This window comes from Ralstonia sp. ASV6, assembly GCF_016429285.1.
GTDB classification, from domain to species: domain Bacteria; phylum Pseudomonadota; class Gammaproteobacteria; order Burkholderiales; family Burkholderiaceae; genus Ralstonia; species Ralstonia flaminis.
On the sequence record NZ_JAELUI010000028.1, the window covers coordinates 1 to 47599 of the forward strand.

Genomic DNA, 47599 nt, shown 5'->3' on the forward strand with positions numbered 1-47599 from the left:
GCACCGGTCACGGTGCACGCAACGGCCAATGCGACGGGCGGGCCGTTCTCGTCGATCGCCATCGTCAGCCCGCCGGCCAGCGGTACGGCCGTGATCAACGGACTGGACATCGTCTACACCCCAGCGCTGACCACCTCGGGCGCGGTCAACTTCACCTACGCGCTGATCAACACGGCGGGCACGTCGGCGCCGATTCCGGTGACGGTCAACGTCAACGGGGTGCCGATTGCGGTGGCGCAGAAGCAGGCTGCCACATCGTCTGGCCAGCCAATGAGCGTGGACCTGACCGAAGGCGCCACGGGTGGGCCGTTCACCGGCGCGACGCTGTTGTCAGTGGTGCCGTCCAACGCGGGCACGGCCAGCATCGTGCAGAAGGCGGTGCAAGCGCCGGCCGGTGTGAAGGCCCCAGCGGCGGCGGCATCGACCTACGTGCTGAACTTCACGCCGTCGACCACGTACAGCGGCCCGGCGGTGCTGACGTACACGCTGTCCAACGCGTACGCCACGTCCATGCCGGCCACGGTGCAGGTGAGCGTGACGGCGCGCAAGGATCCGTCGGCCGATCCGGATGTGGCGGGCCTCATCAACGCGCAGATCCAGGCGGCACGCCGTTTTGCGACCACGCAGATCGACAACTACAACCGCCGCCTCGAAGCGCTGCACGGCTCCGGCCATGCGCCCTCGGACAACGGCCTGACGGTGGCCCTGCCGGGGATGCGCGCGGCCGATGCGCAGGCGCGCTGCCAGGACGTGGTCGGCATCGCCGCGCGTGACGCCTGCCTGCGCGGTGACGGCCCGGGCCGCTCGCTCACGCGCGGCAAGCGCAATCCCGACGCAACAAAGGATGCCAGCGCAGACAAGTCCAACGCCGACACCGGCCCCGACCTGCCGGGCGCCGATGCCGCAGGCATCGGTGCGGACAGCACCGACCCGCGCCTCGCGTTCTGGAGCGCCGGCACGCTGGACTTCGGCTTCGCCAACGCTGGCACGCAGCGTTCGGGCTTTCGCTTCACCACAGGCGGTGTGACCGCAGGTGCGGACTACCGCGTGTCGGATCAGCTCTCGGTGGGCGCGGGCTTCGGTTATGGGCGCGACTCCACCGACATCGGCAACGCCGGCACCAAGAGCACGGGTGACAGCTACAGCCTGGCGCTGTACGGCAGCTACCGTCCGCAGCCGTCGCTGTTCGTGGACGGCGTGGCGGGCTTCGGCACGCTCAGCTTCGACTCGCGCCGCTGGGTGACGGACGCCAGCGACTTCGCCACCGGCAAGCGCAACGGGCGCCAGATGTTCGCGTCGGTCTCGGCCGGCTACGAGCATCGGGATCGCACGTGGCTGATCTCACCGTACGGCCGCCTGTCGGTGTCGCAATCGACGCTGGACCAGTTCAGCGAATCGGGGGCCGGCATCAACGCGCTGACGTACTTCGAGCAGACGGTGACAACGGTGTCGGGCACGCTGGGCCTGCGCGCGGAATACGCGCAGAAGACCAAGTGGGGCACCTTCCTGCCGTTTGCGCGGGTGGAGTATCAGCACGACTTCAACGGGCAGAGCAACGCTGGCCTGGCGTATGCGGACCTGGCGTCGTCGGGCCCTGCGTACTACGTGCCGAGCACGCCGTTTGGGCGGGATCGCGTGCAGATCGGGCTGGGGACGAAGTTCCGCACGGGGCCGCTCACGTTTGGGCTGGACTACAACGTGATGACGGGCATGGGGGGGCTGCAGCAGGGAGTACGACTGACCTTCAGTGCGCCGTTCTGAGGCAGCATGTGCTTGGCAAGGAACCAGCCTTCGGGCTGGTTTTTTGTTGGGTAATTCCCCCCCATAAAAAAAGCCGTCCAGCGCAAAGCATGGACGGCCCATCGGCACAGACTGAGTCAATGATGCGGCGTGCCCCCCAGCGCACCGCCCACCGACCCCACCGCACCACCCACAACGCCCGTTACCGGGGCCAGCGGCGTGGTCGCACCGGTTGAAGTCAGCGACGAGCCCACGCCGGTCAGCAGCGAGCCAACCGGTGCCGTCACACCGGCTGCCGGGTTGCTGCCACCCGCCGCAGCGCCACCCAATGCGCTCGTGACCGGAGCCAGCGGGTTGCTGCCGGTGCCTCCACCGGTGGCGCCGCCCAGGGCGCCGGTCAACGCGCCCAGCGGATTGCTGCCGCCCGTGGCACCGCCCAGCGCGTTGGTGATGGGCGCAAGCGGGCTGCCTGATGTGCTGCCGCCCGGCGTGGAAACCGCGCCACCCAACGCCGCCACCGTGTTGCCCGTGGCGCTCACCACGCCGCCCAGGTTGGACACCACCGGCGCATTCGTGCCCGTGAGCGACGTGCCGACGTTCGCCACGGTACCGCCCACGGTCTGCAGCAGGTTCGTGGCGGGTGCGCCCAGGCCCGTGGCATTACCCAGCGTCTGCGTGGTGGTGGTGACTTGCGAGGTGAGTGGCACCACCGTCGAGCTGAGCTGTTGGGTGACCTGCTCCACCGGCCCGGTCGACAGGGCCGTACCGAGCGTGCCGCCCGCATTGGCCACAGCCTGCCCCACTTGCGAGACAGCGCCACCCACCGGCGTGGTCACCGGCGCGAGCGGCTGCAGCGGGCCCGTTCCCAGGCTGCTCAACAGACCGCCCGTGGCGTTGACGGTATTGCCGACCTGGGTGACCACGTTGCCTGTGCTGGACACCGTGGTCCCCACCGGGTTCGGGTTGGTGCCCATGCTGCCCAGGCCGGACTGCACGCCCGTGCCGAGCGCGGAAACGGTGTTGCCGACGTTATCAACCACATTGCCCAACCCAGACGCGCCCGGCACATTGGAGCCTCCCACCGTCGTACCCAGGCTACTGATGGCACTGCCCGTGGCCGTGAGCACACCGCCGCCCTTGTTGGCAATGTCGCCCGTGGGCGTGGTCGAGGCCGTGGTGGTGGACCCGCCGGTGCCGCCCGAGTTGCCCGACCCACCGCTGCCGTTGTTGGCGGAGGTGCCGCCACCGCTGGTTCCACTCATGTCGCCCGAACCCGAGCTTGCGCAACCGCCCAGTACCAGCAGTCCAGCCAGCGTGGCTGAAACCAGCGCACCGCGATGCATTTTCGCCATGTCAGTCTCCCGTTTCAAAAATGCGCTTGATAATGTGCCGATCCACCCTTCCCCATCCATTTTCCAAATGGTCTAGACCATTAACTGCTTATCGGCTTGAAATGAAGTCTATGAAGGAGATTCGGCCCGATTGCAAACATTTTCAAACACCGGGAATGCCTTGATGGCAGCCAAGCACGCATCGTCGATATTCCGTAGAGCCAAGCAGGACAAGGGCGCAAACGTTCTCGAATCACGGAAGAGAAACGCGATTATGTTTCGAAAGCTGACTCTAAATTACTCAATATGAGTAATACAGTGACACCACGCAATGCGGCGCCAAAATCACCGCGTTGCGCGATGATTTGAAAGAAAAACGGACTACACCTCCCGGCGCATCACCTTGGTCAGATAAAACGACCGGCGGACCGCAAACCCCAACCGCTCATACAGCGCGATCGCCGTGCGGTTGTGCTCGAACACGTGGAGGACCGGCGTCTGCCCGCGCTGCGCGATGTCGTGCTGCAAAACGCGGATCAGTCGGTTGGCAAGGCCCTTGCCGCGGTGGGCATCGTCCACGCAAACGGCGCTGATCTCTACGTAGTCATCCAGCTGCATACGCTCGCCGGCCATGGCGATCAGCCGGCCGCCTTCGCGAATGCCGATGTACTGGCCGGTCTCCTGCGTGCGGGTGCGGAACGGGCCGGGCTTGGTGCGCTCGGTCAGATCGAACATGTCGGCCACATCGTCATGCCCCAGGCGGACGATGTCGGTGGTATCGACCTGCCCGCCAGGGTCGCGCACCACGATCATCTGCTGCAGGATGCCCGCCCGCTCGGCGTCAAACTCCTGCGGAACATCGATGGCCGAAATCGCAAACAGTGAGAGTTGCTCACCCGGTTCCAGCAACCCATGCAGTGCCTGCCATGCGGCGGGCATCGCGTCAGGGCTGGCAGCGATGGCGGCAAACGGCGTCACGTCGGCACGGTAGCGGCAGGCAAGCGGGCCACCCTGCCGGAAGTGCAGATGACCGCTCGCCAGCGATGACCAGATGGGGTTGTCGAGCACGTGCATATCGGGTTGCGTCATACCGGTGTTCTCTCGTTATGCAGACACGCGCAGCGCGGCCACGTCTTCCTTCCAACGTGCCAGCCGTTGCGCGCGAGCGTGCGCATCACCATCATCGCGGCCATAGCGCAGTGCGATATAACCAGCGGCCACGCGGTGCAGGGCCTCAGCCGCCTGCGGAAACTGCGTGGCGGCGCGCTCGGCATACGCCATCGGCCCTTCGGTCGGGTTGCGCGGACAGCCATGCCGCGCCAGCTGGCTGCACACGCGCTGCCATTGCACCTGCACGGGGTCGGGTTTCGGTTTGCGCTGTTGCCATAGCAGCGGCAGCGCCGCCAGCAGGAAGATGGCCGACACGCCCCACAGCACCGCGCGCGGGTCCGCCGCCTCCAGCCCCAGCCACGCAAAGAGCTGCGCCTGCCGGTTGCGGTCGTAGCCAAGCACCCAGCGGTTCCAGCCGCTGATCAGGCCGTCGAGCCCCCAGCGCACGCTGCGCAGCCATGCGGGCTCTTCCACGCGGCGCGAGCGGAATTCGCTGGCGGGCACGGCCGCTGCCAGGCCGCGCTCCACGCGCTGCGGCGCGACAGCGGCGGTCGGGTCCACACGCACCCAGCCGCGCCCAGCCAGCCACACCTCGGCCCAGGCATGCGCATCGGACTGGCGCACGATGATGTCGCCGCTCACGGCATTCACCTCACCCCCGAGGTAGCCCACCACCACGCGCGCCGGCACGCCCGCCGCCCGCATCAAAAAGACGAAGCTGCCCGCGTAGTGCTCACAGAAGCCGCGATGCGTACGGAACAGGAAATCGTCAATCTGCTCGCCCTGCAACGGCTCGGGTGCGAGCGTGTAGGCAAACGGTGCGCTGCCGAACAGCTTGAGCGCAGCAGATACGCGGTCAGCCGGCGGCAGCTCGGCCCATTGTGCGGCCAACGCACGCGCTTGCTGATTACCCGGCGGCAGTGCCAATGCCGTCTGCAGCGTAGCCGAATCCAACGGCTGTGCATCGTCCGCACGACGACGATCGGGCAAGCGTGAACGCGCGTGGTAACGCATGCGCTGGTCGATCGGCTGCCGGCTGAGGAACTCTGCGTCAACACTGCGGCCGATGTCGTCACGCGCATCGATCGACAGGCCGCGATCGAGCGCGAACAGCCAGCGCTGGTGCGTCGTTTCCAGCGTGATGTTGTAGTCGACCACGCCCGGCAACTCTGCAACCGCGTCCGCAGAATTGGGTACGCTCCCGGGCAGGGGCCGCTGCCGCATCGACGCTGCCGTCCATGCCTGGCCGTCAAAACGCCACAGCACCATGCCGCGCCAGTAGAGCGTATCGAGCGCTGGCGGTTTCCCCGCAAAGTCGGCGCGAAAGGCCAGGTCATCCGACAGGATCAACTGGCCGATGGAGCCCGGCGCCATGCGATCCGTAATACCGCTGGTGCCGGTTTCAGCAGAGCGCGGCAGGCTCCACAGCGGATGATCCAGGCGCGGAAACAACAGGAACAGCACGGCCGCGCATGGCAGGCCCATCGCCACCAATCGCCCCAGCACACGCACTGCCGACACCCGCATGCGCGCCTGCGGATGCAACAGCAGCAGCCAGTTGCGCAGCAGCAGTGCCGCCGTTGCCAGCAAGGAAACGGCCATCCAAGGTGGCTGGTCAAACAGCGTTTGCGAGAGCAGCAGGAAACAGCACAGCTGCGTCGCCAGAATGCCGTTGCGCACGGTGTGTGATTCCATCAGCTTGAGCACAAGGAACGCGCCCAGCAATGCCACCGACAGGTCTCGGCCGATATTGCCGCCGGTGCGCAAGGACAGCGCCAGCGTCACGAGCAGCGTCACCACACCTGTGAGGCCCAGCACCCACTTGCCGGGCAACGGCGCGCGGCGTACCCACAGCAGGGTGCGCCAGAGCAGCAGCACGCCAAATACGGCGCACGTCACGAGCGGCAGTGCGCGCAGCAACGGTACGAGCACAACGGCAAGTTGCGCAATCAACCAGCCGTGCTCGCGGTGGGTGAGGGCGCGGGCCGAACCAAACGCCGCAGCCTGCGTGCCGATGGTGGCGGTGCTCATGCGGCCGCCTCAGGCATTGCCGGCTTGCCCCACAGCGCCAGTGCGCGCAGACACGCATCGCGATGGGCTGATCCACGCGACGGGCCAATCGAGATGCCCGGCAAGGTCAGCGTGTATTCGGGTTCGTCACCGGCGGGTGCGTGTTCAGCGGCCAGCACCCAGGCGCACAGGCGCGACAGGCGTTGCTCCGCATTCATGGATCGCGGCAGTGCATCCCACGCGAGTACGCACTGCGCATGGCGCACCTGCTGGCCGGTGCGGCTCATCCACGTGTCGAGCCGGGCGCTGTGCTTCCAGGCGATGCTGCGCAGCGGATCACCTGGGCGATAGGCGCGCAATTGGTCGGCAGCCTCTTCGACCTGGCTACGCGCGGCACGCGGGTTGTCTTCCTCACCCGGGTCGGGCGCAAAGCTGGCAGGCAGCGGCGGCGCGGAAGGCTCGGGTTCGGGATAGACCAGCAGCGTGAGCGGCGCATCGGCATAGCTCCATGCGCGAAACAGGCCAAGCGGAAAGCGCGTCGACACCGTCAGACGTGGCAGCTGGAACCAGCCGCGCGGCTGTGCGGCAAACGCCAACGCAGCAACCGTAGCGTCCTGCGCATCGAGCGCGGCTTCCACCGGTGCGGCCTCACGTGCACTCACATCCAAACCCACACGCGCCCAGGGTGTCACGTTGGCCAACGCCACGCTCACGTTAAGCGCATGCCCGGCAAACACCGCCTCGCCCGCCGCGCCGCGCACTTCCAGGTCGACAAGGTTGCGGTGCGTCTGCCACATGGCAGAGGCCGCCACACCGGCCAGCACGAACGTCAGCAGAAAGCCCAGGCTCACGTTGTAGTTGAGCGAGGTGACGAGCATGACCACCAGCAGCAGCGCAAAGCCGGCACCCGATGCCGTGGGCAGGATGTAGACGTGGTTGCGATCCAGGCGGATGCGGCCTTCGCGGGGCTTGCGCGGCCGTTGCAGAAAACGCTGCACGCGTGCTCGCGCAAAGCGGACGCCTGGCAACGCCGCCAGGCCCGCACCCAGGATGCGAAACAGCGCGCGCAACGGTGCAAACAACAAAGCGGGGAAACGCGCCATGGCGCCGTGCGCTTATGGAATGGCGACCGTATCGAGCAGCCGCTGCGCCAGCGCTGTGGCCGACAACGTACCGCCCGTCGGCAGCAACCGGTGCGCGGCCACGGCCTTGAACACGGCCTGCACATCTTCGGGCAGCACGACATCGCGGCCGTCGATCAGCGCCCACGCGCGGGCCGCCGCCAGCAGCGCCAGACCGGCACGCGGCGACAGGCCCATCTGCACCTGCGCATCGGTGCGCGTGGCATTGACCAGCGCAAGCATATAGTCGACCAGCGCGGGGGCCGCGTGCACGGCATCTGCAGCCGCTTGCAGCGCGACAACCTGCGCGGCGGTCAGCACGGGCTGGATGTCCTGCGGCGCGCCGCCACCCAGGTACAGTGCACGTTCCGAGCTTTGGTCGGGATACCCGAGCGAAAGCCGCATCGTAAAGCGGTCCAGTTGCGACTCCGGCAGCGGGTGCGTGCCGATCTGGTTCAACGGGTTCTGCGTGGCAATCACGAAGAAGGGCTCGGGCAGCGGATACGTGGCGCCATCATGCGTCACCTGCCCCTCGGCCATCGCTTCGAGCAGCGCGCTCTGCGCCTTGGGCGTGGCGCGGTTGATTTCATCGGCCAGCACCACCTGCGCGAACAGCGGGCCGGGGTGGAATTCGAACGCGCTCTTTTCTTTCACGTAGATCGACACGCCGATCAGGTCGGTCGGCAGCAGATCGCTGGTGAACTGCACGCGCTGATATTGCAGCCCGAGCGTGCGGGCCAGCGCGTGCGCAAGCGTGGTCTTGCCCACACCCGGTAGATCTTCCAGCAGCAGATGCCCGCGTGACAGCAGGCACGCCAGCGCCAGGCGGATCTGCAGCGGTTTGCCGAGCACGATACGGTCGAGCGCGCGTTGCGCCTGCGACAACGCCGCCGGCAACGAAAGCATTGCGGGCGGCTGTACTGAAGCAACCGGCGTCGAACGAACGGGAGAAAGCGGGACTTGGTTGGGCGTCATCGAATCGGGTGCGGCCGAGGCAACAATGCCAGCGAGTGTAGCGGCATCGTGCAGCGCCGGCGTACCCTCGTTTTCGATCCGTTCTGCGGTTACAACATCAATCTGGTTTGCGTGCGGGAACAGCGGCCGGAATGTTGCCATCCAGCAGCACGCGTGCCGTACGCGGCAGGCTCTTGATGAGGCGCGGCGCATCGGTGCCGAAAGTCTGGCTGGCGGTATAGGCGCCCTCGATCAGGAAGGCAAGGTCATCGGCCAGGGCATCCGGGTCGGTGGCGCCGGCAGCTTCGGCACGATCCCGCAGGCGCGTGAGCAGCTGCGCCTTGTTGCGCCGGACGAACTGCCGCGCAGAATGCGACGGGTCTGGAAACTCCGCCGCCACATTCACGAAAGGGCAGCCCCGGTAACCCGGGCGCGAGGCGCGTTCGGATACATCGATAAAGAACTGCAGCAGTTGCGCGCGCGCATCGTCCGGGTGCTTGGCCATGCTCGCGTTGAAATAGCCCCAGAAGTTCTCGTCGCTGCGCTCCAGGTAAGCGAGGACGAGATCGTCCTTCGACTTGAACTGGCGGTACAGGCTCATCTTGTTGACGCCGGCGCGCTCAACCACCGCCTCCACACCCACGGCACGCACGCCTTCGTAGTAAAACAACTCGCGCGCGGCTTCCAGCAGGCTGGCGTGCGCATCCTCACCGCTGACGCGGCGGGAGGGCGTTTTCTCGGCGGTGGAAGAAAGGGCACGGGGCCCGCGTGCTGCCATGTGATGACTCCTGCAACCGTGGCGAGCAAACCAACCCCAGCCACGTCGATGACATTCCAAGCTTGACATGTTACCGAGCGGTACCTACCATCGCAAGCACGTTGTTACCGGTCGGTAACGAATAGCGCATTGTCGAGCCCACAAGAAACAAGAATCGAACACAGGAATCGGACGCCCCTCCCATGCAGAGACTTGCCCGCCTCATTGCCCCACGCTTTCACTACAGCTGGATCGCCCTGGCCGTGGTGTTCCTGATCCTGCTGTGCGCGGCCGGCACGCGTGCCACGCCCAGCGTGATGATGCTGCCGCTTGAGCACGAGTTCGGCTGGAGCCGCGGCACGATATCGCTGGCCATTTCGATCGGCATTGCGCTGTATGGGCTGACGGGGCCGTTTGCGGCGGCGTCGATGCAGTACTTTGGTATCCGCCGGACGGTGCTGGTTGCGCTGGCGGTGCTGGTATCGGGCACGGCGCTCTCGGCAATGATGCGCGAGCCTTGGCAGATGGTGCTGCTGTGGGGCGTGATGGTAGGCGGCGGCACGGGCGTGGCGGCCATCACCCTGGGCGCCACGGTGGTCAACCGCTGGTTCACCTCGCACCGTGGGCTGGCCATGGGCATCCTGACGGCCAGTTCGGCCACCGGCCAGCTCGTTTTCCTGCCGATGATGGCGGCAGTGGTCGAGCGCTACGGCTGGCGCCCGGTGGTGCTGATTGTGGCTGGCGCGCTGACGCTGCTGCTGCCGATCGTTGCGATGCTGCTGCCGGAGTCGCCCAAGAGCGTGGGCCTGCGCACCTACGGCGAGCCGGCCGACGCGCCGGAGGTTGACCAAGGCCCGCGTGCCAACCCGATCGTGCTGGCCATGAACACGCTGGTACAGGCAGCACGCAAGCGCGATTTCTGGCTGCTCTTCTTCAGCTTCTTCATCTGCGGCGCCAGCACCAACGGCTATATCGGCACGCACTTCATCGCCATGTGCGCGGACCACGGCCTGACCGAGGTCAAGGGCGCAAGCCTACTGGCTGTCATGGGGATCTTCGACCTGGTGGGGACCACGCTGTCGGGCTGGTTGTCCGACCGCTACAACAGCCGCGTGCTGCTGTTCTGGTACTACGGCCTGCGCGGGCTGTCGCTCATCTATCTGCCGTATGCGTTCGGCTTCGAGTTCTTCGGCCTGCCAGTGTTTGCGCTCTTCTACGGGCTGGACTGGATTGCCACCGTGCCGCCCACCGTGCGCCTGACCAACGATGTGTTCGGCAAGGCTGCAGCGCCCATCGTCTTTGGCTGGATCGTTGCGGGGCACCAGTTGGGGGCGGCGTTTGCCACGCTGGGCGCGGGCATGATGCGCTCCACGCTGGGCAACTACACGCTCGCCTCGATGATCTCGGGCGGGCTGTGTGTCGCGGGTGCCTTCCTGGTGCTGCGCATCCATCGCACGCCCAAGCAAGATGCCGAGCGTGCGGGTCAGCCGGTTACCGCACAATCGGCGTAATTACGGCTTCAGGAAGCCGTACTTGGCCAGCACTGCCTGGCCAGCCGGCGACATCACGAAGGCCACAAAGTCGGCCGCCTGCTGCGGCTGCTTCGTGCCAGACGTCACGGCAATCGGGTAGGTAAGCGGCACGTTCAGCGGCACGGGGCTCGCCACCTTCACCTTGTCCGCCGCGATGGCGGCATCAGTGGAAAACACCAGGCCCGCTTCGACCTCACCGCGCGAAACATAGTCCAGGGCCTGGCGCACGTTCTGCGCCAGCACCGCCTTGGCTTCCACCGGCTCCCACAGCTTGGCGGCTTCCAGCGCACGCTTGGCATAGCGGCCCACCGGCACCGACGCCGGGTTGCCGATCGCCACGCGCTTCACCTCGGGCTTGGTCAGATCCGTCAGCGCGTGCACGGGCACCGTGCCCGTGGTCGGCACAATCAGCACGAGCTGGTTGGCCACGAAGTCATGGCGCGTTTCGGTCTTGATGACTTTCTCGTCCACGGCCTTGTTCATTGCTTCCTGATCGGCGGAGGCAAACACGTCGGCGGGGGCGCCCTTGACGATTTGCTGCATCAGCACGTCCGACGCGCCAAAGTTGAGCACGACCTTGGTGTCGGGATGCTGCGCTTCGTATTGCTGCGCAATCATCTTGAAGGCGTTGGTCAGGCTGGCGGCAGCCGAGACGACCAGGTCAGCGGCGTGCGCCGGCGCAGCCAGGCCCAGCGACAGCGCAGCAACCAGACCCATGGCGCGCACTTGCGCCCGAAGTGACAAACCCTGCGAGAAACATTGCATGAAAGCCCCGAATGCGCCGTAGAAAGATCAGCGTAATATACGATCCGATATAACGCTCGGTCAACGCACCCGCACGCATCCCGGGTATCACGCAATGCTCATGGGGGGGTCAGGTGCTGCGCGCCGCTTCATCAATGCAATCGGCCAGGCGACTGGCAATCGGCTGGCGGCTATGGCGTGGGCGCTCGATCAGGCCGATCTCGCGATAGAAGGTGTCATCGCCCAAGCTGATGGCGCGCACGCCGGGTGGCCAGGCGCCTTGCCCGGCAGTCTGCGGGGCAAGCGCCACGCCCTGCCCGCGCGCCACAAGCAGCGACATGCCTTGCAGTTCGTCGAGCTCAATCACGTCGTGTGCGGTGATGTGCTGGTCGCGCAGGAACTGGTCGACGCGGCGGCCACCGAACGAGCGGCGGTCATAGCGGATGAACGGTTGGTGCTCCAGCAAGACGCGCCAGTCGTCGCCGGGCAGGCTGTCGGGCACAAGCAGTACGAAAGGCTCAGCCACCAGCGTGCGCCATTCGAGATCGGCAGGCACGGCAAACGGCGGGCGAATCAGCACGGCCAAGTCGATCTCGCCAGCATCCACCAACCCGAGCAGATCGAGCGACACGCCTGGCACGATACGCGTGCGGCAATGCGGGAACTCGACGCGAAACTGGGCCACCGCGTCCACCAGGAACGACGCCTGCACCGAGGCAATCGCGCCAATGCGCACGAGGCCACGCTGCTCGCTGCCGCTGGCTTGCTCACCAAGCCGGTCGTACAGGGTGACGATGTGCTCGGCCAGCGCCAGCGCATCACGCCCGGCGGCATTGAGCGTGGCCGAGCGACCGGTACGATCAAACAGCTGAAAACCAAGCGACTCCTCCAGCCGCTGGATCTGCGCGCTTACCGCCGATTGCGTGAGGCCGATGCGCTCACCCGCGCCCGCAAAGGTGCCGTGCCGGGCAACGGCAATGAAGGTCTTGAGTTCTCGAAGCATTGGGGTCTTTCGGGTCTGCGCAATTCGGCGCTACGGCGATACGAAGCGACCCCAAGCATACTCGCCGCGTTACTGCAGCGCCTCCTGCGCCGTCTCACGCAAACCCACGAGCGCCATGAGCGCAACCAGCGCTCCGCCCACCAGCAAAAAGCCGGGCATCAGCAGATTGCCGGTCTGGCCGATCAACGCGGTGGCCACATACGGCGTGATGCCGCCGCCCACGATGGCGCCGATGTTGAAGCTGAACGCCATGCCGGTGTAGCGCACGCGGGTGGGAAACTGCTCGGCGTAGGTCGGATAGCCGACGGACTGCACGATCGGCAGCGGCAGCGCCACCACCATCATCGCGAGGAAGGCCAGGCCGATGTTGTGTCGATCCATCAGCACCATCATCGGCAGCACGAGCACCGCGTACCCGATAAACCCTGCCGCCAATACCTTGCGGCGGCCGACGCGGTCGGACAAGGCACCGAATACCGGCATCAGGAACGCCATGCTGATGCTCACGAACGCGAGAATCCAGTAGACGGTGGTCTTGTCGTACTTCAGATGCGTGGTGAGATAGAGGTTCATGAAGACCAGCCCGACCCAATAGCCGACGTTCTGGCCGAAGGCGAGCAGCGTCACGCGCAGCACGCTGCTGCCATGTTCACGCATGACTTCACTCAAGGGGGCCTTGGGTGGTTCGTGATGCGCCTGGAACTGCTGGAACGAGACGGACTCCTCTACGCGACGGCGCACCATGGACGACACGATCACCATCGGAATCGCCATCAGAAACGGGATGCGCCAACCCCAGGCCTGCATTTGCTCGGCACCGAGGATGACGCTGGACAGCCCGCACACCGTGGCCGCCAGCGCACCGCCGATGGCCACCCCCACCGGCGTGAACGCACCGTAAAAGCCACGCTGACCACGCGGGGCGGATTCCGCCACGTACGCCGCCGCGCCCGTCACCTCGCCACCGGCAAAGAAGCCCTGCGCCAGCCGGATCAATAACAGCAGCACCGGCGCGATCAGCCCCGCACTGGCCGCCGTGGGCAGCAGCCCCACCAACCCCGTCGCCACGCCCATGCCGATCACGGTCACCAGCAGGATCGCGCGGCGGCCCAGCCGATCGCCCAACCTGCCGAGCACGATGCCGCCCACCGGCCGCATCAGGAATGCGCTGCCGAACACAGCCAGGATGGCGAGCAGCGATGCGGCAGCGTTGTCGCCAGGAAAGAACATTGGGCCGATGGTGCTGGCCAGGTAACCGTAGACGCCAAACTCGTAGTACTCGATGGCAGTGCCGGCAGCAGCGGCAAGCGCGGCCTTGCGGGCAGTGATCTTGGCGTCGGATACCGCTGGCGCGTCGGCCAACGGCAAAGCAGAAGCGGGGGCGCTGGACATGGTGTGGCTCTTCCTTTGGTTTGATGAACACGACATTCCGGCTTCACGCTCTGTTTATTTTCGGCGTGAATACCTTGGAATCCGGTAATGGCAAGAGCTATGCCAGCGCAATTGATTCTGTTTTTATGGCTTTTAGCGCGACCGCTCTCCTGGGCAACGGTGATGCCCATTTTGCAATCCTGCTGACGGAATCTCGACACGTTTGCGGTGCATGGCCTGCACCATCCTTGCCGCCCGCGTCACTACGCCATTTGCGGCGTTACCCGGGCGCGACGGAAACGCAAGACGAACGCTCCCACGGGTTGCCAAAGACAACCCGACTTCGCTCAAAACATGGATAAATCAGCCCGTAAATAAAAATCGCCAATTCAACGATCTCTATTTACGGGCCGGTCTTTTAAAGCGCCGGCCCGATCGATTTACTTGGCAAACAGCGATGCCATATTGGCAAACGCCTTCATCTCCATCGCATTGCCCGACGGATCGAGAAAGAACATCGTGGCCTGCTCGCCCACTTCGCCCTTGAAGCGGATGTGCGGCTCGATGATGAAGTCGATGCCGGCAGCGCGCAGCTTGTCGGCGGCGGCTTCCCACTCGGCCATGGAGAGCACGACGCCAAAGTGGCGCACCGGCACGTTGTCGCCATCGACGGCACTGGTCTTGCGGTGGCCGATTTCATCCGGCGCGAGGTGAGCAACGATCTGGTGGCCGTAGAAGTTGAAGTCGACCCAGTCCGGCGAACTCCGCCCCTCGGGGCAGCCGAGCACATCGCCATAGAAGGCGCGCGCCGCAGCAATATCGTGCACGGGGAACGCAAGGTGGAACGGGGCAAGCACAGGCCGGACGTCGTTTTGGTCGCTCATGGGGTAGGGCAATCAATCTTGAATGGTTGGAATCAGGCGGCGCCGGCACGCGGGAGGGGGGGCCACCCACGCACCAGGCAACGTGGATGAGTCTATGCGCATCCATTCATCCACAAAAGCGATGTTTTTTTGCACTGAGCCCCATGAATTTCGATGAATCAGACAAAAAAGAAGCCGCACAACGGCGGCGAAAGAGACACACGGTAGGCGTGCCTGCATGGGCAGCAGGCACGCAAATACGGAACAGTCAGGCGAAAGCAAATGGCGTGATGGCCGCCTCGACCTGCGCCAGCGGCAGGCGCACAGAGCACACGGTGGCATCGCCCGGCACGGCGGCGACACGGAAACCGGCATCGCGCGCCAGGCCGATCATGCGGCGGTTGGTGGAAAGCACTTCGCCAAAGACTTCGCGGGCGCCAGATACGCGTGCCGCCCGCACCAGGGTGGCAAACAGGCGCCGGCCCACGCCCTTGCCCTGCCATGCATCGGCCACCAGCATGGCGAACTCGGCCACACCGTCTTCAATGACGAAGCGGCCATCGGCGATCAGGTCTTCGCCAGTGCCATCCGCGCGGGCCACGCTCACGACCAGCGCCATGTGATTCACGTAGTCGATTTGCGTGTAGGCGGCGAGCATCTCGTCGGACAGCCGCCCGCCGCCCACCAGAAAGCGCGCATAGCGCGACTCGGACGACAACCCCTCGACCAGGGCGGCCTCCAATGGGGCGTCTTGCGGCAGAATCGGGCGCACGGTGGCGATGGAGCCGTCGTGCATGGTCCAGCGGTCGATCCATTCGGCGGGATAACGGTGGATGGTATACAGCATGGGGATCTCCTCACGCGATGGATCGTTTTATGGCTGCCAGCGCGGGATCGCCGCCTGACTTTTTAATTTGAACCTAGATTAGCAGAAACCCTGACTTTTGCAAGTAAAGTCAGAATTGACTATGATTTTGGTATGAGAATCCCGGAACCCTTCACCGTCCCTGCGGCGTCCGAGTTGGTGACGTCAATGGAGGAGCCTTGCTCGATCGCGGCGGCGGTATCGATCGTCGGTGAGAAGTGGACGCTGCTCGTCCTGCGCGAAGCGTTCTCAGGCGTGACGCGATTTGATGAGTTCCTGCGCCGCACGGGGTGCTCGACGGCGATCCTGTCGTCACGGCTCAAGGCGCTGGTGGCGTACGGCATCCTGCGCCGCGTGCCCTACCAGGAGCCGGGCGACCGCGTGCGCGATGCGTACCGGCTCACACGTGCGGGCGTCGATCTGCTGCCCGCCATCGTGGCGCTCATGCAATGGGGCGACCGTTATCTGACGCCCGACGGTGAAGGCCCCATGTTGTTGCGCGACCGCGAGAGCGGCACGCCGATCCACGTGGCGCTGGTCAACGCGCTGGGCGAACCGGTGGCGCCCAAGAACTCGATGCGCGAGCCAAACCCACGTTACAGCCATGGCAAGAATCCGCCGACGGATGACGCCGGCACGCCAACGGTCAACGGGTAACACACAACTTTACACGTTAGCCGAAACCCCCTATCGTCGCGGATGGACGGGCGTACGCCCGGCTTTTGGCCGTCTTTTCTAAAGTCATCCCGCACTTGGTCGTTCACTCTTCTGACGACCACCCTTTCCGATCTCGACCTCGCCGCACACGCACGGACCCACGACCGCCATGCCCGATGCCGTGGTACCGCTCTACCACCAAATCTACGTTGTCCTGCGCCAGCAGATTCTCGAAGGCAAATTCGGGGATGGGCCGATGCCGGGCGAGATCGAACTCGCCCGTCAGTTTGGTGCGTCACGCGTCACGATGCGGCGCGTGTTCGACTATCTGGTCAAGGAAGGTCTGGTGCGCCGCCACCGCGGCATGGGCACCTTCGTGGTCAAGCCCGATGACCCGCTGATGATGGGCGGCGGGCAGACTCTGCTGCAGAACATCATCGACGTGGGCGAGCGCACCTCCGCCGTCGTCGTAGAATTTGAAGACGTGCTGGCGCCGCCCGACGAGGCCAAGTGCCTGGACCTGGCCCCCGGCACGCCGATCAAGAAGCTCGTGCGCGTGCGCCATCTGGAAGACACGCCCATGGCGCTCATCACCACGTGGCTGCCGCTGGACGTGACCAGCAAGCTCACGCTGGAGCGGCTCGCGAACCAATCACTGCTGCGGCTGATCGAGGCCTCCGGTGTGCGGATTGATCGCGCATCGCAGGTGGTCTCCGCACGGCTGGCGGACGTGGCGACGGCACAGTACCTGGACGTGGCCGTCGGCGCGCCACTGCTCTCGGTACAGCGCATCGTGCGCGAGATGAGCGGGCGCCCGGTGCAGCTGCTGCAGGGCCTGTACCGGCCCGACCGCTACGAATACCGCATGGAACTCTCGCGCGTGGGCGAAGACCGCGCCCGCCTGTGGATCGACAACGCTGGCCACAACGTGCAAGGCGGCCACAGCGAAGACGTGGAAGATGCCTCCCCCGCATCGCCCTCACCCGCCAGCTAGCGCACCGGATTCCCTGGCCGGAGCTGGCCGACATCACCGGCAACGGGGTTATTCCGCCGTCAGCAATCTCAAAGGAAAGTTGCTAGGATCGCCGCTTCGCTGCGATGCAGCAACCTTCTCCATGAGGTTCCCATGTCGGCCTCACCCGCGTCCCCAACGCCCCCCGCTTCCACTGCAACCGCCACCACCCATGGCAACACACAAGGGCTGATCCGCCTGCTCACGGCCGGTGCCGGCATCAGCGTGGCGTGCATCTACCTGAACCACCCGTTGCTCGGGCTCATCAGCCGTGACCTCGCCATCGCACCGCACGCATTGGGGGTGCTGCCGACACTCACGGCGGCCGGTTACGCCAGCGGCATCTTCTTCTTCGGACCGCTGGGCGACCGTTACGACCGCCGCCTCGTTATTCTGTGGAAGGCGGTGCTGCTCACGCTCGCGCTCATCGGCAGCTGCCTCGCGCCCAACCTGCCGCTGCTGGCGGCCTCGGGGTTTGTGATCGGGCTATCGGCCACCATCGCACAGGACTTCGTGCCCAGCGCCGCCGCCATCAGCACAGACCTGAACCGCAACCGCAACATCGGTACGGTGATGACGGGGCTGCTGATCGGCATCGTCAGCTCGCGCGTGTTCAGCGGCATCGTGGCGGACCACTTCGGCTGGCGAGCAGCGTTTGGCGTGTCGGCCGTGGCGATCGTCGGGCTGGCGATTGCCGTGCGTGCGTCCCACTTTGGCGTGGCGCCGGCCACACGGCAGCCGTACTTCACGCTGCTGCGCTCGCTGGGCACGCTGTTCATGCAGCATCCGCGGCTGCGGGCGTCGGCACTCACGCAGGCATTCATCGGCATCGCGTTTTCCGGGTTCTGGTCAACCGTGGCACTGCACCTGACAAGCTCGCTTGGGCTGTCGACCGGGCAGGCCGGTCTGCTGGGGCTGGCGGGCGCCGCGGGTGCGCTGGGCGCGAGCATTGCCGGGCGCCTGTCCGGCCGCGTGGCGCCGGGCCATATCGTCGTGGGCGGTGCACTGCTGATGGCCGTGACGTTTGCCACGATGACGCTGTTTCCGCTGTCGCTCATCGCCATCGTGATCGGCACGCTCCTCTTTGACGTGGGCGTACAGGCCGCGCTGGTGTCGCACCAGACCATCATCTATGCGCTTGCGCCGGAAGCGCGCAGCCGTATCAATGCGGTGTTCATGACCTCGCTGTTCATCGGCATGTCGGTGGGCGCCTACGGTGCCAGCCTGGCGTGGACCAGCGCGCGCTGGTCGGGGCTGATGACGTTCTGCGCGGTAGCGTCATTCGTGGCGTTGGTGCTGCGCGTGGTGTTCAACGCGCGGCAAGGGGCGCGTTAAGCCAGACGCCAGACGGGCGTCATGGGCACTGCGCAAGCCATGAGCGTACCCAATTCTGCGTGACCCCAAACCACCGGAAGTGCCCTGTTTCGCGCACTTCCGGCAACGGGCCATCTCACCCATCGGGGCAATTCCGGGGCGCGACAATCCGTCACTTGTCGCTACAATTCTGAGGGCCAGCTTACGCTGCCCAACAAGAACACTCACACCGAGACGCACCCATGGACATCACAGCCACCCAGCAAGCCGTCGACCCACATGACACCCGACGCCGCATCTTCGCGATCGTCGGCGCATCGTCGGGCAACCTGGTCGAGTGGTTCGACTTTTACGTCTACGCGTTCTGTTCGCTGTACTTCGCGCCGGCGTTCTTCCCCAAAGGGGATCCGACGACGCAGTTGCTGAACACGGCCGGCGTGTTTGCAGCGGGCTTCCTGATGCGGCCGATTGGCGGCTGGCTGTTTGGCCGCATTGCCGACAGGCACGGCCGGCGCACTGCGATGATGATTTCTGTGCTGATGATGTGTGGAGGCTCGCTGCTAATTGCGGTCTTGCCCACTTACGCACAGATCGGAGCACTCGCACCCTTCCTGCTGCTGGTGGCACGCCTGTTCCAGGGCCTGTCGGTGGGCGGGGAATACGGCACCAGCGCTACCTACATGAGCGAAGTGGCGTTAGCCGGGCGACGCGGCTTTTTTGCCTCTTTCCAGTATGTGACGCTGATCGGCGGCCAGTTGGGCGCGGTGCTCGTGCTGGTGATCCTGCAGCAGTTTCTGACCAACGCCGAGATGGAAGCATGGGGCTGGCGTATTCCATTCGTGGTGGGTGCAATGACAGCGCTGATTGCGCTGTACCTGCGCAAGTCGCTGCACGAAACGCAGTCCGACGCATCGCGCAAGGCCAAGGATGCAGGCACCATCCGTGGCGCGTGGCAGCACAAAGGGGCGTTCCTGCGTGTGATCGGCTTTACCGCTGGCGGCTCGCTGATTTTCTACACGTTCACGACGTACATGCAGAAGTACCTCGTCAACACGGCGCACATGGACAAGAAAACGGCCTCCAACGTGATGACGGTGGCGCTGTTCGTGTACATGGTGCTGCAACCAGCGTTTGGCGCGCTGTCCGATCGCATCGGCCGCCGCAATTCGATGCTGCTGTTCGGGGCGCTGTCGGTCATCGGCACGGTGCCGCTGATGAACGCGCTGGCCACGGTATCGAGCCCGGTCGCAGCCTTCGGCCTGATCACGGTGGCGCTGGCCATCGTCAGCTTCTATACGTCGATCAGTGGCCTGATCAAGGCGGAGATGTTCCCGCCGGAAGTGCGCGCAATGGGCGTGGGCCTGTCGTATGCGATTGCCAATGCGGTGTTTGGCGGCTCGGCCGAGTATGTGGCGCTGTGGTTCAAGCAGGCCGGCAGCGAATCAACGTTCTACTGGTACGTGACCGCACTGTGTGCCGTATCGCTGATCGTGACGTACTTCATGCCCTACCCGAGCAAGGAAGGGTATCTGCGCAACGAGCCGTAACCATCGGCTAAAACCTGCGGTACGCCGAGCGGGCGAGGGGTGACTCTGAACGCGGTGGGATGCCGACTCGGCGCGATCGTCCCTCACCGAATGCACAGCAATCATCAGTTGGGGGATTGCTGTGCATCCGGGATAATGTCGTCCGCGCGGCCCAGCGACAACTCACCTGTCTCTGCGCCCGGCATTGGAATGAGGAGGACACCACCATGCGCGACATCATCGACGGTTTTCTGCGCTTTCAACGCGACATCTACCCGCAGCGGGTAGAGCTGTTCAAACAACTTGCGACATCACAAAACCCCAAGGCGCTGTTCGTCACATGCTCGGACAGCCGCGTGGTCCCGGAGCTGCTGACACAGCGTGAGCCGGGCGAGCTGTTCGTCATCCGCAACGCGGGCAACATCGTCCCGTCATACGGTCCGGAGCCCGGCGGCGTATCAGCCACGGTCGAATACGCGGTGGCCGTGCTGGGTGTGCAGGACATTGTGATCTGCGGCCACTCGGACTGTGGCGCGATGGGCGCCATCTCGCGTTGCACGTGTCTCGACCACCTGCCGGCCGTGGCCAACTGGCTGCGCCATTCAGATTCGGCAAAGGTGATCAACGCGGCGCATGAATTCGATTCGCCCCGCGCTAAGCTCGACGGCCTTGTCCGCGAGAACGTGATTGCACAACTGGCCAACCTGCGCACCCATCCGTCGGTGGCGTTGGCACTTGAGCAGGGACGAATGAATCTGCACGGCTGGGTGTACGACATCGAAACCGGCAGCATCGATGCGCTCGACGGGGCAACACGCCGCTTCATACCGCTGGCCGACTCGCCGGCCACTGTTGCGGTCACGTCGCGGAACCTGCGACAGGCATGATGGAGCCAGCCGGCGCCGTTTTGTACCGTTTCGTCTGGCACCGCGCTCGCCTCGCGGAGGTCATGCGTAGGAATTGCGTCCGGAAAACAACGCGCCGGCACTCCCACTTCGGACAGACAATCAGTAAGCTTTGAACGTTGGCCGCTTACTGCTCGGCCGATCTGTGCGTACGCACCCGGCCATATGCCTGCCAAACGCCCTCACGCCGTACGAACCATCGTTTTCGTTGTGTGTTCCGCCCTGAGTTCTTGGACTTGGGCGGACTGCCGCGATACGCTGGCAGCGGCCCAGCTTTCAGGCAAGGGAGCGCTGTGCGTCCTCGGATTCTGTTTATACGATGCACAACTGTGGAGCGCCAAAGTCCCGGTCAGCTACGACGCGCCGTTTGCCCTGGAAGTCACGTATCGACGCGCCGTTGATCACAGCCGTCTCGTCCAGACGGCGATCGATGAGATCCGGCGGCTGCAGGCGCCCGCACTCTCCGACGAAACACTGGCGCAGTGGCAGCGGGCAATGGCACCTGCCTTTCCCGATGCCAAATCCGGCGACACGTTGTGCGGCGTCTATCTGCCCGAGCGCGGTGCGCGCTTCTACGCCAACGGGCAATTGACGACCGAGGTGAATGACCCTGCTTTCGCACGCGCCTTCTTCGACATATGGCTGGCGCCGGGCACCCGAGCGCCTTCGCTGCGGCGTCACCTCCTGGGCGAATCACGTTGATGCACGCACCGCTAGTCGGCATCTCCCGGCGACTGAAAGCCTGGTTGCCCGATCTGGCTGGGGAATTGCGGTACGCGCCGGAAACGCGAGGTGTCGTAACCCATGGCTTCGAAGCGGCCGAGTGCGGCGCGATAGTCGGCATCACTCATATCGGGGTCGCGCGAGAACACCCAGCCGAGGCTTTTGTCCGGATAGCCCAACAGCGTCACGCGGTAATCCGGGTCGACATACAGCGTCAGCTGCGAGACGTAGAGGGGCCAGAACAGGCGCACACGCCACTCGCCACCACCACTGCCCGCCACGACCGAATCCACAAACTGCATTCGCTTGAGCGGGGCATCGAAACGCTCTGGCCGGTAGACGTAGGCATCGTCGATACGGCCATCGGGCCGCAGCGACCATTCGGCGTAGCTGCCGACATTGCCGCGCTCACCAAAGTACGGAATGTTGGCAATGACATACCAGCGCCCCATGTAGCGCGGCAGATCCACGGGCACCGTCTGCAGCGGCACCGCGGCGCGGGGGTTGGGATTGGGCGGCGGCCCGGAGCACGCGGCACTGGCAGCGACCAGCGCAGCCACCACCAGGCAGCGCGCCCAACGTGACGGGGTGAGTGAACTGTGGCCCCTTCCATACGCTCTCATCGTACGCTCCTGTATGCAGTGGCCGGGCAAGCCGGCTGGTTTGTATGCGTGCTGAGCGCCGCGCGCGATGTTGCCTGGATGGGCATAGCCTTCGTCGCGATGCTGCTGGTCTTTCATCTGTGGCAAGCCCGCCGACCCTCTCAGGAGTTGCGGCTGGTGCTGGGTGTCGTCATGGGTGCGGCGCTGTGGGAGACCGGCCTGATCCGCACCGGGCTGATCGTCTATCCGCATGGCGCCCTGTGGCCTGGACTGGTGCCGCCGTGGCTGCTCGCGCTGTGGGTGTTGTTCGCGATCCAACTGAATGTCCTCTTCCGCTGGTTGCGCGGTCGGTGGTGGCTGGCGATGGCGCTGGGGGCGATGGCCGGCCCACTGTCGTTCCGAGCAGGCGCGGCGCTCGGCGCCGCCCATATTCCGGACCCGGCGATGACGATGGGCGTACTGGCCGTCGGTTGGGCGCTGTGGATGCCCACGCTGGTGTGGATGGGCGCGCGCCACGACGGCATCGACGCCCTGCCGTAACTGCCTCTAGCGCTTGACGAACCGGTAATGCGCCACGCCCCATTCGTTGCCATTGGCATAGCCAAACAACGTCGACACTGCCAGGTAGAACATGCGCCACCGCTGGAACCACACTGCCGCTTCGCTCGCGCCGTAGGTTTGGGCGAACACCGGCATCAACCGGCTGCGCGCGGCGTCAAGATTGGCCAGCCAATGGTCTGCCGTGCGTGCATAGTGCGTGCCGCTGACCCACCATTGCCTCGTCACACGCAGATCGTCCTGGAAATGCAACAGCAGCGCCTCCGATGGCATGGTCCCGCCCGTGAAGAAGTACTTCGACATCCAGTCGGTCCCGTCCTGCACCTGAAAGTGATATGCCAGCGTGCGGTGCGCAAAGATGTGCACGAACAGCGCCGCATCCGGGCGCATCCACCGCGCAACCTTGGCGAGCAACAGGCCGTAGTTCTTCATGTGCTCGAACATCTCGATCGACACGACGCGGTCAAAGCGGCCGCCCGCGGGCATCTCGGCAAACTCGAAATCGACAATGTTGCCGGTGTGCACATTCAGGTTGGTCAGGCCGCGCTCGGCGGCGCGCGCTTCGATCCAGCGGCGCTGGCCCTGCGAGTTGGACAGCGCCACGATGCGCGCGTTGGGATAGCGCTTGGCCATCCATAGCGAGAGCGAACCCCAGCCGCATCCCAGGTCGAGAATGCACTGACCATCCGCCAGACCGGCCCGTTCGGCATAGCACTCGAACATTGCCTCTTCGGCCTGGGCGAGCGTTTCGGTTCCGGTCGGGTACAGCGCGCAGGAGTACTTCAATTGAGGCCCGAGATGGGCCTCAAAAAATGCGGGCGGCAACTCATAGTGCTGGGTATTCGCCGCGTCCGTCTCGATCGCAATGGGGCTGGCGCGCAGCTCGTCGAGCAGCGCATTCAAGCGCCGCGAGCGCAGTTCGCCGTTGCCAATGCCCTCGTCTTCCAGGCGCTGACGCATGAGGCTGCGCATCCCGCCACGGACAAGTCCATCAGGCAGCCAACCGCGCTCGCAGCATTGAATGAGCCAGCCGTCGCGCGGCTGCGCCACCTCCGGAGTGGGCATCGTGGGCGTGGATAGCACCGTCATGTCAGGTCTCCTCAAACTCTGCAAGTCAGTGGCGCGGTGGCCAGGGAATCAGGACGCTCGTCGTGCGAACGTATTCGGCATAGTCGTTGCGCGTGGCTTGCATATGGGCTTCCAGCATGGGAATACCGGAAACCTTCACGAGCAGCCAAGCCATCACGACCGGTGGAAGCAGCGTGAGCCACGCCCACGGCGCCCCAACCGCGAGCGGCATATAGGCCAGCCAGTGCACGCATTCGAAAAAGTAGTTGGGATGCCGCGAATAGCGCCACAGCCCAGTTCGACAGGTCTTGCCGTGGTTGGCCGGATCTGCGACAAACCTGCGCAGTTGCTGATCTGACAGCGCCTCTCCGCCCACGGAGACCAGCCACAGCGCGACGGCCACCACCACGGCGATCGCGCTCGGTGTATCAGGCCGGTAGCTCGGCACCGCAAACGCAATCGACAGAAGCATCGACACCGCTGCCTGCAGCTGAAAGAAGCCAAACATGTTGCGCGATGCCGCCGCGCCCCACTCCTGGCGCAGTTTTCTGTACCGCGCATCTTCTGGTTTGCCAGCATTGCGGCGCCACAGATGCCAGCCGAGGCGGCACCCCCATACCGCACCGCCCACGCCGACCAGCACGCGCGCCTGCACCGAACCTGTGCCCAGCCACGCATAGATGAGTGCCACCAGGCCGAGCGAGAACGCCCACACCGGGTCGACCATGCCAGCATTCTCGTTGCTCAACTGCCACGCCCACACGGCACTGAACACTGCCACCAGAACCAACAGCGCGACGAGAGCGGCACTCCATACCGACATGGTCACCCCCGTTCCAGCAGGAACTGCGACACACCGATGCGCCCCTCGTCAAAGCCGGCTTCGCAATAGGCGAAGTACAGACGCCAGATGCGGATGAAGGACTCATCGAAGCCGAGCGCGCGCACTGCGTCCAGCTGCGCCTCGAAACGCTGACTCCAGCGGCGCAGCGTCTCTGCGTAATCGGGGCCGAAGTCCAGGCGATCCACCAGTTGCAGACCGTGTTGCTCGGCCAGGCGCACAAAGCGCTCCCGGCTGGGCAGCATGCCGCCGGGGAAGATGAACTGCTGGATGAAATCCGTGCCGGCGCGATAGCGCTCGAAGTGCGCCTCATCAATGGTGATGCTCTGAATAAGGGCCCGGCCTCCATGACGCAGACAGCGCACCAGCGTCTTGAAGTAGGTTGACCAGTAAGCCTCGCCCACCGCCTCAAACATCTCGACGGACGCGATGGCGTCGTACGCGGTCTTCAGGTCACGGTAGTCGCGCAGCTCGACTTGGGCGCGCGGCTCGCCCGCGAGGCGCTCGGCCGTGTAGCGACGCTGCTCTTCCGACAGCGTGATGCCGTGCACCCGGGCGCCGCGCGCACAGGCCATCTCCATCAGGCCGCCCCAGCCGCAGCCGATTTCAAGCACGTCCATGCCGGGCCCGAGTTTGAGCAGATCGCACACGCGCCGATACTTGGCAGCCTGCGCATCGGCCAGGCCATCCTGAAGACGGCCGTTGAACCACGCGGACGAATACGCCATGCCCTCGTCCAGCCAAAGCCGGTAGAAATCGTTACCCAGGTCGTAGTGCAAATGGATGTTGCGCCGACTGCCTTTGCGACTATTGGGACGCAGCAGATGGCGCAGGCGCAGGACAGAACGCGCCAGCGCATTCCCGAAAATTGCCTGTTCCAGTGTGGCTGCATTCCTGATGGCCAGGCGCAGCAAGTTCGACAGATGACTTGTCTCGACCCATCCATCGCGATATGCCTCGGCAAAGCCCACATCGCCACTGCGCAGGATGCGCGCGCAGGCACGCCAGTCGACGATGCGCAGATCCGCAGACAGCGGCGAGGCAGCGTCGCCGATCAGCACCTCCCCATCCGGCGTGATGAGGTGCAGCAGACCGTGACGCATGCGGGATGCCAGCGCCACGAACAGGCGGCCACCGGCGGGAACATGTGGCGGTACCCACGCCAAAGAATGTGCGGCAGTCATCGAGGGGGCTCCAGAGAGGAAGATGGGTTGCGCGGGTGGCTGCCCAGGAAGGGCACCCCCTTCATCCACAGGCGAAGCGCCTGCCAATGAATGCGGCCGATGACCTGCAACGCCAGCAACGGCTGCCGCAACAACGCGCGGCGCAGGTGGCTGGCATCGAAGGGCTGCAGGCGCCCGCCAATGGCGGTGTGCAGCAACAGGCCGTCGCAGTCGTGGTAGTCGATGCGCACCAGCGCCGTTGCAGGGGTCTCGGTAAAGCGGAACTGATAACCGCCCTCAACCGAGCAGAAGGGCGAGACATGGAGCTGCTTGCGGCACGTCAGCACGGTATCGGTGCCGATGGACCCACCGTCCTGAGCGCAGAGCAGGTAGCGATGGTGCTGCCCGAATGTGTTGTTGACCTCGGCCAGCACCGCGCGCAACGTGCCGGCCGCGTCGTGGCAATACCAGAACGAGACGGGGTTGAACATCCAGCCGGCAACGCGCGGGAAGGTCTGCAACCAGACCTCGCCATCGGCAGGCAAGCCAGCCTCGCGCAGCACGCCACGTATCCAAACAAGCAGATCGGTGCCGTCACGCGGGCCGTAGTCACGTGTGCGCAGTGACAACGGCCGCAGGCAATCCACACCGAACCACGTGCCCGTCAGCCTGCCCAGCGCCGAGAGCTTCACGCGCACGGCAAATACCGGGTAGACAAAGCGATTGGCCACCGGCCGCAGGCGATGGTGCATGACTTGGCCGACGAGAAGTGCTGCGTCGCCGATCATGGCGTCACCTGTGCCCAGGCCGGTTCGCAGCCGAAGTCAGCCGCCACGCGCAGGGCCGACTTGAGCCCGTCTTCATGAAACCCGTAGCCCGTCCACGCGCCGGCAAACCAGGTGCCGCTGCGACCTTGGAGTGCTGGCAAGCGGGCCTGCGCGTCGATGGCCGGCTGATCGAACACCGGGTGCTCATAAGCGAAGCGCTGATACTCCAGCTCCGGCGCCGGCGGGGCTGGCGGATTCAGCGTCACAACCACGGGTGTTGCCACCGGCAACGGTTGGAGCTGGTTCAGCAGATAGCTGACGCACGGTGCGGCACCCGCTGCCTCCACCCGCGGCGCATCGAGATAGTTCCACGCCGACCACACACGGCGCCGACGCGGCAGCAGGCGGGTATCGCGGTGCAGGAACGCGGTGTTGGGCTGGTAGCGGAACGCACCCAGCACAGCACGCTCGTCGTCGGTTGCATCGTCGAGCAGGCGCAACGTCTGCGGTGCGTGCGTTGCGAGCACCACGGCGTCGTAGCGTTCGGTGCCGGAATCAGTCCGCACGTCGACATGGCCGAGGGCGCGGCGGATGCCGCGGACCGGCGTGGCGACGCGCACGTCCGCCAGCCGCTGGGCGATTGCCTGCACATAGCTGCGCGCACCGCCTCTGACGGTACGCCAGCGTGGCCGGTTGAAGATCTGCAACAAGCCATGATTGAGGCAAAACCGCAGGAACGTTTCTGCCGGAAATGAGAGGATGTCGCGGCTCGGCGTAGACCAGATTGCCGCTGCCATGGGCAACAGATAGTGGGCACAGAATGGTTCGCCATAGCGGCCGGCAGCCAGCAGCGCGCCAAGGCTGTGGCGCTCGTTGCGCGCAACCGCCAGGTTGGCATGCGCCTGCCGATTGAAACGCAGAATGTCACCCAACATCGACAGGAACCGCGCCGACACCAGGTTGCGTGGTTGCGCAAACACCGTGCCCAGGCTGGTACCGGCCCACTCCAGCGCGCCGCCGTCCACCGACACGCTGAACGACATGTCGCTTTCGCAATGCGCCACGCCCAGCTCGTCAAACAGGGCAATCAGGTTGGGGTACGTGCGCGCGTTGAACACAAGGAAGCCCGTGTCGACACCGAATACCTGTCCGCTTTCCTCAATATCAACGGTGTTGGTATGGCCGCCCAGCCGGGGAGCTGCCTCAAACAGCGTCACGGCGTGGTGCTTGGCGAGAAAATGCGCCGCTGCCAGCCCGGAAATGCCCGAGCCGACCACCGCGATGCGTTTTGCTGGGAGCTGGAGAATCTTCAAGGCTAGGCCTCTTCAGGTCGTTGGATGCTCATCCGCCATTGCGGCCGGGCAGCAGCGCGAGAAATTCGCGCCGCAGGCTCGGATCTGTCAGGAACACCCCGCGCATCACGCTGCTCACCATGCGCGACTCGTCGTCCTGCGTGCCGCGCCAGTGCATGCAGTAGTGCTCCGCCTCCAGCACGACCGCCAGACCGTCGGGCGCCATCCGGTCTTCCAGCAAGTCAGCAATCTGTTTGATGGCTTCTTCCTGGATCTGCGGGCGGCGCATGACCCAGTCGATCAGCCGGGCGTACTTGGACAGCCCGATCAACTGGGAATCCTGACTGGGCATGACGCCAACCCACGCGCGCCCCATGACCGGACACAGATGGTGCGAGCACGCGCTGCGCACCCGCAGCGGCCCGACCACCATCAGTTCGTTGAGCCGCTCCACATTCGGAAACGCCGTCACCTCAGGTGCCGCGACATAGCGCCCCGCAAACACCTCCCGCACGAACATCTTGGCCACGCGGCGGGCGGTTTCGCGGCTGTTGTGGTCTTGTTCCACGTCGATGACCAGCGCGCGCAGCACGGCCTGCAGGCGCTCTTCCACTTCGACCTGAAGAAGGTCGAGTTCGCCATCGCGCAGGTGGGCGGCGATGTTGTCATTGGCGTGAAAGCGGTGCCCAGCGCTCATCAACCGTTCCCGAATGCGAACAGAAAGCGGCACGCTGCCAACCGCCCCGGAAAACCCGGGCGGATCCAAAGTTAGCTTCATTGCAGTTACCTCCGAAAGCGGCGGTGCACTCACCACCCATGCCGGCTCAGGAGTGTTCCTGAGCACATATACGCAACTAACTCGCGGGTGGATGCAGCGTCTCGGCGCGGATGGCAAATTCCATTGCGTCTTCGAGCATCAAGCGGGCACGGTTAGCGACGTCACCGAGATGCCGGTGAAGTTGCTCGTCCAACGTGGAGCGCACGGCACAGCCGTCGCTGAATCGCTCAAACGCATCCAGTTGCCGGATGAGGTCAACGAGATGGCGCGGACATTCGCAGGCGATCGTCTGCGATGCGTTGGCAAAGATTTCCAACTGGCGATCGGTAAACCGACGCGCACTGCGCCGCAGGGGTTCGAGCTTTCCGTAGACCGCATCGACACGCACGAGCTGCGTCAACTCATGCAGGACTTGGTCAAGCTCGCTGTGCGCATTCGGCTCCCGATACAGCCGCACACCAGCCGCCCGCAGCATGTCAGTGGCGCGAACCGTGCCAAAACTGTAGATCACCCCAACCGCGCTGGTCCCGGCGCCGCGCGCCGCCGCCAGAATGGCTTGCGCTGTCTCGGGTTGCAGAGAGGCGGCTTCGACAATCAGGGCGTCGGTGTCCGGTGGCAAATCCAGTCGCCCTTGCCCATCCACTGCAGGCAGTTCGGTGACCGGCTCAATGCCAAGCGACGCGAGCGTGCTCCTCCTGCGCCGCACGCGCTCTGCCAGCAACGGGCCGCAGACGGCGAGCGAGATCGCCGCGTGGGCTGCAAGCGGCCCCGCCTCCTCGGCCGCCCGCGACGTTTCGAGCAGTTGCTCAAGCTCGGCGCTGTCGGCGTGGGCGATCGCGCCGATGGCGTGCCCCTGACTCACCAGCGACCGCAAAAGCGTCAGCCGCCTGACGTCTTCACCGGAATACAGGCGCTGGCCCGACTCCGACTTGGCCGGCGAAATCACGCCATAGCGCTGTTCCCACACCCGCAGCGTGGAGACGGGCATCCTAGCCATGCGAGCGGCCGCGCCACTTCTGTACCGGGGGGCTGTATTGTCTTCGTGTTGCACATGCGTCTCCATGCAAGCGCTGGTTGACTTACATGAAACGCTTCACGTGAAGCAACGTCAATGAAATGCAGCGGTTTTGACCGCTTTCCGTGTCTTTTGAATCGGAATTGAGTCGCTTATTCGGCAGCAAAACCCGGCGCATGTTGATGCAGACCGGCAAGCACCCTGACATCTTGCAAAGTGCACCTTCGCGCATAGCGGCTTGGGTCAGGCGCCTCACGCTCAGCACTGCCCCTTGACCCCGGTGCCCGAAGACGCACCTCGACACGTCAAGGCCAGCCCGGCAAGGGCGAGTCCACTCCGCCACTAAGGCTCCCCGGCCGGCTCCGGGGTAGAAACCGGCTCGGCGAATAGCGCGTCAACGCATACTCGCAAGCGTTCTAGCCCCCTCCCTTTTGGCCGAGTTAAATCGTTGCCATTGCGTCCGCAACCCGAAATTGCAGACGCAACGGCAACCACGGAACATGAACTGACGTCGCTGCACCTGGCGTATCCAGACCGTACTGCGTGGAACCGGCCCCAACTCCGTTCAGCCGCTGCTGAGCACACTTGGGACCGATCCGTTTGGCAATCGCTAGGCCGTGTCGGCGCTGCCTTACGGGCAGTTTCCGATGACGTAGTAGCCGGCTGCCGTCTGCGCAAGCGTGGTCGTGTAGAACACGTTGTCCAGGCCCATGCTTTGGTTGGAGCCGTTGGCGTAGGCGATGCCACCGCTGTCGTGCGCTCGCCCAGCCTGCACGTGAGCGTAGTTGCTGGCCGTGGTGGCCGTGCAGGCAAAGCTTGATTGCGTCTTGGCCGACACGGCGGACGACTGTGCGCTTTCACCCGCCGTCGGGTCGATCTCGGTCACGGTGTAGCTGTAGGAGGTGCCCGCAATCAAGCCCGAGTCGGTATACGTCGTTGAGGTGGATGAACCGACCTTGCTGCCGTTGCGGTAGACGTTGTAACTGGTCGCGTTGGTCACCGCATTCCACGACAGCGAAACGGTCGTGGTGGTCGTGCCCGTCACCGTCAGGCCCGTGGGCGTGCTGCCCGACTGCACCGGCCCGCTGCCTGCGCGCAGGTTGTTCTTCACCCAGTAGTCCATGACAAAGGCCGGGTAGTTGATGTGCGTGGCATCAACGTAGTTGGTGTTGTCGCCACCAGTACCGGCCGGCCATGCGTGGGCCATGCCCGAGACCGAGATCTCATGCGTGCGAAGCTTGCCGTTGCTATCGGTATAGGGCGTATTGGTGCCGCCACCCGAAATCGAGACCGTCGCCCCCTTCGTAAAGGTGCCACCGTAAATCAGGCGGAAAGCTGCGGTGTCCATCGGGCCATACGCCTGCGCCACGGTGTAGTCCGACGTCCCCCACACGGCGCCGGCAATCTGCGTATTGAAGCTGCTCGCGTTTGAGCCCGCCCATGCCTTGCAGTTGTTGGCCGCCGTTGTGGCGGTGTAGCCGGAAGGCACATAGCCGATCTGCGAGGTGGTGGTTCCGGGCGGCGGGCCAGCGTTGATGCCGATGCCCGCAAAAATGTCCGGCGCGATACAGCCCAACACCATCGTCATGCCGCCGCCGGAAGACAGGCCGGCTACATACACCTGGTTCGGGTCGATCGCGTATTGCGAGTTGGTGACAAAGCGATTGACCAGATCCAGCAGCACACCCACGTGCCCGCTCGTGCGGCTGGGCGACGTGTTGGCGTAGTCCCAGCAGTGGTTACTGTAGACGTTGCCAGTGGCATTGGGTGCCAGGATGACAGCGCCATATTGCTCGGCAATGGTCTTCCAGTTGAAGCCGGCACCATTGGCGTTATCGATCACGTCGCCGGACGCCGTTTGCAGGCAACCATGCAACACCAGCACCAAGGCGCGCTTGCCGTTGGGTGTGGTTGGCTGACTGGCCGGCCAATAGAAGTAGCCCGTCAGGTTGCCGCCGTTGACCGTGTCCGCGGCCCAGGTTTGTTGGCTGCTCCAGGCTCCCGGGCCGGCGGTGACCGCCGCGTGCGCTGAGAACGTTGCCAGCGCGGTCATCAGCGTGACGACCAGCGCGTAAAGCCAATGCCATCGATACCCGTATGGATGTTTCATGGTGTCTCTCTCCTGTTGAGGTGGTCTTGCTTTGCTGCCTTCACTGCAACGACAACTAACGCGCGGTGAGGGCCCCCTCACCACGTCGCTGTGGCGCTCTTTTTATATGACACATGATTCATGTTTCAGCGAATGAACGCGCGGGATACGGCATGGATCAGCGATGGAAAAATCGGTGAAGAAGCGCCCTGAGCGCGGGTGTATCAAGCGCTCAGGGCAGCATCAGGGCGGCCTCCGTGATGGAACGCCCTGTGTCGGATCAGAATCAGTTGGGTACAGACACGGTTGCCACCCCACCCGAGACGCTGACCGAGATGCGGTCGGCCGCTGCCGGCGTATTCGTGAAGTTCGGCACATTGCTGGCGGCAATGGCCGGAGCCGAGCCCGCCGTACCGCCACGCGGCGTCGTACGCACCACCTGCGAGGGCGGCAGCGGTGTGCCGTTCTTCAGGTTGGCGTACACCGCATCCAGCGCGCGTTGTTCATACAGCACCAGCGGCACGAACAGGGTGTCGTACCCGGGCACGAGGTCGATAAAGCCATCAAAGTGCTGCGCGTTGGTCACTTCGATGTACGACAGCTTGCTGCCCGTGTCGACCTGCGCGTTGAGCCCCAGATACGGCCGCGCACCATGATTGACCGGCAGCAGCGCATCATTGCGACCCTGCACGATCAGGGCTGGCCGGCCACCCAGGTTGCCGGTGCGCAATGTCTGCGAAATACCCAACTGCAGCGCCTGCGAAGCAGCATCTGCGCCGGTCAACAGGTTGCGCAGGCACAGCGCACCGTCCAGGTTGGCCGCCTGCGTGCCGGAGGAGTCGACCGATTGCTTGCTTTGCGTGGCACCACCCTGCGCAAGGTTGTTGATCAACTGAACGCCGGTGGTGGGCGGAACGCCGTTGCCGGTGGCGGCGAGTTGCGCGAGCACCGTGGCGTTGACCGCAGTCGGGTGAAACGTGGCATCAACCGCGGCAAAACTGAAGTTGCACAGGTTGTCGAACACGCTGGCGCGGGCCAGCGCGTTGCCGAACGTGGTGGCAACCGACGGATCGATTTCGAAATACGCCATCGAGGCGTGCACGAGATCGGACTCAGGCTCCCAGCCGTAGGCACGCATCTTCTGCAGCGCTTCGTCTGCTTGCGCGGCTGTGGTGGTGGCCGACAGCAAGCCATTGGCGTGCAGCGCCGCACAGCGGTTGGCTTGCACGCTGGCCGGCCAGCCTACATTGCCGGCGAAGAACGACTGCGTAGGCGCGCTCGACACGCTGGTCGACAACGCCGCGCACAGCCGGAATTCGTTGGCATAGCTCACGTAGTCGAACAGCGGCTTGCCGGTTACTGGCAGCGTCACGCCGCCGCGTTGCACCTGCACATTGGCCGATGCCGGCAGGTTCAGCCCGGGCTCGCCCACGGCCACGCCGTCGATCAGGTTCGTGGTGTCCTGTTCCGCTGCAGCAATGGCCGCGCCGCCGCCATTGGACACACTGGAGGCGATGACGATGGTGTTGTCGGGGCGCACTGGCAGCGCGCTGCCGGTGAGCGCAGTGGAGCCGCCGAGCTTGTCATTGATGGCCCAGAACGCAAACTGCACGGCTTGCAGCGTGAAGCGGCCCCAATCCTTCTCGGGGTTGCGCTGTGAATGTGCGTGCTTGAATGCCAGCCGGTTTGGCGTCGCGAGGTTGAACGCGGCCAGCCGGGTATCGGCAAGCGGCGCGGCAAACTGCGCCTTGCTGCCGGCGGCCGCGCGCGAGGTGCGCGTGCCATCCTGTAGCGGCACGGTATCGGTAGCCAGGTCATGCGGGCCGGCACCAGTACCCTTATCCGTATAGGCGACGGCGCATTTGCGCTTAAGCCCCCATTCACCCGTCGAGATCGCGCCGTAGATGCCACGCGATCCTGACGACGTGGCCGTGATGATGCACGGGTTGGCCGCATCGAAGGCGTCAGGAATCTGCACCAGCAGCACCACGTTCTGCTGGCCGGAGCCATCGTCGGAATAGGCAACGTATTCCACGCCCGCCACCATGCCGCTGCCCGACGTGACGTTGCCGCTGGCATCGACATTCGGGCCGTAGAGCGTGCCATAGCCGCCCTTGGCATTGGTATCGACCAGCGCACGATAGTTGTTGTAGATGGCCAGGCGCCGCAACTCGGTTGCTGTCGGGGCGGTGGCGTTGGCCACGGTGGGTGCCGTGGCCGATGCCAGCCCCGATGCGCCCAGCCCGGCCGTCAACAGATCGTTACTCACACCGTCGAAATGCGTGACCGTTACGGTGCCGACAAACGACGGTTTGACGTTGCTCGGTGTGGGGTTGTTGTCATTGCTCCCGCCGCAGCTTGCCAGGCCTATCGCGCCGGACGCGGCCATCGCCATCAGCAGTGGGCCGCGCAATCGGCGGCCTCTTTCCTTGCTCTGCATCGTTTTCATCGTGCCTCCCTGTTATTGATGTTTTGTTCAAAGCATCCTTCTGCAACGAGACAGCTCACGTCGAGCTACGCGGCAATTTCAGTAGGTTTGTCTTCAAGATTGCGCACCAGCACCAGCGCCTCGCCTTGCACCACGATTCGGCCATCGGCGCCATGCACGTCAGCCGCTAGATTGACCAGCTCTTTGTCGGCACGTAGCCGTACGATGCGTACTGACGCGGTAAGCGGTTCGCCAACACGCGCGGCCGAACACAGGCGCAGCACCTGCTTCATCCAGCCGGTCCCGCGCCCAGGCAAGCGCGTGCCGAGCAAATCGGAAAACATGCCCCCCAGCAACGGCAGCGGCACCAGCGCGCCGTCGAAGCCGCGCGCGCGTGCAAACGCGGTATCGGTATAGAACGGATTGCCGTCACCAGACAGCGCGGCGTATTCGGCTATGTCCGCCGTCGTGAAGGCCCGGGTTGTCTGAGCCGACTGCCCAACGCGCAAGCGGTATAACGCGGCATCGCCCGGGGGCTGCACGGCAGCATTGGCAAATATGAAAGCGCCCTGATCCGTCAGCTCACCAGCGTTTGCATCGAGCAGCACGTGTGCCTGGCCGCTTGCGGTCACCTGTGCGGCAGGGTCGCTGGGCACATCACCGGTACGCTCCAGGCAACGGATCTCGGTACCAAGTGCAACTGCACCGGGGCCTGGCGATGGCTGCGGCGTCAGGGCCGCCACCACGCCATCGGCCACGAAGGTGGGGCGCGGAAACATCAACGTCTGTGTGATAGGCAGCACGGGCTGCGCAAAGCTACGCGTCATCTGCGCGCTCATCAGCGAGAACAGGAACATGCCGTGCGAAACGGTCGCACCAAAGTGCGTGGTTCTGGCAAACGCGGGGTCGCAATGGATCGGGTTGTCGTCGTGCGAGAGCGCGGCAAAGCGATTGAAGTCCAACTGCGTGAGCACGCGCACACTGGATTGCAGCATGGATGACACTCCGAATTCGTTGAAGGCTCGCAGCCTCAGTGCGCCGCGAATTGCGCACGCAGCTTGTGCTTCTCCACCTTGCCGGAAGGCGTGCGCGGCAGTGCGTCGATAAAGCGCACATGGTGCGGGACCTTGTAGCCTGCCAGTTGCGCCTTGCAATGGGTGATGACGCTGTCTGCATCGAGCGCGGCACCAGCGCGTACCACCACCATCGCCACCCCGACTTCGCCCCAACGCGTGTCCGGCGCGCCAATGACCGCGGCCTCGGCTATCGCAGGAAGCTGGAACAGAACGTTCTCGACTTCAGCGGGGTAGACGTTCTCGCCGCCGGAAATGAACATGTCTTTTGCGCGGTCGACGATGTAGTAGTCGCCGTCGCTATCGATGTAGGCAATGTCGCCGGAGTGCAGCCAGCCATCGCGGATGGTTGCAGCTGTGGCCTCCGGCATGTTCCAGTAGCCGGGGGTGATGCCCGGGCCCTTGATCAGCAACTCGCCACGCTCGCCTGGGGCAACATCCTTGCCCAATGGGTCGACCACGCGCGTGAGCATCGAGCCGACAGGCTTGCCAATGGTGCCGATCTTGCGGCGCGCCGTGGCTTCATCGCAGACAAACACGGTGGGGCCGGTTTCTGTCATGCCAAAGCCGAAGCAGATGGTCACCCCCTTATCCAGGTATGCCTGCAACAGCGGTTGCGGCACCGGCGAGCCACCCGCGGCCATGCTGCGGACGGTTGAAAAATCCGCCCTCGCAAAACCAGGATGCTGGCTCAGGAACAGGTACACAGAGGGCACCGCGAAGAACATCGTGATGCCTTCGCCCGAGCGACGATCAAGCTTGTCGAGCGTCACCTGTGCATCGAACTGCCGCAGGATGTGGACCGTGCCACCAGCGTGCAACACCGGATTGGCGTACAGGTTCAGCCCGCCCGTATGGAAGAACGGCAGCACGTTGAGGAACACGTCGTCGCGCGTGATCTTGTTGGCGAGCATGGCGTTGACGGCGTTGAAGAACACCATGCCGTAGGTCTGGATCACACCCTTCGGACGGCCCGTGGTGCCTGACGTGTAAAGCAGGTGCCACACGGCATGTTCGTCACGACACGGCATCTCGATGACGTTGCCGGACGCCGCAGCCAACGCGGTTTCGAACTCGACCCAATCCGCGGGGGCATCGATGGGCTGCGTACCTGTGAGATACAGCACACGCACGGGCAGCGCGCGCTGCAAGTCTGCGGCCACATCGACAAAGCCGTCGCCTGCCACGAGCACGTCCGGCGTGCAGTCCTGCAGGATCGGCAGCAACTCCGGCACCGGCAGGCGCCAGTTCAGGCAGACCATCACCATGCCAGCCTTCGCACAGCCGTACAGCATTTCGAAATATGCGGCGCTGTTGTGTGCCAGCACGGCCACCCGCGTACCAGGCAGCAGCTTCAGTTGTTGTGTCAGTACCTCGGCAAACCGGCTCGCCCGTTCGTCGAACTGTCGATAGGTCACACAGCGGCCGGCGTCAACGTCCACCAACGCCACCTTGTCGGGCATGTGCTGGGCGTTCTTGTGCAGCCAATCGACGACGATCATATCGAGGGCTCCGTTATGACGTGATCTCGTGTGTATCGTGGCCGCCCGACTGACCACGCAGCCGCCCCACTACGCCCTGTGGAAAGTAGTACACGCTCAGGATAAACAGCAGCCCCAGCCACAGCAGCCAACGATCCGGATGCAGCAGGTTCGAGAGCAGCGGCACGGCCGCGGTCGCATCGCTGGCGAGCTTCATCACATCCTGCAGATACGTCTGCGCAAGCAGGAATAGCGTCGTGCCGATGATGGCGCCGTACAGCGTGCCCATCCCTCCGATCACCACGATCAGCAGGATGTCGACCATGATCTCGAACGACAACGACGTATCCGGCCCGTTGTAGCGCAGCCAGAGCGCCATCAGCACGCCGGCCAGCGCCGCAAACACGGCGGAGAGCACAGTCGACACGGTGCGATAGACCACGGTGCGATAGCCGATGGCCTCGGCGCGGAAGTCGTTCTCGCGAATGGCCTGCAGTACGCGCCCGAACGGCGAGTTCACCAACCGAAGCAGCATCAGGAACAATACCGCCGCGCATACCAGCACGAAGTAGTACGACAGCAGCTTGCCGTTGAGCGGCACGCCAAACCATTCTGTGTCGCCCAACGAGAAGCCCGGTGTGAACACGTCGGGCACCTTGAATGTCAGGCCGTCCTCACCGCCCGTCCAGTCGGAGAGTTGCGAGACCAGCGTCGCAAACGCCGTGGCCACCGCCAGCGTGATCATGGCAAAGAAGATCGCCCGCACTCGCAGCGAAAACAGCCCGATCACAAAAGCCAGCACCGCCGACACCACCACCGCCCCCAGCGCGCCCACCGCCAGCGCACCCCATCCCGGCGCCATGTTGGACATGGCAATCGCCACACCGTAGCCGCCGATGCCGAAGAACATCGTGTGTGCGAACGAGACCACACCGGTATAGCCGAGCAGCAAATCGTAGCTCGCAACCAGCACGACAAAAATGCAGATCTTGGCCGCCATATTGAGCGCGCGCGCGCCAGGAAACACGAACGGTGCGCACAGCAACGCCAGCAGGATGATGGCCAGCAACACGGTCAGCACGCGGCTGCGGGGCAGATCACCAGAAAGCATTCGGATCATGATGCCGCCCTCCTCAACGCTTGGCCACCGGATACAGACCCTGCGGCCGCCACAGCAGGATCAGCATCATCAGCAGAATGTTCGAGAACAGCGCCACCTTCGGGAACAGGAACCCCGTGTAGTTGGCCATCAACCCCACCAGTACCGCGCCGATGAAGCAGCCGGTGGTTGACCCCAGCCCGCCGATGATGATGACGATGAAGATCAGCACATTGACCTGCGCGCCAATCGCCGCCGTGATGTTCTGCTGATACAGCCCCCACAGCACGCCGCCCAGCCCCGCCAGCGCCGCCCCCACCACAAACACGCCAATGAACAGCCTGCGGATGCGGTAACCGAGCGACTCCACCATCTCGCGGTTTTCCACCCCGGCGCGGATCAGCAGGCCGATGCGCGTACGGTTGAGCACCAGCAGCATCGCCACAAAGATCACCAGCCCCAGCACCACGGCGATCAGCCGGAACTTTTCGATGGCTGCATCGCCCAGCAGCACGGCACCACGGAAGGTGGCGGGCGCCTGTAGCGCAATCGTTTCCGGGCCCCAGATGGCCTTGATGAGCTGCTCGGCAACAATCATGCCGCCCATGGTGATGAGGATCTGCTTGAGATGCTGCCCATACACCGGGCGCACCACCACGCGCTCGAAGAACAGGCCGACCGCGCCAGCAGCCACCATGGCCGCCGCAATGGCCAGCGCAAACACGCCCAGGTTGAGCAGCAGGCTGTCTGCTTCTACCCACGCCTGCATGGGCAGCAGCACCGACGCCGCCACATACGCGCCCAGCGCAATGAACGCGCCGTGTCCGAAGTTGAGTACATCCATCAGACCAAACACGAGCGTCAGGCCCGACGACACCACGAAGATGATCATGCCCATCGCCAGCCCCGCCACGGTGAGCGTGAGCCACGTCGACGTACTGCCGACCATCGGTAGCGCGGCCAACATGAGCAGTGGCGCAAGCACCAGCGGCATCCAGTCGAGCCTGACCTCGGGCAGGTTGGCTGGCGCAGCGGCAGTGCTCGGCAAGGCAGTGGAAGTCGTCATCGGTGTCGGCTCCGCAGAGCGCTGTGGTTCCATGGCAAGGCCGCTCATTGATGCGCCGCCAGTGATAGGCCAAGCAGCCGCTGCTGCAACGCCTCGTCTTCAGCCAATGCGGCCATGCGGCCGGCGTGCACGATCTTGCCGTTATCCATCACGGCCACCGTGTCGCCCACTGACTTCGCCATATGAAAGTTCTGTTCCACCAGCAGAATGGAAACGTCGGTCTGCTTCAATTCTCTGAACACGGCAATCATGTTCTGGATGATGGCCGGCGCCAGCCCCTTGGTGGGCTCGTCAACGATCAGCAGCTTGCGCGGTTCGATGATGGCGCGCGCCACCGACAGCATCTGCTTCTGCCCACCTGACAGCACGCCCGCGCGCTGGTGCCAGAAAATCTTGAGCGCCGGAAACATACGAAAGACCCAGTCGAGCCGTTGCTCGTCGACAGGGCCGCCGCGCGCGGCCAACCGCATGTTCTCGGCAACGGTCAGGTCGGCAAACACGCCCATGTTCTCCGGCACATACGCAATGCCAAGCTGGGCAATGGCCGGCGTGTGCCGCTTCGTGATGTCGACACCATCGAATTCAAGCTTGCCCGCGCTGGCCTGCCACAAACCCATGATGGTGCGCAGCGTGGTAGTCTTGCCCGCGCCGTTACGGCCCAGCAGCATCGTCACACCGCCGCGCGGCACCTCAAGGTCCACGCCATGCAGGATGTGATACGGCCCGATGTGGGTCTGCACGTCTGCCAGGCGCAGGATGGGCATGCCTTGGGTAACGGCCTCAACCATGGGCCACCTCCGGCGCAGCTTCCGCGACCACTTCAGCAGTGCCCAGATACGCCTGCTGCACGATGGGCGACGCAATTACCTCGGCTGGATCGCCATCGGCCATCAGCGTGCCGTTGTGCAGCACGATGATGCGGTCTGCCAATGAGCGCACCACATCCATCTTGTGTTCCACCAGCAGCACGGTCTTGCTCGTGTCCTGCTTGATCTCATGGATCAGGTCGAGAATCACCGGCACCTCGTCCACGCTCATCCCCGCAGTCGGCTCATCGAACATGAAGATGCGCGGTTTGAGCGCGAGCAGGATGGCCACCTCCAGCTTGCGTTGATCCCCATGCGACAGCGATGCCACCGGCTGATTGCGTTTGTCGGTCAATGCCACGCGCTCCAGGCAGGCCAGCGCTTCTTCGCGGATGGCGCGATGGCTGCTCCATACCGAGAAGAGGTCCAGCCCGCGATGCTGGTGCGCCTGGACGGCCAACCGAACGTTCTCCAACACCGGCAGGTTCGGGAACAGGCTCGTGAGCTGGAATGCGCGGCCGATACCGCGGCGCGTCTTGGCCGATACCGGCATGCGCGTCACGTCTTCACCGTTGAGCAGAATCTGCCCCGCCGTGGGCGGCAGCTGACCCGAGATCAGATTGAAGTACGTCGTCTTGCCCGCGCCATTGGGGCCGACGATGCACGTCAGCTCGCCCGGCCGGAACGCGCAAGACACCGCGTTGACGGCCACATGGCCGCCAAAGCGGATCGTCAGTCCGCGCGTCTCCAGCGCGGGCGTGGGGTTGGCATGCGCGCGCATCAGCGACGATTGCGGATCGGCACGTTCATCTCTTCGGGCTTGATCTCCCGCACCAGCTCCGGCACCCCCCAGGCAAACGCCGGGTCCACCTTGATCTTGAAGTGGTACATCGACTGCATGGCCTGGTGGTCCTCCTTGCGGAAGGTCATCTTGCCCTTGGGCGTATCGAACGACATGCCCTCCATGGTGGAGATCAGCTTTTCGGTGTTGGTGTCACCACCCGTTTTCTTCAGCGCCTCCACCAATGCAATGCCGGCCGCCATGCCACCCGCCGTAAAGAAGTCGGGCGGCGTCTTGAACTTGGCGTAGTGCGTTGACACCAGCCATTCGTTGATCTTGTTCTTGGGAATGCCGAAGTAGTAGTACGTTGCACCCTCCATGCCCGGCAGGTTCTTGTAGGCCGTCATGGCGGGCAGGATGTTGCCGCCGCTGGCGATCTCGATGCCATAGCGCTTCGGGTCCAGGTCGGCAATCTTGAACGGGTTGCCCGCGCCGGCCCAGATGATGAAGATGATCTTTCGGCCCGGCTTGTCCTTGAGTGAATCGAACAAGCGCTGCGCGCCAGCGGTGAAGTCGGTGGTGTTGGTCGGCAGGTATTCCTCATGCACAACCTTGGCGTTCTTGAGGGCGCCCTTGAAGGCCTTCACGCCATCGCGGCCGAAGGCGTAATCCTGTGCCAGCGTGGCGATCTGCACGCCCGGCTTGTCCAATGCCACCGCGTTGGCAATCGCATCCTGCGATGAGTTGCGGCCCGTGCGGAAGATGTAGCGGTTCCACTTGTCGCCGGTGATCGAATCGGCCACTGCCGGCTCCACCAGCAGGATCTTCTTGTACTCTTCCGCCACCGGCAGCATGGCCAGCGCCGTGCCGGAAGACGTGGGGCCGACGGCAATATCGGCGCGATCGTCACTGTACGCGGCGGCCAACTGGGCCTTGGCTACGTCGGGCTTGCCCTGGGTGTCTTTCTCGATCACCACCAGCTTGTTGCCGTTCACCGTCATCGTGCCGCCGGTGGCGTACTCCAAGCCCATCATCAACCCGGTCTGTGTCTGTTTGGCGTAGGCCTCCAGCGCGCCGGTCTTGTCATAGACGTGGGCGATCTTGATGTCTTTGGCCAGTGCGCCAGCCGCTGCCAGCAGGCCAATTGCGAGTGCCAGTACACGGATGGCCGTGCGGTTGCGTTGCATCGTTGTCTCCTTCCTTGAGTGGTTCGGCCCCGCTGCATTCTGGGTGGCGGTGGCCGTTTTTCGTCTATGTCGTCATCGCGCCACGAGCCCGTGCGTGATCAAGTCGTGCGCGGCCTCGACCACCTTGTCCATCGATGCGGGCTTCTCCCACAACGCGTATTGCATGCCGAGAAAATTGCTGATGCCGATCAGGCACCAAGCACGGACCTCCGAGTCGCCCGGCGCAAGCTCGCCCTGCGCCACGGCGTCGTCAAGGCGATGCTTGTACAGATCGGCAAACACCTGGAAGTAGCCGCGGTAAATGCTCTCATCCACCGAGTACGAATCCAGCACGATGCGGTACAGGTTCTTATGACGAGAGACGAATGACAGAAACGCCTTCAGGCCCAGCTGTTCCGCTTCCATCTGTGATGTGGCCGCAGCGACATGCTTGCGCAGGTGCGTGCGCACCAGTTGCAGCATGTGCGCCACCAGCGCACGAAACACGTCCTCCTTGTCCTTGAAGTACAGGTAGAACGTGCCCATGGCGACGTCGGCCTCCTGCGTGATCTCGGAGATCGATGCCGTGTAGTAGCCCTTCTCGCCAAACACCTTCTCGGACGCGCGCAGCAACGCCTCGCGCGTCTTTTGACCTCGCGCGGTCTTGGGCTGCGTTACGTCACCTTCTACTTGGGACATCCCTACCTCGCTGCACGGGCACGGCATCGAAATTGCGCCCGCAAAACATGATGACTGATTCATGTTTCATGATATAAACGCCTGAATCCGGATGTCAATAGATGACTTTCCTGTACGCCAACGCCGAACTCCGTCCGTCTTCTCAAGGAACTGCCGGTGAATGTTCTGTCTCCGGTGCTCGCTTACGGCACCCCGCCTGCCTTCGTAGAACACGCCGCTCGTGCAGGCCTGCCCGGCTGGCGCGAAGCCGGTAGCGGACAGCCGGTGCTACTGCTGCATGGGTGGTCCGTATCGGGCGAGGCGTTTGACGGGCAGCGTGCGCTGGCAACGCAGGGCTATCGCGTCATTGCGCCGGACCATGCGGGCCACGGCTTGTCTGCAGCCTTACGGCCATCTGACGCAACCATTGCCGGGCTTGCGATGGATGTGGCGGCATTGATACGCCATCTTGCACTCGACGAAGTGGTCGTAGTCGGCTGGTCGATGGGAGCGATGGTTGCGTGGGAGTTGATGCGCAGCCAATCCGATCTGCCCATCGCCATGGTCGGCAGCATCGACATGACACCAAGGCTTATCACCAGCCCGGATTGGCCACACGGACTACACAGCCGCTATGACATGGCACAGGCCAGGCAGATGACCGCCCGGATCCAGCAACGCTGGGACAGTTTGCTCGCACCTGTGGCCGCAGGCCTATGGGCGAAAGGAGCACAGCCGAATCCCGAGCAGTCACGCTCCGTGATGCGCATGATGCGCCAGTGTGCGCCGCACACCCTCGCTGCGCTCTGGGAAGATATGGCCAGACAGGACTTCCGCGCGGTGTTGCAAGCGGCGCGCTGGCCACTGTTCCACGTGTACGGGCAATGCAGTCGCCTCTACGCGTCATCCGTATCGCACGCCACACAGGCACTGCATCCCGCAGCGCGGTTGACGACGATTTCCGGTGCGGGCCACGCACCGCACCTGGAACATCCGGATCAGACCAATGCTGCGCTGCTGCAGATGCTGCGCTCTATCAACGACAAGGCCGCCTCAGCGTAGTCGATCACGCACCGTGCGGCCAAGTCGCTTGGAGCGAACCCGCACAAGAGCGGCAGGAAGGTCTCCGCGGGCTGCCGAGGCGTGGTCATAGACCTCTCACGCATTTGCTATATGTTCGAATCGCTCCGTACGAAGCAACGGGAGTCGCCCGGCGTGCGTCAAGCCTAGTCCGGCACCACGGCTGTGACCTCAATCTCGACCTTGGCCTGGTCCTCCACCAGTGCCGATACCTCCACCGCGGTCATGGCAATGCTGAAGCTGCCGATCAGCTCGCGGAAAGCCTTGCCGATTTCCGGGTACGCAGCCACGTAAGCCTTCTTGTCGGTCACGTACCAGGTCATGCGCACGATGTGCTCGGGCTTGGCGTTGCCCGCAGCAAGCACTTCGACGATGTTCTGCAGCGCCTGGCGTACCTGTCCGGCAAGGTCATCCGTGTGGAACACGCCCTGCGCATCCCAACCGATCATGCCGGCCACGAAGACCATGCGCCCGCTTGCGGACACGCCATTGGCATAACCTTTCGGACGCGGCCAGCCGGGGGGGAGGAGCACTTCCATGATGCGATTCCTTCTAGTTCTGTTGTTGAACGCTCGCCTCGATTGCCTGCCGCACATCCGGCGGCACCGCAATGGCGCGATGCGTATTGAGATCGGTAAACACCAGTACCTGCTGTGAGCGCACGCGCTGTTCATCGCCCGCCCAGCAATCGAGCGACAGCGACAGCGATTTGCCGCCCAGCCGGTCCAGCTTCAGCTTGAACTGCACGTCGTCGCCCATGCGGCTGATGGCGCTGAACTCGCAGTGCAGCTTGACGATAGGCAGGCCGACACGGCGCGGACCCAGCATGTTGGCATACGAGACGCCCAGGCCATCGGTAAACCAGTCTTCGACCAGCCCGTTGAACAGCACGAGGTATTGTGGAAAGTACACGATGCCGGCCGGGTCGCAGTGGCCAAAGCGGATGCGCGTGCCGCGCTCGAAGTGATACGTCATGGCTAATTGCTTAACTTGTCATCCTGGCGCAGTCGGTAGCGCAGCAGCTTGCCGACTTCACTGCGCGGCAGCGCCGAGCGGAACTCGATGGCGCGCGGGTACTTGTACGGCGCCACCGTCTGCTTCACAAAATCCTGCAGCGTCTTGACCATCTCCGGCCCCGGTTCGTGGCCCGGGTGCAGCACCACGAAGGCCTTGACGATCTGGCCGCGCTCCTCGTCCGGCACGCCAATCACACCGCATTCAGCCACGGCCGGATGCTGCATCAGCGCATCTTCCACTTCCGGCGACGCGATGTTGTAGCCCGACGAGATGATCATGTCGTCGGTACGCGAGTGATAGTGGAAGTAGCCTTCCTCGTCCATCACGTAGGCGTCACCGGTCAGGTTCCAGCCGTTGCGCACGTAAGCGCGCTGGCGGTCGTCCGCCAGGTAGCGGCAGCCGGTCGGACCTTGCACAGCGAGGCGGCCAACCGTGCCCGGCGGCACGGGGTTGCCTGCGTCGTCCACCACGCGCGCGACGTAGCCGGGAACGGCCTTGCCGGTCGCGCCGGGGCGCACGTCCGCATCAGCGGCGGAAATGAAGATGTGCAGCATTTCCGTCGCGCCAATGCCGTCGATCAGCTCGATGCCGGTGGCCTGCTTCCACAGCGTGCGCGTCGCCACGGGCAGTGCCTCGCCGGCCGATACGCAACGGCGCAGTGGCGTGGCGCGCAACTCATCCCCACGCGCGGCGATGTTGCGGTACGTGGTGGGCGCAGTAAACAGCACGGTCGCGCCAAAGGTGCGGATGCCGTCCACCAGATCGTTCGGCGATGCCTTCTCCAGCAGCACTGTCGACGCGCCCACGCTCATCGGAAACAACAGCAGGCCGCCCAGCCCGAACGTAAAGGCCATCGGCGGGCTGCCGATGAAGATGTCGTCAGCGCGCGGCTGCAACATATGCGGCGGCCAGCACGCGCAGATGGCCATGATGTCGCGGTGAAAATGCATCGTAGCCTTCGGCACACCGGTCGTGCCGGAGGTGAATGCAAGCAGGCAGGTGTCGTCCGCAGCCGTGTCGACGTTGGTGAAGGTGGCCGGCTGGCGCGCCATAGCGGCTTCCAGACCTTCTGACGTGTCATCGTGAAAACAGCGCACCCGGACCGGCTTGGCAGCCTGCGCCACCGCATCACGCAACGCATCGATCAGTCGCGCATCGCACAACGCAAAGCCGATCTCGCCCTTGCCCAGAATCTGCCCAAGCTCCTTGGCACGCAGCAGCGGCATGGTCGTCACCGCAATCGCGCCTACCTTCATCACCGCAAACCAGCACGCCGCCAGCATCGGGCTGTTGGGCGAGCGCAGCAGCACGCGGTTGCCCGGCACCACGCCCATCTCGTGCACCAGCACATTGGCGATGCGGTTGGCGTGCGCCTGCAAATCCGCATACGTCCAGCGGATGCCGCCGGGTGCCTGAATGCAGAGACGGCCGCCTTCGCCAGCAGCGACACGGTTGTCGAGCAGTTCGGTCGCGCAATTGAGCTGCGCCGGAAACTGCAATGCCGGTAGGTCGAAGCGATACACCGGTTGCAGCTCCGCCGGCGGCAGTCGGTCACGGGCGAAGGTGTCGATATGGGCGCTGGGCATGGAGAACTCTCCGTCTCTGGCTTGGGGCGGTATCAGTGCGCTGCAGGTTTGGCCGCGCGCAGCAGTTCGCGCGCGATGATGAGTTGCTGCACTTCGGTCGCACCTTCGTAGATGCGCAGCGCGCGAATCTCGCGGTACAGGCGTTCGACCGGCTGCTCGCTCACCACGCCCAGGCCACCCCACATCTGCACGGCGGCGTCAATCACCTGCTGCGCGTTTTCGGTGGCGGTCATCTTGGCCATCGCAGCTTCGCGCGTGACGTTGCGTCCCTGATCGCGCTGCCATGCGGCGCGATAGCTCAGCAGTGCAGCGCTGTCGATGGCGGTAGCCATCTGTGCGAGCTTGGCCTGCGTGAGCTGGAAGTCGGCCAGCACGCCGCTGAACATCTTGCGGGTGGTGGCGCGCGTCAGCGCTTCATCGAGTGCGCGGCGTGCAAAGCCCAGCGCCGCCGCCGCCACCGACGTGCGAAACACGTCCAGCGTGCGCATCGCCACCTTGAAGCCCTCGCCCGCCGCGCCCACGCGCTGGCTGGCCGGAATGCGGCAGTTGGTAAAGCGCAGGCGTGCAAGCGGGTGCGGCGCAATCACGTCGATACGCTCGGCAATCTCGAAGCCCGGTGTACCGGCCTCGACGATGAACGCACTGATGCCGCGCGAACCCGGCGCTTCGCCCGTGCGCGCAAACACCACGTAGAAGTCCGCAATGCCGCCGTTGGAGATCCACGTCTTCTCGCCATCGAGCACGTAGTCGGTGCCGTCTTCGCGCGCGGCGCAGGCCATGGCGGCGACGTCGGAACCGGCGTCGGGTTCGGACAGCGCAAATGCAGCGATGGCCTTGCCACGCGCCACCTTCGTCAGATAGCGCTCACGCTGCTCGGGCGTGCCATGCAGCGAGATGGCGCCGGAGCCCAGCCCCTGCATCGCAAAGGCAAAGTCAGCCAGCCCGGAATGGCGCGCAAGGGTCTCGCGGATCAGGCAGATGGCGCGCGTATCGATGGTTTCGCCTGCCCCGCCGTGCGCCGTGCCGCCCACGGCGTGGCGCAGCCAGCCGCCTTGGCCGAGCAGCTTCACCAGCGCGCGGCATTCAGCATCCACATCGGGGCCGTGGTCGTGCGGGATGTGCTTCGTGGCCCAGGCATCCAGCTCAGCTTCAAGCTGGCGGTGCTTGTCGTCAAAAAAGGGCCACTGCAGATAGTCTTTGTCGCTCATGTCAGTTGCCCTCGAATACCGGTTTTTGCTTGGCGACAAACGCGTGGTACGCACGCGAGAAGTCTTCCGTCAGCATGCAGATGGCCTGCGCCTGGGCCTCGGCCTCAATCGCCTGCTCGATCGTCATGGTCCATTCCTGGTGCAGCATCGTCTTGGTGATGCCGTTGGCGAAGGTCGGGCCGGCGGCCAAATCCGCCGCCAGTGCTTGCGCTTGCGCCAGCACTTCTGCCGGTTCGCACAGGCGATTGAAGAAGCCCCAACGCTCGCCCTCTTCGCCGCTCATCGAGCGACCGGTGTAGAGCAACTCGCTTGCGCGGCCCTGGCCGATGATGCGCGGCAGGATCGCGCATGCGCCCATGTCGCAGCCCGCCAGGCCGACACGGTTGAAGAGGAACGCCGTCTTGCTGCGCGCGGTGCCC

The 47599-nt window shown here is 64.4% G+C and carries 44 protein-coding genes; 10 read left to right on the forward strand and 34 right to left on the reverse strand.

Features of this window, described 5'->3' with window-relative positions; translation table 11 throughout:
- Window positions 1-1761: autotransporter domain-containing protein (locus tag JHD73_RS07510; RefSeq protein ID WP_199029337.1), on the forward strand; the 1761-nt coding region annotated here is incomplete at its 5' end.
- A gap of 116 nt (window positions 1762-1877) precedes the next feature.
- Here JHD73_RS07510 and JHD73_RS07515 read toward each other — a convergent pair.
- From JHD73_RS07515 to JHD73_RS07540, 6 genes are all read right to left on the reverse strand, one after another.
- On the reverse strand, window positions 1878-3092 hold the full coding sequence (locus JHD73_RS07515; RefSeq protein ID WP_199029339.1) for a collagen-like triple helix repeat-containing protein: 1215 nt from the start codon (window positions 3090-3092) through the stop codon (window positions 1878-1880).
- A gap of 360 nt (window positions 3093-3452) precedes the next feature.
- The gene (locus JHD73_RS07520) at window positions 3453-4160 is read right to left on the reverse strand and encodes a GNAT family N-acetyltransferase (RefSeq protein ID WP_199029341.1); all 708 of its coding nucleotides are present in this window, start codon (window positions 4158-4160) and stop codon (window positions 3453-3455) included.
- 15 nt (window positions 4161-4175) lie between these two features.
- Window positions 4176-6212, reverse strand: coding sequence for a DUF3488 and DUF4129 domain-containing transglutaminase family protein (locus JHD73_RS07525; protein WP_199029343.1), 2037 nt, complete (start codon window positions 6210-6212; stop codon window positions 4176-4178).
- Window positions 6209-7294, reverse strand: a complete 1086-nt coding sequence (locus tag JHD73_RS07530) for a DUF58 domain-containing protein (RefSeq protein WP_199029345.1) — start codon at window positions 7292-7294, stop codon at window positions 6209-6211. The genes JHD73_RS07525 and JHD73_RS07530 overlap by 4 nt, the downstream gene beginning before the upstream one ends.
- A gap of 12 nt (window positions 7295-7306) precedes the next feature.
- Window positions 7307-8287: a MoxR family ATPase gene (locus JHD73_RS07535; RefSeq protein ID WP_199029410.1), complete on the reverse strand. Its 981-nt coding sequence runs from the start codon at window positions 8285-8287 to the stop codon at window positions 7307-7309.
- Window positions 8288-8384: 97 nt separating this feature from the next.
- Window positions 8385-9044: a TetR/AcrR family transcriptional regulator gene (locus JHD73_RS07540; protein ID WP_199029347.1), complete on the reverse strand. Its 660-nt coding sequence runs from the start codon at window positions 9042-9044 to the stop codon at window positions 8385-8387.
- A gap of 182 nt (window positions 9045-9226) precedes the next feature.
- Here JHD73_RS07540 and JHD73_RS07545 point away from each other — a divergent pair, with 182 nt between their 5' ends.
- The gene (locus tag JHD73_RS07545) at window positions 9227-10534 is read left to right on the forward strand and encodes an MFS transporter (RefSeq protein ID WP_199029349.1); all 1308 of its coding nucleotides are present in this window, start codon (window positions 9227-9229) and stop codon (window positions 10532-10534) included.
- On the opposite strand, the gene modA is transcribed toward JHD73_RS07545, so the two are convergent.
- The 5 genes from modA to JHD73_RS07570 form a co-directional block, all read right to left on the reverse strand.
- On the reverse strand, window positions 10535-11320 hold the full coding sequence (modA, locus tag JHD73_RS07550) for a molybdate ABC transporter substrate-binding protein (RefSeq protein WP_199029351.1): 786 nt from the start codon (window positions 11318-11320) through the stop codon (window positions 10535-10537). It lies immediately after the preceding gene.
- A gap of 109 nt (window positions 11321-11429) precedes the next feature.
- A complete protein-coding gene (locus JHD73_RS07555) occupies window positions 11430-12302 on the reverse strand; it encodes a LysR family transcriptional regulator (RefSeq protein WP_199029353.1) in 873 nt (290 codons plus the stop codon).
- A 69-nt stretch (window positions 12303-12371) separates the two neighbouring features.
- Window positions 12372-13694, reverse strand: a complete 1323-nt coding sequence (locus JHD73_RS07560; protein WP_199029355.1) for an MFS transporter — start codon at window positions 13692-13694, stop codon at window positions 12372-12374.
- 419 nt (window positions 13695-14113) lie between these two features.
- Window positions 14114-14557: a VOC family protein gene (locus tag JHD73_RS07565; protein ID WP_199029357.1), complete on the reverse strand. Its 444-nt coding sequence runs from the start codon at window positions 14555-14557 to the stop codon at window positions 14114-14116.
- 247 nt (window positions 14558-14804) lie between these two features.
- Window positions 14805-15383, reverse strand: coding sequence for a GNAT family N-acetyltransferase (locus tag JHD73_RS07570; RefSeq protein ID WP_199029359.1), 579 nt, complete (start codon window positions 15381-15383; stop codon window positions 14805-14807).
- A gap of 132 nt (window positions 15384-15515) precedes the next feature.
- On the opposite strand from JHD73_RS07570, the gene JHD73_RS07575 reads away from it, so the two are divergent.
- From JHD73_RS07575 to JHD73_RS07600, 6 genes are all read left to right on the forward strand, one after another.
- Entirely contained in the window at window positions 15516-16058 is a 543-nt protein-coding gene (locus tag JHD73_RS07575) for a helix-turn-helix domain-containing protein (RefSeq protein WP_199029362.1), read from the forward strand.
- Between the two features lie 169 nt (window positions 16059-16227).
- Window positions 16228-17052: a GntR family transcriptional regulator gene (locus JHD73_RS07580; RefSeq protein WP_199029363.1), complete on the forward strand. Its 825-nt coding sequence runs from the start codon at window positions 16228-16230 to the stop codon at window positions 17050-17052.
- Between the two features lie 132 nt (window positions 17053-17184).
- Entirely contained in the window at window positions 17185-18405 is a 1221-nt protein-coding gene (locus JHD73_RS07585; RefSeq protein WP_199029365.1) for an MFS transporter, read from the forward strand.
- Between the two features lie 221 nt (window positions 18406-18626).
- On the forward strand, window positions 18627-19931 hold the full coding sequence (locus tag JHD73_RS07590; RefSeq protein WP_199029367.1) for an MFS family transporter: 1305 nt from the start codon (window positions 18627-18629) through the stop codon (window positions 19929-19931).
- A gap of 206 nt (window positions 19932-20137) precedes the next feature.
- The gene (locus JHD73_RS07595; protein ID WP_199029369.1) at window positions 20138-20797 is read left to right on the forward strand and encodes a carbonic anhydrase; all 660 of its coding nucleotides are present in this window, start codon (window positions 20138-20140) and stop codon (window positions 20795-20797) included.
- A 183-nt stretch (window positions 20798-20980) separates the two neighbouring features.
- Entirely contained in the window at window positions 20981-21517 is a 537-nt protein-coding gene (locus tag JHD73_RS07600) for a chalcone isomerase family protein (RefSeq protein WP_233176828.1), read from the forward strand.
- Between the two features lie 11 nt (window positions 21518-21528).
- On the opposite strand, the gene JHD73_RS07605 is transcribed toward JHD73_RS07600, so the two are convergent.
- Window positions 21529-22161: a lipocalin family protein gene (locus tag JHD73_RS07605; RefSeq protein ID WP_233176829.1), complete on the reverse strand. Its 633-nt coding sequence runs from the start codon at window positions 22159-22161 to the stop codon at window positions 21529-21531.
- Between the two features lie 18 nt (window positions 22162-22179).
- Here JHD73_RS07605 and JHD73_RS07610 point away from each other — a divergent pair, with 18 nt between their 5' ends.
- Window positions 22180-22680 carry a DUF2878 domain-containing protein gene (locus JHD73_RS07610; RefSeq protein ID WP_368735508.1) on the forward strand — a complete coding sequence of 167 codons (501 nt, stop codon included), beginning with the start codon at window positions 22180-22182 and terminating at the stop codon, window positions 22678-22680.
- 6 nt (window positions 22681-22686) lie between these two features.
- Here JHD73_RS07610 and JHD73_RS07615 read toward each other — a convergent pair whose 3' ends face one another.
- The 17 genes from JHD73_RS07615 to JHD73_RS07695 form a co-directional block, all read right to left on the reverse strand.
- Window positions 22687-23787 carry a cyclopropane-fatty-acyl-phospholipid synthase family protein gene (locus JHD73_RS07615; RefSeq protein WP_199029371.1) on the reverse strand — a complete coding sequence of 367 codons (1101 nt, stop codon included), beginning with the start codon at window positions 23785-23787 and terminating at the stop codon, window positions 22687-22689.
- 25 nt (window positions 23788-23812) lie between these two features.
- Window positions 23813-24589, reverse strand: a complete 777-nt coding sequence (locus JHD73_RS07620; RefSeq protein WP_199029373.1) for a DUF1295 domain-containing protein — start codon at window positions 24587-24589, stop codon at window positions 23813-23815.
- Window positions 24590-24591: 2 nt separating this feature from the next.
- Complete coding sequence (locus tag JHD73_RS07625) at window positions 24592-25791, reverse strand: cyclopropane-fatty-acyl-phospholipid synthase family protein (RefSeq protein WP_199029374.1); 1200 nt, start codon at window positions 25789-25791, stop codon at window positions 24592-24594.
- Window positions 25788-26558 (reverse strand): DUF1365 domain-containing protein, encoded by a 771-nt coding sequence (locus JHD73_RS07630; protein ID WP_199029376.1) that lies wholly within the window; start codon window positions 26556-26558, stop codon window positions 25788-25790. The genes JHD73_RS07625 and JHD73_RS07630 overlap by 4 nt, the downstream gene beginning before the upstream one ends.
- The gene (locus JHD73_RS07635) at window positions 26555-27850 is read right to left on the reverse strand and encodes an NAD(P)/FAD-dependent oxidoreductase (protein WP_199029378.1); all 1296 of its coding nucleotides are present in this window, start codon (window positions 27848-27850) and stop codon (window positions 26555-26557) included. The genes JHD73_RS07630 and JHD73_RS07635 overlap by 4 nt, the downstream gene beginning before the upstream one ends.
- Before the next feature lie 28 nt (window positions 27851-27878).
- Entirely contained in the window at window positions 27879-28607 is a 729-nt protein-coding gene (gene folE, locus JHD73_RS07640) for a GTP cyclohydrolase I (protein ID WP_199029380.1), read from the reverse strand.
- A gap of 76 nt (window positions 28608-28683) precedes the next feature.
- Window positions 28684-29670: a MerR family transcriptional regulator gene (locus tag JHD73_RS07645; protein ID WP_199029382.1), complete on the reverse strand. Its 987-nt coding sequence runs from the start codon at window positions 29668-29670 to the stop codon at window positions 28684-28686.
- A gap of 583 nt (window positions 29671-30253) precedes the next feature.
- Entirely contained in the window at window positions 30254-31675 is a 1422-nt protein-coding gene (locus tag JHD73_RS07650) for a PHB depolymerase family esterase (RefSeq protein ID WP_233176835.1), read from the reverse strand.
- Between the two features lie 322 nt (window positions 31676-31997).
- On the reverse strand, window positions 31998-34160 hold the full coding sequence (locus JHD73_RS07655) for a 3-hydroxybutyrate oligomer hydrolase family protein (RefSeq protein WP_199029386.1): 2163 nt from the start codon (window positions 34158-34160) through the stop codon (window positions 31998-32000).
- Between the two features lie 65 nt (window positions 34161-34225).
- Window positions 34226-35134, reverse strand: coding sequence for a MaoC/PaaZ C-terminal domain-containing protein (locus tag JHD73_RS07660; protein ID WP_199029388.1), 909 nt, complete (start codon window positions 35132-35134; stop codon window positions 34226-34228).
- 35 nt (window positions 35135-35169) lie between these two features.
- Window positions 35170-36714 carry a long-chain fatty acid--CoA ligase gene (locus JHD73_RS07665; RefSeq protein WP_199029390.1) on the reverse strand — a complete coding sequence of 515 codons (1545 nt, stop codon included), beginning with the start codon at window positions 36712-36714 and terminating at the stop codon, window positions 35170-35172.
- Window positions 36715-36727: 13 nt separating this feature from the next.
- Window positions 36728-37813 carry a branched-chain amino acid ABC transporter permease gene (locus tag JHD73_RS07670; RefSeq protein WP_199029392.1) on the reverse strand — a complete coding sequence of 362 codons (1086 nt, stop codon included), beginning with the start codon at window positions 37811-37813 and terminating at the stop codon, window positions 36728-36730.
- Window positions 37814-37826: 13 nt separating this feature from the next.
- Window positions 37827-38858, reverse strand: a complete 1032-nt coding sequence (locus tag JHD73_RS07675; RefSeq protein WP_199029394.1) for a branched-chain amino acid ABC transporter permease — start codon at window positions 38856-38858, stop codon at window positions 37827-37829.
- Window positions 38859-38902: 44 nt separating this feature from the next.
- Window positions 38903-39646 carry an ABC transporter ATP-binding protein gene (locus JHD73_RS07680; protein WP_233176831.1) on the reverse strand — a complete coding sequence of 248 codons (744 nt, stop codon included), beginning with the start codon at window positions 39644-39646 and terminating at the stop codon, window positions 38903-38905.
- Window positions 39639-40445 (reverse strand): ABC transporter ATP-binding protein, encoded by an 807-nt coding sequence (locus JHD73_RS07685; RefSeq protein WP_199029396.1) that lies wholly within the window; start codon window positions 40443-40445, stop codon window positions 39639-39641. The genes JHD73_RS07680 and JHD73_RS07685 overlap by 8 nt, the downstream gene beginning before the upstream one ends.
- Entirely contained in the window at window positions 40445-41632 is a 1188-nt protein-coding gene (locus tag JHD73_RS07690) for a substrate-binding domain-containing protein (protein ID WP_199029398.1), read from the reverse strand. Before JHD73_RS07690 ends, JHD73_RS07685 begins: the two co-directional genes overlap by 1 nt.
- 72 nt (window positions 41633-41704) lie before the next feature.
- Window positions 41705-42310, reverse strand: a complete 606-nt coding sequence (locus tag JHD73_RS07695; RefSeq protein WP_233176832.1) for a TetR/AcrR family transcriptional regulator — start codon at window positions 42308-42310, stop codon at window positions 41705-41707.
- Window positions 42311-42466: 156 nt separating this feature from the next.
- On the opposite strand from JHD73_RS07695, the gene JHD73_RS07700 reads away from it, so the two are divergent.
- Complete coding sequence (locus tag JHD73_RS07700; RefSeq protein WP_368735510.1) at window positions 42467-43351, forward strand: alpha/beta fold hydrolase; 885 nt, start codon at window positions 42467-42469, stop codon at window positions 43349-43351.
- A 164-nt stretch (window positions 43352-43515) separates the two neighbouring features.
- Here JHD73_RS07700 and JHD73_RS07705 read toward each other — a convergent pair whose 3' ends face one another.
- The 5 genes from JHD73_RS07705 to JHD73_RS07725 form a co-directional block, all read right to left on the reverse strand.
- The gene (locus tag JHD73_RS07705) at window positions 43516-43908 is read right to left on the reverse strand and encodes a RidA family protein (RefSeq protein WP_199029402.1); all 393 of its coding nucleotides are present in this window, start codon (window positions 43906-43908) and stop codon (window positions 43516-43518) included.
- Window positions 43909-43921: 13 nt separating this feature from the next.
- Window positions 43922-44344 (reverse strand): thioesterase family protein, encoded by a 423-nt coding sequence (locus JHD73_RS07710; protein ID WP_199029404.1) that lies wholly within the window; start codon window positions 44342-44344, stop codon window positions 43922-43924.
- A 2-nt stretch (window positions 44345-44346) separates the two neighbouring features.
- The gene (locus JHD73_RS07715) at window positions 44347-45972 is read right to left on the reverse strand and encodes an AMP-binding protein (protein WP_199029406.1); all 1626 of its coding nucleotides are present in this window, start codon (window positions 45970-45972) and stop codon (window positions 44347-44349) included.
- Window positions 45973-46004: 32 nt separating this feature from the next.
- Window positions 46005-47180: an acyl-CoA dehydrogenase family protein gene (locus tag JHD73_RS07720; RefSeq protein WP_199029408.1), complete on the reverse strand. Its 1176-nt coding sequence runs from the start codon at window positions 47178-47180 to the stop codon at window positions 46005-46007.
- Between the two features lies 1 nt (window position 47181).
- The coding region (locus tag JHD73_RS07725) for an enoyl-CoA hydratase-related protein (RefSeq protein WP_233176833.1) at window positions 47182-47599 on the reverse strand (418 nt) is incomplete at its 5' end.

Coding starts and splice junctions, on each gene's coding strand:
- JHD73_RS07515 (WP_199029339.1), bottom strand. CDS start 3,092: ATGGCGAAAATGCATCGCGGTGCGCTGGTTTCAGCCACGCTGGCTGGA.
- JHD73_RS07520 (WP_199029341.1), bottom strand. CDS start 4,160: ATGACGCAACCCGATATGCACGTGCTCGACAACCCCATCTGGTCATCG.
- JHD73_RS07525 (WP_199029343.1), bottom strand. CDS start 6,212: ATGAGCACCGCCACCATCGGCACGCAGGCTGCGGCGTTTGGTTCGGCC.
- JHD73_RS07530 (WP_199029345.1), bottom strand. CDS start 7,294: ATGGCGCGTTTCCCCGCTTTGTTGTTTGCACCGTTGCGCGCGCTGTTT.
- JHD73_RS07535 (WP_199029410.1), bottom strand. CDS start 8,287: ATGACGCCCAACCAAGTCCCGCTTTCTCCCGTTCGTTCGACGCCGGTT.
- JHD73_RS07540 (WP_199029347.1), bottom strand. CDS start 9,044: ATGGCAGCACGCGGGCCCCGTGCCCTTTCTTCCACCGCCGAGAAAACG.
- JHD73_RS07545 (WP_199029349.1), top strand. CDS start 9,227: ATGCAGAGACTTGCCCGCCTCATTGCCCCACGCTTTCACTACAGCTGG.
- modA (WP_199029351.1), bottom strand. CDS start 11,320: ATGCAATGTTTCTCGCAGGGTTTGTCACTTCGGGCGCAAGTGCGCGCC.
- JHD73_RS07555 (WP_199029353.1), bottom strand. CDS start 12,302: ATGCTTCGAGAACTCAAGACCTTCATTGCCGTTGCCCGGCACGGCACC.
- JHD73_RS07560 (WP_199029355.1), bottom strand. CDS start 13,694: ATGTCCAGCGCCCCCGCTTCTGCTTTGCCGTTGGCCGACGCGCCAGCG.
- JHD73_RS07565 (WP_199029357.1), bottom strand. CDS start 14,557: ATGAGCGACCAAAACGACGTCCGGCCTGTGCTTGCCCCGTTCCACCTT.
- JHD73_RS07570 (WP_199029359.1), bottom strand. CDS start 15,383: ATGCTGTATACCATCCACCGTTATCCCGCCGAATGGATCGACCGCTGG.
- JHD73_RS07575 (WP_199029362.1), top strand. CDS start 15,516: ATGAGAATCCCGGAACCCTTCACCGTCCCTGCGGCGTCCGAGTTGGTG.
- JHD73_RS07580 (WP_199029363.1), top strand. CDS start 16,228: ATGCCCGATGCCGTGGTACCGCTCTACCACCAAATCTACGTTGTCCTG.
- JHD73_RS07585 (WP_199029365.1), top strand. CDS start 17,185: ATGTCGGCCTCACCCGCGTCCCCAACGCCCCCCGCTTCCACTGCAACC.
- JHD73_RS07590 (WP_199029367.1), top strand. CDS start 18,627: ATGGACATCACAGCCACCCAGCAAGCCGTCGACCCACATGACACCCGA.
- JHD73_RS07595 (WP_199029369.1), top strand. CDS start 20,138: ATGCGCGACATCATCGACGGTTTTCTGCGCTTTCAACGCGACATCTAC.
- JHD73_RS07600 (WP_233176828.1), top strand. CDS start 20,981: ATGCCTGCCAAACGCCCTCACGCCGTACGAACCATCGTTTTCGTTGTG.
- JHD73_RS07605 (WP_233176829.1), bottom strand. CDS start 22,161: ATGAGAGCGTATGGAAGGGGCCACAGTTCACTCACCCCGTCACGTTGG.
- JHD73_RS07615 (WP_199029371.1), bottom strand. CDS start 23,787: ATGACGGTGCTATCCACGCCCACGATGCCCACTCCGGAGGTGGCGCAG.
- JHD73_RS07620 (WP_199029373.1), bottom strand. CDS start 24,589: ATGTCGGTATGGAGTGCCGCTCTCGTCGCGCTGTTGGTTCTGGTGGCA.
- JHD73_RS07625 (WP_199029374.1), bottom strand. CDS start 25,791: ATGACTGCCGCACATTCTTTGGCGTGGGTACCGCCACATGTTCCCGCC.
- JHD73_RS07630 (WP_199029376.1), bottom strand. CDS start 26,558: ATGATCGGCGACGCAGCACTTCTCGTCGGCCAAGTCATGCACCATCGC.
- folE (WP_199029380.1), bottom strand. CDS start 28,607: ATGAAGCTAACTTTGGATCCGCCCGGGTTTTCCGGGGCGGTTGGCAGC.
- JHD73_RS07645 (WP_199029382.1), bottom strand. CDS start 29,670: ATGGAGACGCATGTGCAACACGAAGACAATACAGCCCCCCGGTACAGA.
- JHD73_RS07650 (WP_233176835.1), bottom strand. CDS start 31,675: ATGACCGCGCTGGCAACGTTCTCAGCGCACGCGGCGGTCACCGCCGGC.
- JHD73_RS07655 (WP_199029386.1), bottom strand. CDS start 34,160: ATGAAAACGATGCAGAGCAAGGAAAGAGGCCGCCGATTGCGCGGCCCA.
- JHD73_RS07660 (WP_199029388.1), bottom strand. CDS start 35,134: ATGCTGCAATCCAGTGTGCGCGTGCTCACGCAGTTGGACTTCAATCGC.
- JHD73_RS07665 (WP_199029390.1), bottom strand. CDS start 36,714: ATGATCGTCGTCGATTGGCTGCACAAGAACGCCCAGCACATGCCCGAC.
- JHD73_RS07670 (WP_199029392.1), bottom strand. CDS start 37,813: ATGATCCGAATGCTTTCTGGTGATCTGCCCCGCAGCCGCGTGCTGACC.
- JHD73_RS07675 (WP_199029394.1), bottom strand. CDS start 38,858: ATGACGACTTCCACTGCCTTGCCGAGCACTGCCGCTGCGCCAGCCAAC.
- JHD73_RS07680 (WP_233176831.1), bottom strand. CDS start 39,646: ATGGTTGAGGCCGTTACCCAAGGCATGCCCATCCTGCGCCTGGCAGAC.
- JHD73_RS07685 (WP_199029396.1), bottom strand. CDS start 40,445: ATGCGCGCGCATGCCAACCCCACGCCCGCGCTGGAGACGCGCGGACTG.
- JHD73_RS07690 (WP_199029398.1), bottom strand. CDS start 41,632: ATGCAACGCAACCGCACGGCCATCCGTGTACTGGCACTCGCAATTGGC.
- JHD73_RS07695 (WP_233176832.1), bottom strand. CDS start 42,310: ATGTCCCAAGTAGAAGGTGACGTAACGCAGCCCAAGACCGCGCGAGGT.
- JHD73_RS07705 (WP_199029402.1), bottom strand. CDS start 43,908: ATGGAAGTGCTCCTCCCCCCCGGCTGGCCGCGTCCGAAAGGTTATGCC.
- JHD73_RS07710 (WP_199029404.1), bottom strand. CDS start 44,344: ATGACGTATCACTTCGAGCGCGGCACGCGCATCCGCTTTGGCCACTGC.
- JHD73_RS07715 (WP_199029406.1), bottom strand. CDS start 45,972: ATGCCCAGCGCCCATATCGACACCTTCGCCCGTGACCGACTGCCGCCG.
- JHD73_RS07720 (WP_199029408.1), bottom strand. CDS start 47,180: ATGAGCGACAAAGACTATCTGCAGTGGCCCTTTTTTGACGACAAGCAC.